Here is a 47431-nt window from a genome sequence, read left to right on the forward strand (position 1 = left end):
TGGAAGACCGGCCTCAAGGTCGATTTCCAGCCGGTCGATCGGGTCTATTTCTTCCCGCCCTGGGCCTGGATCATGACGGCGCGGCGCAAGCTCTTCGGCGATTACGGGCTGATGGGCCACTACAATGCGCATCCCGACCCGAAACAGGAGGCCTTCTTCTATGGCCTGCTGCGCGAATGTCTCGATGCCGGCACCGTGACCGAGGCGCAGCTGCGCGAAGAGATGCGCCACAATCACATCCGCCACGATTCGCTGGACCTGATCCGGCGCGTGCCGCCGCTGGAATCGCGGCCGCTCGCGGCCTGATTCAATTCCCTCCCACGACGGTCGGGCTCTCCGGGGTCCGACCGTCGCGAGGGCGCTTCCTTTGCGGAGAGACCCGATGCTGAAGCTGTTCTACGCGCCCGGCAGCTGCGCGATGGCCTCGCATATCGCTCTCGAGGAAGCGGGCGCCGCTTATGACGCGGTGAAGGTCGATCTGGTCGGGGGCGACCAGCGCAAACCGGAATATCTCGCCATCAATCCCAAGGGGCGCGTGCCGGCGCTGGTCACCGATCGCGGCATCCTGACGGAGAATCCGGCCATCCTCGCCTTCGTGGCGCAGACCCATCCGGCGGCAGGCCTGGCGCCGCTGGACGATGCCTATGAATTCGGCCGGGTCCAGTCCTTCAACAGCTATCTCTGCTCGACCGTCCATGTCGCCCATGCCCATCGGCTGCGGGCCTATCGCTGGGCCGACGATCCCGCCGCCATCGCCGAGATGCGGCGCAAGGTGCCGCAGAATGTCGGCGAGTGCTTCGATCTGATCGAGAACGAGATGTTCAAGGGACCCTGGGTGATGGGCGAGCGCTTCACGATCAGCGACCCCTATCTCTTCACGCTGGCGGGCTGGCTCAAGGGGGACAGCGTCGAGCTGGCGCGCTTCCCGAAGATCCACGATCACCATCAGCGCATGAAGCAGCGCCCGGCGGTCGCCAAGGTCCTGCCGCTGCATCAGAGCTGACGCTGGCTCGCAAACAGCGCGCGGACCCGGGCCACGGCCACGGCCATGTCGTCCGGCGCCGGCCTGCCCGAGAGGGGGGCCGGATCGCCGAGCCAGACCGCGTGACCCTCCTCGACCAGACGCCGCAAAATCACCCGGACATCGCGCCGGACCCGTTCCGGCAGCAGATGGGCCAAGGCCCAATGTTTCAGACGCTGGGGTGCCAGGCGCTCGCCGATGCCGCGCGACCCGGCAAGGCCGGGATGAGCCGGCGGCCGCATCGCGCTCCAGCCCCAGCCCATGTCGAAGAGATGGACCGGCTTGCCGGTGCTGCAGGCCTCGGCCGCCATCGACATGCTCTCGCCCGTCACGATGAACGCGTCGGCCAGCGCCAGCAGCCCGAGATAGGGATTGGCATCGGGATCGGGCGTCCAGTCATGGAAGAAGGCGGGCTTGGCGATGGCGTCGCGCAAGGCGGCGGCCGCCTCTGGACGGGTGCGTGGGCTGGTCGTGACGAGCAGCGAGGCTCCGCGCCGGCGGGCAAGCTCGTTGGCCTGGAGCGCCAGCTCACGCGCCATGGCGGCGTCGAAGACATAAGGCGGGCTGTTGCCGCCGACGAGGATCGCGATCCAGGGACGAGGCAGGGCGGAAAGCGCGGGCGCCCATTTTTTGCCGGCCGCGGCCAACCCTGCCGCCGTGACGCGATGCAGCGGCGCGCCGATGGTGAGCACGTTGGCGCGCGCCGGCACCTGATATTGCGGCGTGGTGACGATCAGGTCGAAATGGCGGGGATCGGCCCAGGGCCGGCCGAGATGCACCAGGCGGGTATTTGCCGGGATGGAGGCGCGTCGGGCCCGATCGCGAATCCAGCGCGCCACCGGCTCGTTGCGGCGACCGGCGGAGATGACGAGGTCGGGCCAGGGTGGCGTCAACGCGCTCGAACCTTCATCGATCACGCCGGCCAGCGTGCTGCCGAGAAGCCGGTTGGTGATGAACTCGGTCTTGCGGAAACGAAGCGTCTTGATCTCGAAGCGCCAGTCCAGCGCCTCGGCCAGACCGAGAACCTGCGCATTGTCGCCAGCGCGATAGCTCGTCAGCAGCCAGACGCCGGCCGCGCTTTCGAGCGCCTGGGGCTCGGATGGCGCCACGGGCATGTCGGGCCTCGCGGTCAGTAGCGGTCCGCGCCCACCGAGCGCCGGCTGATCTGGCGGATCTGCGGCCAATGCAGCAGCCGGGCCGGGATGCTCATGCCGCGCGTGGCAAAGGCCTTGAACGGCAGCTCGGCGATGAAATTGATATAGCGGCGGGGCCGGACCGAGGGCCCGCGCGGCGTCACACCATGGACCGACTGCGCCGAGTTGACGAAACAGGCGAGCGTGTTGGGGCCATAAGGCACCGCTTCGATCGGCGTCACATCCTCCGGCAGGATCATCCGGTAATTCAGGAAGCGCGGACTGCGCTGCCAGCGATAGAATTCGAGATCGCCGCCTTCCGACCGGTCTTCCGGGTCGCGGAAGTAGTAGAGCGCCGCGAACAGGGTCTGGCGCTTGTCGACATGGGGTGTCTTGACCGACGAGGTCCGGGTGCCCGGTGTGTTGATGACGAACTGGCATTCGAGCCGGAGGTCGGCTTCGGGTTCGGCACCCCGGACACCTACCCGGAAATCCTCGAGCCGGCGCCCGGCGCGGTCCTCGAGTTGCGGGAAGGTCTTGCGCAAGCTGTCGCCGAACACGCGGACGATGTCGTTCCAGAAAATCGCCGAGGTGTGGATCTTGAAGAATTCACGCCATTCCGGCGCGATCGCCGGGTTGTCGAGCACCTTGAAGGCGGGGAGGCGTGCCGCCGCATTCTCGATCGCGGCCGCCCGGCCGCCCAGGATCGTCTCGGCGGAGGGGAAAGAGGCGTCCAGCTGCCGATAGAGGTCGGGAGGCAGTGCCGCCCTGCTTACATAATGGGCAAAGGGCTCGCGCACCACGCTGGATGCGGGGGTCGATGCCAGAAGGCTGCCATTCATCGTCATGCCGCTTGTCCATGCTCTCGGCAAAGGGCCATGGGTCTCTGTCGCCCGCGTTGATAGTGCAATTCCCCCCGGATTGCATGGCAAAAGCAAGTCATCGCAGTGTCACGGGGGAACGGCCGGGCCGACGGGCGCTGGACGGGGGCAATCGGCCAGTAGCCCCGTCGCGGTCATCTTCCTTAATGACCTTGGCGCCGGCGGGGCCGGTCCGCAACCTCCAGTGTGCTGGTGCAATTTGAATCTAACGCGATGATTTGACCGGTGTTCTCGCCGAATGTTATTGATTCCGCCGCGGCGGACAGGATGTTGCCGGCATTGTATCGTCGAATCGACAGCACCCGATTCGCGGGTCCTGGCTCCGCCCGAAGCGAAGACCGTCGGAAACGGCGGGAGCACGAAAAGACCAGCCTTGAGATCGATCCGATCGGAATCGAGCGCCGATTCTCGCCGTCTCACCCCGGACCAGCAGGCAGGCAAGATTGATGTTTCAGGCAAATGTGAGCGCGGGCGTGCTGAGGCGTGCCGCTCTCATTTTTTTGCCTTTGGCGCTGGCATCGGTCGCGATCATGGTGCTGCTCTATCGCGCCCAGTCCGACGCCACTTTCTCGGTCACCCAGGCCGCCGAGCAGAAGAGCGTCGAGATCTCGCAGCAACGATTTGTCGCCACTTTGGCCACGGTCATTTCCGATGTCCGCTTCCTGGCGCATGACCCGACCTTGAGGCGCTGGCTTGCCGATGGGAGCGCGACCAGCTGGGCCGATGTCGGCGACGAATATCTCGCCTTCGTCACGACCAAGGGACTTTACGACAAGGTCCGTTTCATCGATCTCACCGGGCGGGAACGGATCCGCGCGAACTGGAACAAGGGCGATCCGGTTCGCGTGCCTGTCGACGAGCTGCAGGACAAGGGCATCCGCTACTTCGTCCAGGAGACGTTGAAGCTCCAGGCCGGCGATATCTATGTCTCCCCCTTCGACCTCAATGAAGAGCATGACAAGATCGAGGAACCGGTCAATCCGGCGATCCGCGTCTCCACGCTGGTCTACGACCCGAGCGGCCTCCCGCGCGGCATGATCGTGATGAACTATCTGGGGCAGCGCATCCTCGACCGGATCGCGCTCATGGGCACGCCCGACCGCGACCAGATCTGGCTGCTTAACGAGGCAGGCTACTGGCTGCTTGGGCCCAGCCGCGATGTCGAATGGTCCTTCATGTATCCGGACCGCGAGCAGCACCGGCTGGAAACCCTCTATCCCGAGGCCTGGACAAGACTGCAGAACGGCCCGGCCAGCGGCCAGTTCGCAGCCGAAGCCGGCCTCTTCACTTATGTAAAGCTGCCGCACGAACTGAGCGCGGCGGCAGCCACGGGCGCGGTCGAGCCCGGCAGCCGTCCCTTGCGTCTGCCAGGATGGGTGATAATGGCCTTCACGCCCCAGTCGGTGCTCGATGCCGATCTGGCGCCGTTGAAGCAGCGGCTGATCCTGGCCGGCGCGGTTCTGCTCCTGCTCTTCGCCACCGCCAGCTGGTTCCTCGCGCTCTACTGGGAGGAGCGCCGTGCCGCGGAAGAACAGATGAAGGCGCTCAACCACCGCCTCGCGCGGGACAATGCGGAGCTCGATGCCGTGAACCGGGAGCTCGAATCCTTCAGCTATTCCGTCTCGCATGATCTGCGGGCGCCCCTGCGCGCCATCGACGGCTTCAGCCAGGCCCTCAATGAGGATTATGCGGACCGCCTCGATGCGGAAGGCCAGAGCTATCTCAAGCGCGTCCGCCAGGCCGCCCAGCGCATGGGCATGCTGATCGACGATCTGCTGCGCCTCGCCCATGTGACGCGCAGCGAGGTGGTGCGCGAAGAGGTCGATCTGACGGACATGGCGGGCAAGGTGCTGCAGGAGCTGGAGCGCGCGGCGCCCGGGCGCAGTGTCGTCGCGACCATCGCGCCGGGGCTCAAGGCACAGGCCGACGGGCGCCTGATGCGGGTCGTGCTCGACAATCTCCTGGGCAATGCCTGGAAATTCACCGGCCGCCGCGACCCCGCCCAGATCGAGCTCGGGGTCGAGACCGTCGATGGCGAACGGGCCTATTATGTGCGCGACAATGGGGCTGGCTTCGACATGGCCTATGCGGGCAAGCTTTTCGGCGCCTTCCAGCGGCTGCATGATGCGACTGCCTTCCCCGGCACCGGGGTCGGGCTGGCAACGGTTCAGCGCGTGATCCGCAAGCATGGCGGGCGGATCTGGGCGCAATCCAGCCCCGATCAGGGGGCCACTTTCTATTTCACGCTTTGAATGAGGTTTGAACGATGCGGAATGCGGCAATCCTGCTGGTCGAGGACAATGACGACGACGTCGCCCTGACGCTTCGGGCCTTCAAGAAGAACAACATCAAGAACACGGTGGTCGTGGCGCGCGACGGGGTCGAGGCCCTCGATTATCTCTTCGCCACCGGCGCTCATAGCGGGCGGGACCGGAGCGATTTGCCGCAGGTCGTGCTGCTCGATCTCAAGCTGCCCCGGCTCGAAGGCCTCGAGGTCCTGCGCCGGATCCGGGCCGAGGAAGCAACCAAGACATTGCCGATCGTGGTTCTGACCTCCTCCAAGGAGGAGCAGGATCTGATCGCGAGTTATCGGCTGGGCTGCAACAGCTATGTGCGCAAGCCCGTCGATTTCGACGAGTTCGTGGAAGCCGCGCGTCAGCTCGGCCTCTATTGGCTGCTCTTGAACGAAGCGCCGCCGCGCTGACGAGGATCATCCCATGGCCGTGCCGCTTCAGCTCCTGATCGTCGAGGACTCGAATGACGATGTCGAGCTCCTCCTCCTGGAGGTCAAACGCGCCGGATTCGACGCCCGCTACGAGCATATCGACACGGCCGAGGGCCTGAACGCGGCACTCGACCGGCAGCCCTGGGATATCATCCTCGCCGATTTTTCCCTCCCGCGCTTCAGCGGCACGGATGCCTTGAGGATCGTGCGCGAACGCGGGCTCGGTACGCCCTTCATCTTTGTTTCGGGCAGCATCGGCGAGGACACCGCGGTCTCGGCGATGAAGGCCGGCGCTCAAGACTATCTGATCAAGGGCAATCTGCGCCGGCTGGGATCCGCGATCGAGCGCGAGCTGCGCGACAGCGACCTGCGCCGCGAACGGGCCCATGAGCTGGCCGAGCGCAAGCGCGCGGAGGAACGGCTGCGCATTCTGTCGCGCGCGGTCGAGCAGAGCGCCAATCTCGTCGTCATCACCGACGTGGATGGCATCATCCAATTTGTGAATCCGAAGCTGCTCGAGGTGACCGGCTTCAAGCTTTCCGACCTGATCGGCAAGACCCCGACCATGTGGAAGCCGGTCGGGCTCGCGGAGAACGATTGCGCCGCCGCCTGGAGCAGCGGTGCCGACAGCCGCGACATGCAGGGCGAGTTCGAGATGGCGCGCAAGGACGGAGCCAGCGCCTCGGTCTATGCGACCATCTCGCCGATCCGCGACGAAACCGGCAAGGTCACCCATCTGGTGGGGATCGCGGAAGACATCACCCGGCGCAAGGAGGTCGAGGAGCAGTTGCGCCGTTCGCAGCGGCTCGAGGCGATCGGCCAGCTCACGGGCGGTCTTGCCCATGATTTCAACAATCTGCTGGCGGTGGTCATCGGTAATCTCGATATCCTCTGCGAGCAGCTCGAGCCCAACAGCCGTATCCGCAAGATGGCGCAGCAGGCGCTCGAGGCGGGTTTGCGCGGCGCCGATCTGACGCGCCAGCTCCTGGCCTTCGCGCGCCGGCAGCCGCTGGAGACGCGCTTCGTCAATCTCAACGAGCTGGTGACAAGCATCACGCGGCTGCTGCAGCGCACCCTGGGCGAACAGGTCGAGGTCGAGATGAAGCTGGCGGAGGATCTCTGGCCGGCCCGGACCGACGCGTCGCTGGTGGAGGCCGCGATGGCCAATCTGGCGATCAATGCACGCGACGCCATGCCCAAGGGCGGCCGCCTGACCATCGAGACCGGCAACAAGCGGTTGGACGAACGCTATGCCGCCGAGAATTCCGATGTGACGCCTGGTGACTATGCGATGATCGCGGTCACGGATACCGGCAGCGGCATTGCGCCCGAGATCATGAGCCGGGTGTTCGAGCCCTTCTTCACGACCAAGCCCCAAGGCCGCGGCACCGGGTTGGGCCTCAGCATGGTCTATGGCTTCGTGAAGCAGTCGAAAGGCCATGTAAAGATCTACAGCGAGCTCGGCCATGGCACGACCATCCGTATCTATCTGCCCCGGATCATGACGGAACCGACGCCGGCGGCGGAAATCGCGGCTGGCGAGAGCGCCGGCGATCTGAAGGGCGTGCGGGTGCTTCTGGTCGAGGATCATCCGGGCGTGCGCGAGGTGGCGGTGAAGCAGCTCGAGGAGTTCGGCTGCCAGGTGATCCAGGCCCAGGACGGTCATGCGGCCGTGGCGCTGCTGAAGCAGGCGGTGCCCGTGGATCTGCTTTTCACCGATATCGTCATGCCGGGCGGCATGACCGGCGTGGAGCTGGCGCGCCATGCGACCGAGCTGCGGCCCGATCTCAAGATTCTTTTCACCTCGGGCTTCGCGGAGAACGCGCTGCAGGGCGATGAGGACCGGCTGGGCGGCCGGAACTTCCTCAGCAAGCCCTATCGCAAGCAGGATTTGGCGCGCCGGATCAGGGAAGTCCTTTCCAACCCCGAATCGCGCTGAGCCTTCCCGGCGCCGGGCGACGACCCGGAGCCTATCGCTCTCTCGGAGAATGATCGCATGAAGTTCAAGAACCGGACCGTCCTGGTCACCGGCGGCAATTCGGGCATCGGCAGGGCCATCGCGGTGCGGGCCGCGGCTGAAGGAGCTCGGCTCGCCATCTGCGGGCGCGACCGCGAGAAGGGGGCGGCGACCCTGGCCGAGCTGCGCGGAAGCGGCGCGGAGGCCGAGTTCTTCCAGACCAATGTCGCCGATGAAGCCCAGGCCAAGGCCCTGGTCGCCTCGGTCCTGGCGCGCTTCGGCGAGCTCCATGTGCTGATCAACAATGCCGGCGCCGGCGCGCGCCGGTCGGGTATCGAGAGCGCGGATACGCCGGGCGAACGGTGGCGCAAGATCGTCGGGCCCAATCTCGAGGGTGCTTACTTCATGGCGGCCTATGCGCTTCCGGCGCTGAAGTCGGCCGGCGGCGGCGCCATCGTCAACATCTCCTCGACCGCGACCTTTCACGGCAATTGGGGCACCTACGGCGTCGCCAAGGCCGGCCTCGAGGCCTTGACCCGCTCGCTCGCCGTCGAAGGCGCTCCCCATCGCATCCGCGCCAATTCGGTGTCGCCGGGCTGGATCAAGACCGATGTCACCAAGAATGCCGCGGCGAGCGGCGATTGGGAGAAGGGCGCCTCGCTGCTCGGCCGCATGGGCGCGCCGGACGAGATCGCGCGGGCCGTCATGTTCCTGGCGTCCGACGAGGCGTCGTTCGTGACCGGGGCGACGCTCATCGTCGATGGCGGGCTCACCATCACCGACTATCCTTCGTTGCCCTGGCTCGAAGTCGCCGGCACCTGGAAGCTTTTCGCAGGCACCCTGTCGTAACCGTCGCCCCCATGTCACAGCGAGGCTGAATTCGCTTCCATGTTCGGTGCCCGTCCGCATCCGACCCTGACGACCGCGCGGTTGCGGCTCCGGCCCTGGCGCGAGGCCGATCTCGCGGCCTTTGCGGCCATCAACGCCGATCCGGTCGTGATGGAGCATTTCCCGTCCGTTCTCGAGCGGGCTTCGAGCGACGCGCTGGCGGAGCGCTTTGCTGAGCATTTCGATCGCCACGGCTATGGTCTGTGGGCCGTGGAAGTGCCGGACATCGCCCCCTTCATCGGCTTCGTCGGGTTGGCGATCCCGCGCTTCACCGCGCCTTTCACGCCTTGCGTCGAGGTGGGATGGCGACTGGCACGCCGTTACTGGGGCCAGGGCTATGCGACCGAAGGGGCCCGCGCCGCGGTCGCCTTCGGATTTGCCGAAGCGGGCCTCGAGGAAATCGTTTCCTTCACCGTTCCGGCCAATCGGCGCTCGCTGGCGGTCATGGAACGCCTGGGCATGACGTCCGAGGCCCGCGAGGATTTCGATCATCCGGTCCTGCCGGCCGGCCATCCGCTGCGGCGCCATCGACTCTATCGGCTGCGGCGCCCCGTTTGAATACCGTCTTGTCCGATCTTGCTGCAAAAACAAGCATAACCCGGATGTAACTGATGGAATAGGCGGCCTGGCCGAAGGCCGCCCTTGCAACTCTCCGCCAATGGGCCAATCTCACCGCATCACGTTCGATGCTGGGAAGGACGGGACGGGGCGGGAATGAGCGATACCGATCATGGGCAAGAGGCGCCACCGGCGCGGCGCGCGGCGACGCCCGGCCGGACCGCTGCTGGCAAGAGCCGGCGATGGGTCTGGCTGGGAATCGTCGTTCTGGTGCTCGCGGTCGCCGGTTTCCTCGCCTGGCACCAGGGTCTGATCGGGCCGGCTTCGACCACGACGGCGGCGGCTGCCACGGCGGCCCCGGCCCCCACCGTGGTCGTCAGCAAGCCGTTGGTGAAGCGGATCACCGAGTGGGACGAATATACCGGCCAGTTCACCGCCGTGGATTCGGTCGAGCTGCGGGCGCGTGTCAGCGGTTATCTGCAGGCGATTCATTTCGAGGACGGGCAGATCGTCCATGAGGGCGATCTGCTGTTCGAGATCGATCCGCGGCCGTTCCAGATCGCGCTGGCCTCGGCCCAGGCGCAACTGGAGCAGGCCCGTGCGGCCTCGGACCTGGCCATCGCCCAGGTGAAGCGGTCGGAGGCGCTGCGCAAGAACGATTTCGCCTCGGCCAGCTCCTATGACGAGCGGGTCCAGCAGGCGCGCAACGCGGCGGCCTCGATCACCGTGGCCCAGGCGGCCGTCGATGCGGCCAAGCTCGATCTCGACTACACGCGGATCACGGCGCCCGTCACCGGCCGCATCAGTGCCCATACGATCAGCATCGGCAATCTCGTGACCGGGGGATCGGGCGGCGGCACGACGCTCCTCACCACGATCGTGTCGCTCGATCCGATCCGTCTTCTGTTCGATGTCAGCGAATCCAATCTGCTCGAATATCAGCGCGCCATCGCCGAAGGGCGCCTGAAGTCGGTGCGCGAGGGGTCGGTCGAGGTCCAGGCGCAGCTGATCGATGAAGAAAAATGGAGCATGAAGGGCACCATCGATTTCATCGACAACCAGGTCGATCGGACCGCCGGCACGATCCGGGTCCGTGCGCTCCTGCCGAACCCGACAATGCTGGTCACGCCCGGTCAGTTCGGCCGGGTCCGGATCCCGGGCTCGGAACCCTATGACGCCATCCTGATTCCCGAGGCCGCCATCGTCTCGGATCAGGCGCGCAAGCTCGTCATGACGGTGGCGGACGACGGGACCGTGGTGCCCAAGGTGGTGCGTCTCGGCCCCAATCGCGGCCCCGAACTGCGGATCATCCGCTCGGGCCTCGATGCCAACGACCGGATCATCATCAGCGGGCTGTTGCGGGCGCGACCCGGCAGCAAGGTGACGGTGGAAGAAGGCAAGATCGATCTGCCGGATCCGGAAGAGTAGATCGATCATGCGACTCTCCCATTTCTTCATCGACCGCCCGATCTTCGCGATCGTCATCGCGGTCTTCATCACCATCATCGGCGCCATCGCCTATTTTGCGCTGCCGGTATCCCAATATCCCGATATCGTGCCCCCGACCATCGAGATCCGCGCCAGCTACCCCGGCGCTTCGGCCGAGACCGTCAGCAACACCGTGGCGACGCCGCTGGAGCAGGAGATCAACGGCGTCGACAACATGCTCTATATGACGTCGCAAGCGACCAGCGACGGCAATCTGGTGCTGACGGTCACCTTCGCGCTCGGCACCAATCTCGATACCGCGCAGGTGCTGGTGCAGAATCGCGAAGCCGTGGCCGAGCCGCGTCTACCGGAGGAGGTCCGGCGGATCGGCGTCACGGTGCGCAAGAACTCACCCGACATGCTGATGGTGATCCATCTGAGCTCGCCGGACGGCAGCCGCGACCAGCTCTATCTCTCGAACTACGCCACGCTCCAGGTTCGCGACGTGCTCTCGCGCATTCCGGGCGTGGGCGATGTCCGCATCTTCGGGTCGCGCGACTATGCGATGCGCGTCTGGCTCGATCCGGATAAGATCGCCGCACGCGACCTGACCGCCGGCGACGTGATCGCCGCCTTGCAGGCGCAGAACGTCCAGGTCGCCTCGGGCGTATTGAACCAGCCGCCCATGCCGAACCAGACCGCGTTCCAGCTCAATGTCGAGACCCTGGGGCGGCTGGTCGATGCGCGCCAGTTCGCCGATGTCGTGGTCCGGACCGATCCCGACGGCCGCGTGACCCGGCTGCGCGATGTCGCACGGGTCGAGATCGGCGCCCAGGACTACAGCGCCAACGGCTATCTCGACGATCGCCAGGCGGTTCCGTTGCTGGTGTTCCAGCGGCCCGGCTCGAACGCGCTCGCGACCGCCAAGCAGGTGCTCGACACGATGAAGGAGCTGTCGAAAGCCTTCCCGGAAGGCCTGCGCTACGACGTCGTCTATAATCCGACGGAATTCATCGCCCAGTCGGTGGACGAGGTCGTCAAGACGATCTATGAGGCCACAGCGCTCGTCATCCTGGTCGTCATCCTGTTCCTGCAGACCTGGCGCGCCTCGATCATTCCCATCGTCGCGATTCCGGTTTCGCTGGTGGGCACCTTCGCGGTCCTCGAGGCGATCGGTTACTCGCTCAACACGCTCAGCCTGTTCGGGCTGGTGCTCGCCATCGGCATCGTGGTCGATGACGCCATCGTGGTGGTCGAGAATGTGGAGCGCAATCTGCGGCGAGGCCTGTCGCCCCGCGATGCGACGCGGCAGACGATGGACGAGGTCGGTACCGCGCTGGTCGCGATCGCGCTGACGCTCACGGCCGTGTTCGTCCCGGCGACCTTCATCCCCGGCATCTCCGGCCAGTTCTTCCGGCAGTTCGCGGTGACCATCGCCACGGCGACGGTGATCTCCTGCTTCATCTCGCTGACCTTGAGCCCGGCGCTCTGCGCCCTTCTCTTCAAGCCGCATGGCAACGCGTCGGAAGCCGATGGTCTTATCGCGCGCCTTCTGCTTCGCCCGATCCGGGCCTTCTTCCGGCTCTTCAACAGCGGCTTCGACCATCTGTCGCTGGGTTATGGCGGGGCGGCGCGACGGCTGATCCGGCTCTCCGTCCTGGTGCTGGTGGTCTATGCCGGCCTCGTGGCGCTCACCGGGTTCCAGTTCGCCCGCACCCCCACCGGGTTCATCCCGCAGCTCGACCAGGCCTATCTGATCGTCGTGGTGCAGTTGCCGCCGGGCTCCTCGCTGGCGCGGACCGACAAGGTGATCCACGACGCCACCGAGATCGTGCTGAAGACCCCGGGCATCGCCCATGCCGTCCCCTTTGCCGGATTCGACGGCGCTACCTTCACCAATGCTCCCAATGCGGGCGCCATCTTCACCCCGCTCGAGCCCTTCGATGTCCGCGTTGCCAAGGGCCTTTCTGCCGACAAGATCCGCGCCTCGCTGCAGCAGCGTCTCGGCGTCCTCAAGGACGCGTTCATCATCGTCATCCCGCCCCCTTCCGTGCGCGGCATCGGCACCGGCGGCGGTTTCAAGATGATGGTCCAGGACCGGCGCGGGCGCGGCCTTCAGGCGCTGGAAGCCGTCACCCAGGACATCATCGGGGCGGCCAACCAGGACGCCCATCTCGCCGGCGTCTTCACCCTTTTCAACACCAAGACGCCGCGCATCTACGCCGATATCGATCGCGTTCGCGCGGAGATGCTGGGCGTCACGCCCGGCCAGGTGTTCGAGGTGCTGGAAGTCTATCTGGGCTCGGCTTTCGTCAACGACTTCAATTTCCTCGGCCGTACCTACCGGGTGACGGCGCAGGCCGACAGCAAGTTCCGCCAGACCGTCAACGACATCACCAATCTCAAGATGCGCAACGCGGCGGGAGCGATGGTCCCGCTGGGGTCCGTGGCCTCCTTCGAGGACCGCACCGGCCCCTATCGTGTCACGCGCTACAATCTCTATCCCTCGACCGAGATTCAGGGCCAGACAGGCCCGGGAGCCTCGAGCGGCCAGGCCCTGGCGGCGATGGAGCGGATCGCGGCCGAACGGCTGCCCGACGGCTTCGGCTATGAATGGACCGAGCTTGCCTATCAGGAGAAGCAGGTCGGCAACACCACCATCCTGATTTTCGCCGCCGCGGTGCTGTTCGTCTTCCTGGTGCTGGCGGCGCAGTATGAGAGCTGGTCCCTGCCGCTCTCGATCGTGCTGATCGTGCCGATGTGTCTGCTGGCGGCGATCACGGGCCTCACCTTGCGAGGATTCGACATCAATATCCTGGCGCAGATCGGCTTCGTCGTGCTGGTGGGGCTTGCCGCCAAGAATGCGATTCTGATCGTCGAGTTCGCGCGCCAGGCCGAGGCGACCGGGACCGCCCGGGTCGAGTCCGCCGTGACCGCGGCCCGGACCCGCCTGCGTCCGATCCTGATGACCTCCTTTGCCTTCATCCTCGGCGTACTGCCGCTGGCGATCGCCACCGGTGCCGGCGCCGAGATGCGGCAATCCCTCGGCACCGCGGTGCTGTTCGGCATGCTGGGCGTGACCCTGTTTGGCCTGGTCTTCACGCCGGTCTTCTATGTGGTGGTACGAAATGTCGCAGACCGGGTCAAAGGCCGTCCGGCCCACGCGCCCAGCGTCGATCCGGCATGAAGGCTTTCGGCTGACCTGACCGATCGGTCCGATTGCTGGGGCGCAGAGCTTTCTAAATTTCCATACGCTCCGTAGTGGAATCGTCACGTTCCGTTGCCGCGTCCTCTTGAATAGGGCGGGTGGGGCGCCGACCTAAAGAAAGGTCGGGCCTTTGCGGATAGCCGGGGCCAGTGGCGCGACGATCGCTCCAGCAGGAATTCCCTCGCTGGGCCCGCCGATACCACGCTGGTCCCCACGGCGCCTTCAGCGTCAGCCGCATAGAGATCTGCCCATCCATCGACGGAACGGCCCCCGCCAAGGGGCGGCCGGCAACGCCCTTTCCGGGCGCCTGTTTCGTCGAGTCTGTCTATCGAGGAGGTTTTCATGACTCGCTTGTCTCTTGGTCTGTCACCCCTGGGGCTGAACGGCCTCTCCAAGACTCTCACCACCGTCGCGCAAGGGCTGCGTTCCACGTTCGGCACCTTGCCCGCCCAGGCGCTCGCCTGGCATGAGCGCCGCAAGGGGCTCGAGGCCCTGAGCGCGCTGACCGACCATCAGTTGCGCGATATCGGCGTCTGTCGCGACGAGATCGTGATGGTGGCCTATGGCCTGAAGGATCCGCGCGACACGCCCGATATGGTCACGGTTTCCAGCCTGGCGACAAAGACGGTTCCGGCCGCCAAGAAGGCCGACAACGACGATCACGACCCCTGCGTGGGCTGCGCCGCCTAACGCCTGCTTCACTTCCGACTGCCGGGTTTCGGCGGGCGCCACGCCCGCCGGGCCTTGCCTCCCGCCCCCATGCCGCTAGAGTCGGCTCCAAACCGCCCTCGAAGAGGCGGTCGGGACCAGCGCAAGGGAGGGCGCGGCCGCCAAGGCCGCAAGCCATGTGGCAATCCGATCTCAACCTGATCGGCACCAAATACCGACTGCCGCCCTTGAATGCCGCGGCGGTCGATCGACGGCGGCTGCATGCGCTCCTGGCGCGCGCCGAGGGCAGCCGCCTCACCACCATCGCGGCGCCCGCCGGCTTCGGCAAGACCACCCTCCTGCTGCAATGGGCCCGTCGCCTCGAGACGGAGGCCGTTCCCGTCGCCTGGCTCTCGCTCGACGAGGATGACGACGAGGTCGGCCGCTTTCTCTGCTATCTGATCGCCGCGATCCAGGCAGCCCAACCGCGCCTCGGCAAGGGTGCCGTGTCGCTGCTGCGCTCGAGCCCGAACCTGCCGGTGGCGCCGGCGCTCGCAAGCCTGGTCAACGATCTGTCGCGCATCGAGGGCCGCTTCACCGTCATGCTCGACGATGTTCATTGGCTGACCCAGCCGACCCTGCTGCAGGCGCTCGAGAGCCTCCTGACCTACGCCCCGGCCTCGGTGCATTTCGTGCTCGCCGGCCGCGGCGCCCTGCCGCTGGCCGCCGCCCGGCTCAAGGTGCGCGGTCAGGTGACCGAGCTGCATGAGGCCGACCTGCGCTTCGATCTCGACGAGACACAGGAATTCCTCAATACGCAGCGGGCCCTGGCGCTCTCCTCGGCCGATCTCGTGGTGCTGCAGCACCGCACCGAAGGCTGGGCCGCGGGCCTGCAGCTGGCCTCCCTGTCGCTGGAACGGCGGGTCGAGCGCAGCGCCTTCATCGACAGCTTCTCCGGCACCGACCGCGACATCGCGGATTTCCTCGCCAGCGACGTCTTCACGCGCCAGCCCCGCGCACTGCAGGACTTCATGCTGCGCACGGCGTTCCTCAAGCGCATGAACGCGGATCTCGCGGGCGCCCTCGCCGATCTCACCGCGTCCGAAGCGGCGGACATGCTGAAACGCATCGAGCGTGCCGGGCTGTTCCTGGTCCCGCTCGACAGCGAGGAACGCTGGTTCCGCTATCATCATCTCTTCAGCGATTTCCTGCGCCACCAGATGATGCGCCGCCAGCCGGAAGCGATTCCGGACCTGCACATCAAGGCCGCCGCCTGGCTCGAGGCCGCGGGCGAGACCGCCGACGCCATCCATCACCTGCTGGCGGCCGATGCGGGCGAGGCAGCAGCCGACAAGGTCGAGGCCTGCGCCATGGATCTGATCCGTCAGAGCCACATGCTGCGCCTCAATGACTGGCTGCGGCGTCTGCCTGAAGCGCTGGTGCAGCGCCGTCCGCGCCTGTTGCTGAGCCTGGTCTGGCTGCAATTCCAGTTCAACCGGCCGATCGAAGCCGCCCGGGCGCTGCGCCTGGCGCGCCGGGCCATCGCCCAGTCCACCCCCGACGAAGCACAGCGTCTGCAATGGCAGAGCGAATTGCGGGTGCTGATGTGCGGCGTGGTCAGCGCCAGCGACCGTTCGGCTCGCGCGCGCGCGTTGGCGCGGCGCTGGATCCCCGACCTGCCCGAGGACCAACCCTTCCTGAGCGGCGCGCTCAAGAACATCCTGGCCTACTGCGAATATTCGTTGGGCAATCTGGCCGCCGCGCGCGAAGCCTGTCATGCAGGGCGCCGCAGCCATGTCCGATCGCAATCGCTCTTGGGTCTCGTTTACGCCGATCTCATCCTGGGATTGACCGAGAAGGCGGCGGGCGACCTCAAAGAGGCGGGCGGCCTTTTCACACGCGCCCGCAGCATCGCCGACGAATCGCTCGGCGCTGGTTCCTACGCCGCGGCCCTGGTCGGCGTGTTCCAGGGCGAGCTGCATTACGAATGGAACAATCTCGAGGTGGCCGCGCGCTCGCTCGACGAATATCGCGACATCGTCGAGGAAAGCGCGCTGATGGCGCATGAAACCGTGGCCGCCGTGCTGGGCGCCCGGCTCGAGGCGGCGCAGGGCCGCATCGATGCCGCGCTGGCCAGTCTCGATCGCGGCGAGCGCCGTCACGGCACGCGGGTGCGTCATACGCGGCTGGGGGCGGGCCTGCTCCATGAGCGGGTGCGGCTGCTGCTGAGCCGCGACGACCGCATGGGCGCCCGGCTCGCGATCCAGAATTTCGGCATCGATGCCGATACGGGCCGGTTCTCGCGGCCGGTGGCACCCGTGCCCTCGTCGGATCTCGAGCGGCTGGCACTGGCACGGCTCTGGATCGCCGAGGGCCGCTCGGGCGCCGCGGTCGCGGCACTGGAGACGCTGACGGCGCGGCTGGCGCAGCAGGGACGCGGCCGGCGGCTGCTTCAGGTCCGGCTGCTGTCGGCGATCGCGGGCCTCAAGGCCGGCAGCAACGAGGCGGCCGAGCGCGCGCTGCTGTCCTCCATCGTCGAGGCCCGCCGGCAGAATCTCCTGCGCAGCTTCCTCGACGAGGGCGCGCCCGTGGCCGAGCTGGTCGAGCGGCTGCGGCGGCGTTGTGTCAGCCGCGCGGCGGCCGATCTGATCGGTGGCGAGCTTGAACCGGTACGACGCTATCTCGACCGGTTGGCATCCGCCTTCGGTTCGCAGCGGCTGGGCCCGGCCCGGACCCGGCCCGATCATCCCGCCCTCCATCTCAGCCAGCGCGAGCTCGAGGTGGTGAAGCTGCTCTGCAACGGCTTCAGCAACCATCAGCTTTCACGCCATCTCACCATCTCGCCCGACACGGTGAAATGGCATCTCAAGAATATTTTCGGGAAGCTCGGGGTCGACAACCGGTCCCAGGCCATCGTGGCCGCCGAGCGGCTCGGGCTGATCTCGATCCGCGAGCAATAATTTCCTGGTGCCGGTCCCCACCCGTTCGGGTGGGGCCGAAATATCGACCGCCCCTACCTGTCCGGGGCGTTGCCGCGCGCGCTTGTGCGCCGCACAGTCGAAATCCGCGCGCGCCCCCGCGACGATCGACGGCCGAACAAGGAGGCTGGGCAGACCATGAGCACCGGATGGGTCTTTCACGAGCTTTATCTCTGGCACGACACCGGCACCTATGCCGGCGTGTTCCAGGCGGGATTGACCATCGAGCCCGGCGAGCATGCCGAGAATCCGGCGACCAAGCGCCGCTTCCGCAATCTGCTCGAGGTCTCAGGCCTGCTGGGCCAGCTGACGGCGATCAAGCCCGAGCCCTTGAGCGAAGCGGACATCGCCCTTTTCCACACAGGCGAGCATATCGAGCGCATCAAAACCTTGAGTGCCGAGCGCGGCGGCGATGCCGGCGAGCTCACGCCTTTCGGCCAGGGCAGCTTCGAGATCGCGCTGCTGGCGGCCGGCGGCACCTACGCCGCCATCGACGCGGTGCTGAAGGGCAAGGTGCGCAACGCCTATGCGCTGGTGCGCCCGCCGGGCCATCATGCCGAGCGCGACAAGGGCCGCGGCTTCTGCATCTTCGGCAATGTCGCCGTCGCCATCATGAAGGCGCGCAAGACCCACAAGCTCGGCCGCGTCGCCACGGTCGACTGGGACGTCCATCACGGCAACGGCACGCAGCAGGCCTTCTACGCGGACTCCACGACCCTCACCATCTCGATCCACCAGGACCGTCTCTTCCCGGTCGATAGCGGCATGGTCGAGGAGAATGGCGAAGGGGCGGGCGAGGGCTATAATCTCAACATCCCGATGCCGCCGGGCTCGGGCGTGGGCGCCTATATCGCCGCCTTCGAGCGGGTGGTGGTGCCGGCGCTCAAGCGCTTCAAGCCCGAGCTCATCGTCGTCCCCTCCGGCTTCGATGCCGGCGGCACCGATCCTCTCGGCCGCATGATGATCCATAGCGGCGGCTATCGCGAATTGACGCGGATGCTGATGGAGGTCGCGGACGATATCTGCGGCGGCCGGCTGGTGCTGTCGCATGAGGGCGGCTATTCGGCGACCAACGTGCCCTATTGCGGGCTCGCGGTCATGGAGCAGCTCGCCGGCTCGCGCACCGCGGTCGAGGATCCCTGGCTCAAGATCATGGAACGCTGGGGCTGGCAGGATCTGCAGCCCCACCAGGAGGGCGCCATCGACAAGGCCGCGCTGGCGTTGTCGCGAATCAAGTAACCCGCCCATATCGACCACCAGATCGCATCACGTCGCAGAAACCGCCGGGGACAACCGGCACCGTTAGGGAGGAATTCAACCCATGACCAAGAAGACCGAGACCGAACAGGCCGTCGACTCCGGCCCGGCCATCCCGTCACGCCGCAGTTTCTTCGGCAAAACCGCCGCCATCGCCGCGGGCTCGACCGCCCTCCTGGCGTCGATCAATAACGGCGCCAAGGCCGCGGGCGATCCGATCCCGGTCGGCCAGGCCGCGCCGCTGACGGATTTCGCCGCCGCCGACGGCGTCGAGTTCAAGAACGGGCTGACGCTCGCCTGCGAGGAGATCAACGCGGCCGGCGGCATCCTCGGCCGCCCGCTCGAGCCCTATTTCGAAGACACCAAGCAGATGGGCGATGCCACCAACGTCCAGGCCGTGCAGCGCCTGATCGACCGGCATTCGGTCCACGCCATCCTCAACGGCTACAACATCGGCTCGGGCGCCGCGATCCAGGATCCGGTCGCCGATGCCGGGATCATCTATATCCATTACGACACCACCATCGGCCACGCCAATCTGGTGAAGTCCGATCCCAAGCGCTATTTCGGCTCGTTCGAGGGCGATCCGGCCGAATATTGGTATGGGCCGGGCTTCCTCAAATTCGTGCAAGGGCTCGAGGAGACCAAGCAGTACAAGCGCACCAACAACAAGATGGCGGTGATCCTGTCGGCCGGCGTCTATGCCGCCAACATCGCCAACGCCGTCAAGGAGACGGCGAAGGACTATGGCTGGGAGATCAGTCTGTTCGAGACGGTGAACGTGCCGATCTCCGAATGGGGCCCGGTGCTCGCCAAGATCCGCCAGGACCCGCCCTCGGTCATCTGCATCACCCATTTCCTGCCGGCCGACCTGGCCCAGTTCGCGGTGCAGTTCGCGCCCAACCCGACGCCGTCGCTGGTCTATATGCAGTACGGCCCGTCGGTGCCGGCCTTCCGCGAGATCGGCAAGGAAGCGACCAACGGCGTCCTCTTCGCCACCGTCATCGGCTGTCTCCAGGACGATATCGGCAACGCCTTCGAGAAGCGCTACAAGGCGAAATTCGGGCCCAATGCCGGCCATAACTCCGGGGCCCAGTCCTATGACGGCGCCATGGTCTGGGCGACGGCCGCGGCGCTTGCCGGCGGTTCGGGGGAACCCGGCAACGACGCGCAGAATCGCAAGGTCGCGGACCGGATGCGCGCGCTCATCTGGCGTGGCGTCTGCGGCGTGACCCGTTTCGATCCCGATGGGCAGTCGGCCTACAGCTATCCGACGCAGGTGCAGGATCCGTCGCTCGGCATGCCGCATCAGTTCCTGCAGGTCCAGGACTATACGAAGGGACCGGTCCTCATTGCGCCGCCGCCCTACGGAACCGGCAAGTTCATGACGCCGCCCTGGATCAAATCCTAACGACCGAGCGCACAAGCACGGTACGGTTCCCTTCCCGCCCGGGGAGGGAACCGGCCGCCTTCTGGGTCGGACGAATCCCCGGACCTGTTGCAGGAGCGTCGGCAGCTTCATCACATGGCAGCCTCTGAACAGACTCCCCTCCTGTCGGTCCACAATGTCAGCAAGCAGTTCGGTGCGCTGACCGCCGTCAAGGATCTCTCCTTCGAGGTCAACGAGGGCGAGGTGCTGGGCATCGGCGGGCCCAACGGCGCCGGCAAGACGACCTTGTTCGAGGTGATCTCGGGCCTCAATCCGGCGACCCGCGGCAACATCCTGCTCCAGGGCAACGACATCACCCATGCGCCGCCGGAAGCGATCTGCCATGCCGGCGTCGCCCGCACCTTTCAGCTCAATGCTGGGTTCGATTCTTTGAGCGTGCGCGACAATGTCCGCGTCGCGGCCTATTTCGGCCGGAACAACCGGCGCGTGCCCGGCCTCGCGATCGGCAAGGAGGTCGAGGCCAAGGTCGATGCCGCGATCGCCGCGGTCGGGCTCGCGGGCCGCGAGCATCTCATCACCGGACAGCTGCCGGTCCTGGATCGCAAGCTCCTGATGCTGGCAGGCGCGATCGCGACCTCGCCCAAGCTGCTCCTGATGGACGAGCCGGTCGGCGGGCTCAACCCCAAGGAGATCGACCAGATGATGGCGCTGGTCCGCAGCCTGCGCGCGAGCGGCATCACCATCATCCTGATCGAGCATGTCATGCGCTTCCTGGTGCAGCTCTCGACCCGCGTGATGATCCTGCATCACGGCGAGCGCATCTATGAGGGCTCGCCCCAGGGCCTGGTACGCGACCGCACCGTCATCGACGTCTATCTCGGCGAGGGTGCCTCCAAGCGGCTGGGCTCCCTGCTCGCAACGCCGGCAGGGGCCTGAGCCATGGCCGGCGCGCTCCTCAAGATCGACAATGTCTCGGCGGGCTATCACGGCCAGGATGTGCTGCGCGGCCTCTCGCTCTCGGTCGATGAGGGCAGTCTGGTCGCGATCGTCGGCCCCAACGGTCATGGCAAATCGACCCTGCTGCGCGCCGTCTCGGGCCTGCTGCGGCTGACCGGCGGCAGCATCCAGCTGGGCGAGCGCCGCATCGACCGGCTGCGCCCCGACCAGATCGTGGCCGCCGGCGTTGTCCATGTGCCGCAGGGCGACATGCTCTTTCCCGAGATGACGGTGCTCGAGAATCTGCAGATGGGCGCTTATCTGCCCACCGCTTCCGCCCTCATGGCGCAGCGGCTGGACGAGGTCTACACGCTTCTGCCCAAGCTCAAGGAGCGCCATCATCAGGTCGCCAGCACGCTCTCGGGCGGCGAACGGCGCATGGTGGGCATCGGCCGGGGCCTCATGGCGGACGCAAGGCTGCTGCTGCTGGACGAGCCGTCGCTGGGACTGGCGCCGATCATCATCGACCAGATCTACGAGGTGATATCGGCCTTGCGCGCCTCAGGCCGCACCATCCTCCTGGTCGAGGAAAGTGCCGCCCGTGTCGCCGACAAGGCCGACCGCATCCATCTGCTCGATCATGGCGAGTTCGTCTGGTCGGGGGCGGGCCCCGAGCTGATGGCGCGGCCCGAAATCCTCGCGACCTATCTGGGGGGCTGAACCGCGCATGGACGTCGTCATCCAGATCATCGCCTCGGGCCTCACGCTGGGCGCCATGTATGCGGTCTCCACCGTCGGGCTGTCGCTGGTTTATGGCTCGCTCAACATGCTGAACATGGCGCATGGCGCCTTGCTGGCGCTGGGCGGCTATATCTGCTTTTACACGATGACGGCGCTGGGAATGCCCGCCATCGTGGGCGTGCTGGCGGCGGTCGTCGTCTGCGGGCTGGTCGGGCTGCTGATCTATATCTGCACTGCAGCCCCCATGCTGGGCTCGGCCCAGTTCGAGACCGGCGTCTTCATCGCCACGATCGGCTTCGGCGCCATCGTGGAGAATGTCATCCTCAGGATGTTCGGGCCGCAGCCGCAACCGCAATCGCTGCAGATCCCCGGCGACATCGTCATCGGCCATGTCCATATCCCGAATCAGAACATCATGATCCTGGGCGTGGCCCTCGTTCTGATGGTTGCGATGGCGCTGCTGCTCAAGCGCTCGCGCCTCGGCCGCGCCATCCGCGCCACCGCCCAGAACCGCGAGGCGGCGCAGCTGATGGGCGTGCGGGTCGGCTGGATCTATGCGGTGGTGCTGGCGCTCTCGGGCGGCCTCGCCGCCGTCTCCGGCATCATGGTGAGCTCGCTCTATTCGCTCCTGCCCAACATGGGCGGCGATCCCATGCTCAAGGCCTTCATCATCTGCATCGTGGCCGGGCTCGGCAATGTCACGGGCGCCGTCATCGCCGCGATCGCGCTCGGCCTGCTCGAGGCGACGCTGCAGTATAATCTGGGCGTCCAGTACAGCTTCGCTCTGCTGCTGTTCCTCGTCATCATCGTGCTGATCTGGCGGCCTTACGGCTTGTTCGGCCGCAAGCAGGTGGTGCGTCTATGAGCCCCTTGCGCCGCGACCTCCTCGTCACCGTCATCCTGGTCGTCCTGGCGGCGACCGTCCCCTATCTGACCTCGACGCGCTACATCATCACCCAGACGACGTTGTTCTTCATCTGGGCGATCGTGGTGACGCAATGGAACCTGGTGCTGGGCGTGGCCGGCATCTTCTCGCTGGCGCAGATGGCGCTGTTCGCGGCCGGTGCCTATACGACGGCGATGCTGGGCTACTATTGGGGCGTGCCCATCGCGCTTGCGATGCTGGCGGCTGCTATCATTGTCGTCATTCTCAGCGTGATCATCGGGCTCGCCTGCCTCAGGCTTCGCGGCCCCTATGTCGCGCTGCTGACGCTCGCCATCGCGCAGATGCTCTATCTGCTGATCGTCAACGACACCGACTGCTTCACGAACCCGCCCTCGGGCTGCATGCCGTTGTTCGGCGGGGTTCGCGGCATCTCGCGCTTCGGCGATCTCGGATTCCGCGCGCTGCTCGGCTCCAAATGGTATATCGCCCACTACTATCTGGGGCTGGTTCTGCTGGCGCTCGCGATCATCGTCTCGATCGTCATAATCCGCGGACCGCTCGGTCTCGCCTTCCAGGCGCTGCGCGACAATCCGGGCTATGCGATGTCGCGCGGCATCAGTCGGTTCAAATATCAGCTCTGGGTGTTCGCGGTGTCGGCCTTCTTCACCGGGCTCGCCGGCGGCTTCTATGCCGCACAGTTTTCCGTGGTCGGCCCCACCGTCTTCTCGATCTCCCAGCTTCTGCTGCTGCTGTCGATGATGGTGGTGGGCGGGCTCGGCCGCATCTGGGGGCCGGTCCTCGGCGCCCTGTTGCTGATGCTGGCCGATGAGGGCGTGCGCGAGCTCGGCGACTGGCGCGATATCGGGTTGGGCCTCATCCTGATCCTCTTCGTCGTGCTGTTCCGGCGCGGCCTGACCGGTGCCTTCGAGGATCTCTGGCGCCGCCTGCGGCCCGCCAAGCCGGCCGCGGCGCCGGGCGGGGGCTGACCGCGGGCGGCTCCACTCGATTCCGATCCGGGACCATCGCCGGCAAGCGCGCGTTAACTTTTTCCGGTTGAAATGACTTGTCTTTCAGCCGCCATCACCGGTTGCGGCATGTTTCCGGCCGGCGGTCTTGTCGCTTCGGGTTAAGGACCCCATTTCCCGTCCGAGGGAAAAGGGGGATTGGCCTGGCGGGAGGGTAGCGCCGGGGCAAGCCGAAAATGCGGGAACGCCACCGATCGCAAGGATCGGAAGCCACAGCGGAAATCGGACAGCTTGGCACGGATCGCAGGCGCGAGGCCTCGTCCGCGACCGCGTGGCGTCGGCTCCTGGCCTGGTGGCGGCGATATCGCGGGGCAGCCGCGGGGCTCTATCTCCGCAATGTCACGGCGGCGGTGCTGCCGCTGACGATCGCGGCCCTGGCGATCCTGGCCTTCCACTATGCCTACTCGCTGGCGACGGTGAAGAGCCTCTATCGCGCCAATATGCAGCGCGAGATCGCCCTCGACGAGCAGCGCCTCGAACGGTTCTTCGCCGAGCGGCAACTGATCCTCAGCGGCATTGCCCGCTCGATGAGCGTCACGCAGGACGATCTCCTCGGCAATATGCGCGAGCTGACCGAGAGCGAGGGCCAGCTTCTCGGATTCTTCGACGGGCTCTATCTCAACGATCTCGACGGCAACGTCGTCGGCACGCATGGCGAGCGCTTCAATATCCGGGATCGGCCTTTCTTTGAAGCGATCAAGCGCGGCGATAACGCCTTCAGCGATATCGTCATCAGCCGGGCCACGGGCACCCGCATCGTCGTCTCCCTGGTGCCCATCCGCGATTCGGTCGGCAGCGTCGTCGGCGCCCTGGGAGGCGCCATTCCGGTCGCCAATCTGCTGAACGAGATGACCATCGGCGAACGGCCGGAGGCGCATGCGATCCTCCTGGATCGCGCCGGTACCCTGCTCTCCAGTTCCGGCCTCGATGCCACCGAGCAGACGGCCATCGTCACGGCCCTCTCGGAATCGGCGTCAAAGGTCCCCGTGCCCGTCGAGGTCTCGATTCCGATCGACGGCCGCGACACGCGCTATCTGATGGCGGTGGGCGAGCTGCCGCAGCTCGGCTGGCGCCTCGCGCAGCTTTGGTCGCTCGATGCGATCGAGAAAGGTGCTCGGAGCAACGCCCTCTACGGCCTGCTGTTCTCGATCGTGCTGATCGGGCTCGCGGCCGGGATCTCGCTCTGGTCGACGCGGCGGGTGCTGGCGCCCCTGCAGAAGGTGGCCGAGAACCTTCGCGCCTTCAGCCAGGGCGATCGCGATGCGCGCGCGGCCGTGACCGGCGACGACGACATCGCTCAGATCGGCAAGGCCTTCAACGACATGGCGGTGAACCTCGCCGAGCATGAGCGCGAGCTGAAGGAGCAGGCGGCGTTGCTCGAGAAGCAGGCCCGCGGCCTCGAGATCGCCAATGTGCAATATGCCGAGGAGCGCGAGGCGGCGCTGGCCGCCAACCACGCCAAATCCGAGTTCCTTTCCAACATGAGCCATGAGCTGCGCACGCCGCTCAATGCCGTGCTGGGATTCTCGGAGCTGCTGTCGGCGATGCCGGCGTCGGCCTCGCGCGAAACGCTCGCCAGCTACGCCGGCGAAATTCACGGTGCCGGCCGGATGCTGTTGGGCCATATCGATGCCATCCTGGCCTATGTGCAGGTGGATACGCGCAGCTATACGCCCGAGGTGAAGTCGACCGATATCGGCGAGATCATCCGGGGCGCGGTCCAGATGGTCGAGCAGCGTGCCGCCAGCAAGGGCCTGCGGATTCAAACCGCGATCGCCGAGCCGCTGCCGCCGGTCATCGTGGACGGGGCCGCGATCCGGCGGGTTCTCGTGCAGCTACTCTCGAACGCGATCAAATTCACGAATCCGGGCGGCACTATCAAGCTTCGCGCGCCGACGCCGGTGGGCCGCGAACTCGCCATCCGGATCGAGGACAGCGGCGTCGGCATCGCGCCCGAACATCTCGATCATGTCTTCGATCCCTTCTGGCAGGCCGAGGCGGTGCTGACACGCAGCACCACGGGGCTCGGTCTCGGGCTCGCCTATGCCAAGCGCCTGATCGAGATCAATGGCGGACGCATCGCGATCGAGAGCAGACCCGGTCTCGGCACCACCGTGACCTGCTATCTCCCGCTGGCCGCCTGACCCTGAAGCGCCGCAGGTGGTCCGTTTTCAGCAGCTGGGCCAGGCCAGCCAGCCGATCAGATCCTTGTCGGTGGTGAAGACGGTCTCGGAATTGGTGGCGGTGCAGGCGCTGACGGGGCCGACATGGGACGCGGGATAGAAATAAGGCCCCTTCATCAGGGCGCCATCGTCGGGCTCGTTGGCGCTGGGAGCGCCGCCGGATTCTGCCACGGTGCATTTGAAGACCGCGCCGTCGGAACCCACGGTGTGGACCTCGATCATGCCGCCATCCTGGAGCGCCACGTCGCCGACATAGGAGGGCTGGGACGGATGGGCATTCATGCAGGCCACCAGCCCCGGATAGACCGACGGCAGATGCGCGCTCCAATCGCCGGAATCCTCCATGCGGCTGGAACTCTCGATCGAGGGAAGCGTCTCACCGCCGTTGCTGGTCTGGGCGCAGCCCCAGCCGGCCAAGGAGGCGGCGAGGGCAAAAGCGGTGACGATGATCCGGGCTCGCGACATCAGCTCCTCCTGTCGGCGCCTGGCCATCGCAGGGTCAAGCGGCCATTTCCCAACACACCGGCGGGGAGCTTAGACGGGAAATGCTGCGAGGCCAACAGCATGCGGCCTCGCGCGGGAGGGGTATGCCGGCTAGACCTGCAGCCGATAGCCCACGCCGGGCTCGGTCAGGATCAGGGCCGGGCGCTCGGGGTCGGTTTCGATCTTCTGGCGGAGCTGGCGCACATAGACGCGCAGATACTGCACGTCGCCGCCATTCTCGTCCTTCCAGACCTCGCGCAGCAGATGGCGGTGGGTCAGCACCTTGCCGGCATGGACCACGAACTGCTGCAGCAGGTCGTATTCCTTGGGCGAGAGCTTCACCTCCTCGCCGCGCACCGTCACGATCCGGCGCACCAGATCGACGGTGAGGTCGCCGCTATGGAACAACGGACGGCCGCCCTGCTGCTGCAGCCGGTGGCGGAGCGCAGTGCGCAGCCGCGCCACCAGCTCCTCCATGCCGAACGGCTTGGTCACGTAATCGTCGGCGCCGAGATCGAGCGCCTCGACCTTGCCCTTCTCGTCGTCACGGCTGGAGAGCACGACGATCGGCACGGGCGATTCCGCGCGGATCATGCGGATGAGCTCCAGCCCGTCGATGTCCGGCAATCCCAGATCCACGAGCAGGATATCCGGCTTCTCATGCCGCAGCAGGCTCATGCCCTCGCGCCCGTCCGCCGCCTCGATCACGCGGTAATCCTGGGCTGTCAGGGTCGTGCGCAGCAGCCGGCGGATCGGCGGCTCGTCATCGATCACCAGCACGGTGGCGCGGTCGCTGGTCATGACAGGGCCGCGGCTCCCGCCGTCTCGAAGGCTGCGGACATCGGCAGGGCGATGCGGAAGATGGCGCCCGAACGGTCGGTGCGGTTCTCCGCGACGATGGTCCCGCCCATGGCCTCGACGAAACCGCGGCAGATGGCGAGCCCGAGCCCCGTGCCGGCGCGCTGCCGGTCCGCGGCCTTGACCCGGAAGAACTTGTCGAAGATGCGCTCCAGCGCGTCCTCGGGGATGCCGGAACCTTCATCCATGATCTCGATCGTCACCTGGCCATTCTCTCTCCGGGCCCGAATCCCGATCCGCGACTGGGGCGGGCCGTATTTTGCCGCATTGTCGAGCAGATTGACGAGCACCTGCTCCATCAGGACGAAATCGAGCTTCAGCAGCGGCAGGTCGGGCTCGATCGTGACATCCACCTTGCGATTACCGATCATCGGGCCGGCGCGGCGCAGCGCCGTCCCGATCAGGTCGCCGAGATCGATCGGCTCGCGCTTGAGCTCGAGGGCGCCGGTGTCGAGCCGGGTCATGTCGAGCAGATTGGCGACGAAGCGGTTGAGCCGCTCGCCTTCCTCCTGCGCCGCTGCCAGCATCTCCTCGCGCGTGGCGTCGTCATAGAGCGCGCCATAGGTGCGCAGGCTCGAGATCGTGCCCATGATGGTCGCAAGCGGCGTCCGCAGATCATGCGAGATCGAGGTCAGGAGCGCGGCGCGCAGCCGTTCGGTCTCCGAGAAGACGCGGGCCTCGTCGGCGCTCTCGGCGAGCTTGACGCGCTCCATCGCGACCGCGATCTGATCGATCAGGGCATCGAGGAGGCGGCGTTGCTCGGAGGTCAGCAACAGGCCGTCTTTCGCGCGTGTGATCCCGACCACGCCCAGTTTGCCGCTCGCGGTCGTCATCGGCAGGAACAGACGTTTGGCGCCGGGCAGCGTGTCGGAGCCGCGGCCGGCCGCACGATTGTGATCCCAGGTCCATTGCGCGGCGGCGAGGTCGGAATCATCCAGGCGGTCCTCCGGCGGGAAACCGGCTCTGACCACGAGCCCCTCGGGCTTGGGTGTCAGGAGCACGACCTCGACCTTCAACATCGAGGCGATCTGATGTGCCGACGCCCAGAGCAGATCGTCCATGCTGGCGATGCCGGCGAGCTTGCGGCTGAAGCCATAGAGCTCGCTGATGGCGGCGGCGCGATGGCGCGCGGCTTCCGCCTGGATCCGGGCGCGGCCGGCCAGACCGCCGGTCATGAGCGCCGTCAGGGTGAAGAAAACCAGCGCCACCACATTCTCGGGATCGGTGACGGTGAGGGTGTAAAGCGGCGGGGTGAAGAAGAAATTATAGGCGAGCGAGCTGAGCAGCGCCGTCGCCAGCGCCGGCATCAACCCGTCGCGGATGGCGCTGATCAGCACGGCCGCGAGATAGATCAGCGACAGGCTCTGGATATTGACCAGTTCCTGAACCATCTCGCCCAGCGCGGTGGCCGCCGCCACCAGCAGCAGGGCCCGTGCATAAGACCAGACCTTGACCGGCTCATGAGGCCGGGGCGGCGCTTCCGCCGTGCTGGCAGGGTCCTGCGTTTCACCCGGTACGACATGGACCACGATGCTGCCGGCCTTCGCGGCCAGGTCATGCACGATCGAGCCATAGACGATCTCGAACCAGCGTGGGCGCGGCGATTTCGCCACCACGATCTGGGTGATGTTGTTGTCGCGCGCATAGGCGAGGAGCGCGTCGGCGACCCGGGCGCCGGGCAGATAATGTGTGTCGGCGCCGAGTCGCTCGGCCAGCCGCAAGGTCTTCGCGATCCGGTCGCGATCGGCCTCGCTCAGCCGCTGATGGCGCGGTCCCTCGATATAGACGGCCTGCCAGGGCGCGCGCAGCCGGTCCGCGAGCCGCTTGCCATAGCGCACCGCGCCCTCGGCGTTGGGCCGTTCATTGACGCAGACCAGCACGCGGTCGCCCGCGGCCCAGGGGCCCTGGATCGCATGGGCCCGCATATAATCGAGCATCTGGTCGTCGACGCGCTCGGCCGTGCGGCGCAGCGCCAGCTCGCGCAGCGCCGTGAGATTGCCGGGCTGGAAAAAATGTCGGACAGCGCGCTCGGCCGCCTCGCGGACATAGACCTTGCCCTCCTTGAGCCGTTTGATCAGCTCCTCGGGCGTGATGTCGATGATCTCGATCTCGTCGGCGCGGTCGATGACGCTGTCGGGCACCGTCTCGCGCACGCGGATGCGGGTGATGCGCGCGACCACATCGTTCAGGCTCTCGATATGCTGGATGTTGATCGTGGCATAGACATCGATCCCGGCCGCGAGCAGGTCTTCGACATCCTGGAAGCGCTTGAGATGGCGGCTGCCGGGGGCGTTGGTATGGGCCAGCTCGTCGACCAGCGCCAGCTTCGGTCGGCGCTTCAGCAGTCCGTCGACATCCATCTCCTGCAGGGTCTTTCCCTTGTAGGAGACAGAGCGGCGCGGCGGCACCTCGAGCCCTTCGATCATCGCCTCGGTCTCGCGCCGCCCATGGGTCTCGACCACGCCGATCACGACATCGACGCCCTCGGCGCGCTTGCGCCGGGCCGCCTGCAGCATCTCGTAGGTCTTGCCGACGCCGGGTGCCGCACCCAGGAAGATCTTCAGCCGGCCGCGCGATTCGGCCTGGGCCGCGGCCAGGAGCGCGTCGGGCGAGGGACGTCGGTCGGCATCGGGAGGGTCGGAGGCGGCCATGGGATCAGTCTAGCCGAGGCCAACGGGCTTAAGCAGCAGTTCCGGAAACACTGGAAAAGAGCGGCCGAAGGTCGGCGGACAGGGTGAGATGGCACCGTGCCCATGACCTTCGGCCGTCACTCGGCGCCGAAGCATCGGGGAAGGGATGACCTCGCGCGCCGTCGTCATTTCCCCGCCGCGTCGAGCGCCATGTTGAGCTTGAGCAGGTTCACATGGGGCTCGCCGATCAGGCCGAGGAAACGGCCCTCGATATGGTCCTGGACCAGCTGGCGGACCTGGTCTTCGCTCAGGCCCCGCGCCTTGGCGACGCGCGGGACCTGGAACAGGGCGGCTGCCGGGGTGATGTCCGGGTCGAAGCCGCTGGCCGAGGTGGTGACCAGGTCGATCGGCACCGGCACCGAGGGGTTCTCGGCCTGGAGGGCGGCGGTATCGGCGGTGACGCGGTCCACCAGCGCTTTCGAGGTTGGCCCGAGCTGGGAACCCGCTGAGTTGGCGGCGTTGTAGGGCGCGGCGACGCTGTTGCCGTTTGCGTCGGTACCGGTTGTGACAGACGGGCGGCCATGGAAATATTTCTCGGTCGCGAAGTTCTGGCCGATCAACTCGGAGCCGATGACGACCCCATCCTTGACGATGAGGCTGCCATTGGCCTGGTAGGGGAAGAGCGCCTGCGCCAGTCCCGTGATCCCCAGCGGGTAGATGACGCCGGTGATCAGGGTCAGGAGCAGCAGGAGCAGGAGGGCGGGGCGGAGTTCTTTCAACATGGGAGGGATCCTTGTTCAGGCGAGGCCGACAGCGGAAATCAGCACATCGATCAGCTTGATGCCGACGAAGGGCACGATCACGCCGCCGACGCCATAGATCATCAGGTTGCGGAACAGCAGCCGGCTTGCGGTCTGCGGGCGGTATTTGACGCCGCGCAGGGCCAGCGGAATGAGCGCGATGATGATGAGCGCATTGAAGATGATGGCCGAAAGGATGGCGCTCTGCGGCGTCTGCAGGTGCATGATGTTGAGGACGTTGAGGCTCGGATAAAAGGCCGCGAACATCGCCGGGATGATGGCGAAGTACTTGGCCACGTCGTTGGCGATCGAGAAGGTCGTCAAGGCGCCGCGCGTGATCAGCAGTTGCTTGCCGATCATGACCACCTCGATCAGCTTGGTCGGATCGGAATCGAGATCGACCATGTTGCCGGCCTCGCGTGCGGCCTGCGTGCCGGTCTGCATCGCCACGCCGACATCGGCCTGTGCGAGCGCCGGCGCGTCGTTGGTGCCGTCGCCGCACATGGCGACCAGCTTGCCGTTGGCCTGCTCCTTGCGGATGAGGGCGAGCTTGTCCTCGGGCGTCGCCTGGGCCAGGAAATCGTCCACGCCGCTCTCGGCGGCGATGGCCGCCGCCGTCACCGGATTGTCACCGGTGATCATGACGGTGCGGATGCCCATGCGGCGCAGCGCCGCGAAGCGCTCGCGGATACCGCCCTTGACGATATCCTTGAGATGGATGACACCCAGGAGCCGGGCCCCGCTGGCGACGACCAGCGGCGTACCGCCCGCGAGTGAAACATCCTCGACCAGGTTGTTGAGTTCCTGCGGGACGCGGATCTGCGGGTTGAGGGTACGGACATGGGCGATCATCGACTCGGCCGCGCCCTTGCGAATGGAGGCGCCCTCGAGGTCGACGCCGCTCATGCGGGTCTGGGCCGAGAATGGTACGAAGACGGCGTGGAGCGGCGCCATCTCGCGGCCCCGCAGGCCGTACTTTTCCTTGGCCAGCACCACGATCGAGCGGCCCTCGGGCGTCTCGTCGCTGAAGCTCGCGAGCTGCGCGGCATCGGCGAGCTCGCGCTCGGAGACGCCCGGCAGCGGCATGAACTCGCTGGCCTGGCGGTTGCCCAGCGTGATCGTGCCGGTCTTGTCCAGGAGCAGCGTGTCCACGTCGCCCGCGGCCTCGACCGCGCGGCCCGACATGGCCAGCACGTTGAACTTCACCAGGCGATCCATGCCGGCGATGCCGATGGCCGAAAGCAGCGCGCCGATGGTGGTCGGGATCAGGGTCACGAACAGGGCCACCAGCACGACGACGGGCACGCTGCCGCCGGCGAAGGTCGCGAAGCTGGGGATCGTCACCGTCGCGAAGATGAAGATGATGGTCATGCCCGCGAGCAGGATATTGAGCGCGATCTCGTTGGGCGTCTTCTGGCGCACGGCGCCCTCGACCAGCGCGATCATGCGATCGAGGAAGGTCGAGCCCTGGGCCGCGGTGATGCGCACCTTCATCCAGTCCGACAGCACCCGGGTGCCGCCGGTGACGGCCGAGCGGTCGCCGCCGCTCTCGCGGATCACCGGCGCGGATTCACCGGTGATGGCCGATTCATCGACGGAGGCGATACCCTCGATCACGTCGCCATCGCTGGGGATGGTGTCGCCGGCCTCGACCAGCACGACATCGCCCGCCTTGAGCTTGAGCGCGGGCGTGCTCTCGAACTGGCGGCCTTTCGGATCGGTCAGGCGCTTGGCCATCGTCTGGGTGCGGGTGCGGCGCAGATTCTCGGCCTGGGCCTTGCCCCGGCCTTCGGCCACCGCTTCCGCGAAGTTGGCGAAGAGCACGGTGAACCAGAGCCAGAAGGCGATCTGGGCGGTGAAGGCGATGCTCGGATTCCCGGCTGCGATGTCGCGGACCAGGATGACCGTGGCGAGAGCCGCGACGACCTCCACCACGAACATCACCGGATTGCGGATCAGGCTGCGGGGATCGAGCTTGCGGCAGGAATCCCACACCGCGGCCTTCAGGATCTCCACCGAGATTCCGGCAACCGCCCGCCGACGCGAGGCAGAGGCCGGGGTGAAGCTGTCGGGTTTGTTATTGTCGTTCATGTTATTGACCTCAATAGAGCGAGCCGGCCTGCATCTGCAGGTGCTCGACGACGGGGCCCAGCGCATCAGCGGGGAGGAACGTCAGGCCACCGGTGATCAGGATGACGCCGATGAGAAGGGCCACGAACAGGCCGTTATCGGTCGGGAAGGTGCCGATCGAGGCGGGCACCAGCTTCTTGCCGGCAAGCGAGCCGGCAATGGCGAGCACGGGCACGATCATGGCGAACCGGCCGACCAGCATCGCGACGGTGCCGGTCAGGTTGTAGAACATGGTGTTGCCGGTGAGTCCGCCGAAGGCGCTGCCATTGTTGGCCGTCATCGAGCTGAAGGCGTAGAGGATCTCGCTGAAACCGTGCGGCCCCGCATTGAGCGGCCCCGCCAGGCCGGCGGGCACGACGCTCGCCAGCGCGGTGAAGCCCAGGATCGAGAGCGGCAGGACCAGGATGGCGAGCATCGCCATCTTGACCTCGCGGGATTCGATCTTCTTGCCGACATATTCGGGTGTGCGCCCGACCATGAGGCCGGCGATGAAGACGGCGAGGATGGCGAACAGCAGCATGCCGTAAAGGCCTGAGCCGACGCCGCCGAAGATGATCTCGCCCAGCTGCATGTTGACAATGGGGACAAGCCCACCCAGCGGCATCATGCTGTCATGCCAGCTGTTGATCGCACCGCAAGACGCATCGGTCGTGACCGTCGCGAACAGCGCCGAGTTGGCAATGCCGAAGCGGACTTCCTTGCCCTCCATATTGCCGCCCGCCTGGAGCGAGCTCGCGACCTGGTCGACGCCAAGATGGGCGAAGGCGGGGTTGCCGCCGGCTTCCGCCCAGTAGGCCACGAAGACACCGGCCAGCATCAGCAGGCCCATGGCGCCGAACAGTGCCCAACCCTGCTTCATGTTGCCGACCATGCGCCCGAAGGTCATGGTCAGGCCGGCGCCGAGGCTGAGGATAAGCACCATCTGCACGAGATTCGTGATGGCGTTGGGATTCTCGTAAGGATGGGCGGAGTTGGCGTTGAAGAATCCGCCGCCGTTCGTTCCCAGCATCTTGATGACGAGCTGCGACGCGACGGGCCCCTGGGCGATCGACTGATGCGCGCCTTCGAGCGTGGTGGCGTCGGTATAGGCGCTCAGATTCTGCGGCATGCCCTGCCACACCATGAAGAGCGCCACGACGATCGAGATCGGCAGCAGCAGATAGAGGGTGCAGCGGGTGAGATCGACCCAGAAATTGCCGATGGTCTGCGCCGAGCGGCGGGCGAAGCCGCGGATCAGCGCGATCGCGATGACGATGCCGGTCGCGGCCGAGGCGAAGTTATGGACGGTCAGCCCGGCCATCTGGACGAAATAGCCCAGCGTGGTCTCGCCGCCATAGTTCTGCCAGTTGGTGTTGGTGGTGAAGCTCATCGCCGTGTTCAAGGCGAGGTCGGGCGCCATGGCGCCCATGCCCTGCGGATTGAACGGCAGATAGCCTTGCAAGCGGAGCAGGGCGTAGAGCGAGAGGAAGCAGACCAGGTTGAAGAGCAGCATGGCGAACGCGTAAGTGAGCCAATGCTGTTCCTTCTTGGGGTCGACACCGGCGATGCGATAACAGATCGCCTCGACCGGCCCCAGGATGGGGGTGAGGAAATTACGCTCGCCCGAGAACAGGCGCGCCATGTAAAGGCCCACCGGCACTGCCAGGGCCATGATGATCGCGCAGTAGATTGCGATCTGAAGAATTCCGTTTGCGGTCATGATGGAGCCTCAGAATTTCTCGGGGCGCAGGAGCGCGTAAACGAGGTAGATGAGGAGGGCGAGCGAGACGGCGCCGCCGAGGAGATAGTCGAACATTGGGGTTGCTCCGGGTGTCGGTTACAGCCTGGTGCAGATCGCGGCATAGCCGAGCATCAGGGCGAATCCCGCCGATCCCAGCAGCACCATCAAGACGTCCAGCATGATTGTTCTCCGGCCTGGAGCCGGCGATCGGAGGCCGGCGAAACTGATATGAATGGCTCCCGGGCAAGCAGGCCCGGGCGCAGCCACAGAAATGTCCTCATGCCGATAGGAAATCGATGGGAGCGGGGCGGGACGGCTATAGGAGCCGCATGTGGCCGGCCGGCCGCCGGCATAAAGAACCCATAAAGAAACGACCGCCATTCTGGTCGGCCCTCCGCCGAGGGTCCCCAAGGAAGGGTCCGGCGGGCCTCCGAAGGAAGGATCGACCTGTTTTCTGCCGATGTTATCCTGGGAAGGTCATGACCCCCGGTTCCTCAACCGCGCCGCGTCGCCTCATGGTCGTCGATGACGAGCCCCGCTTTGCGGCTTTCGTGCGCGAGGCGGCGGAAGGCATCGGCATGCAGGTCGAGATGGCGGGCAATGGCGAGGAAGCGAAGGCCGTCTATCGGCGCTTCGATCCCGACGTGATCGTGCTCGACGTGGTGATGCCCGTCATGGATGGGGTCGAGTTCGTGCGGTGGCTGGGCGAGGAGGGTTGCCGGGCGCGCCTGCTGCTGGTTACCGGCTACAACCCGCATTACGGGCGCCTGGCGGAACGGCTCAGCCAGGCCAAGGGCATCGGCAGCGTCATGGTCCTCAACAAGCCGGTGCGGCTGCATCAGCTCCTGGCCGCGATCGGCGAGGGTGCATCCGGCCCCGACGACGGCCTGAATAATTCGAAACGAACGCCCTGACCGCCCTCAGGCCAACCGCGCTAGATTCCCGCGACCACCTGCTGATCCTGCCAGCCGCCGCCCATCGCCTTGGCGAGATCGGCCACGGCCTGCAGCCGGGTGAGACGCGCCTGCACCAGGCTGTTCTGGGCCTGGAGCTGCGCGCGCTGGGCGTCGAGCACCGTCAGCAGGTCGGTCGCACCTTCGCGATAAAGCAGGTTCGCGAGCGTGAGCGCCGCCTGCGCCTGATCCGCCGATTCCTGCAGCGCCGCTTCCTGCGCGGCGCTCGTGCTTTGCGCCGACAGGGCGACCTCCACGTCGCGGAAGGCGGTCAGTGCCGTCTGCTGATAGGTCTCGGCCAGCTCCTTGTAGCGGGCGACGGATTGGTCGTAGTTCGCTTCGCGCGCACCGCCATCGAACAAGGGCGCCAGCAGCGAGGCGGCGAGGCTGTAGATCGCGCTCTCCGGCTGGAAGAAGGCCGTCAGCGCGCCGCTGGCGAGGCCACCGCTGCCGGTGAGCTGGATGGTCGGCAGGAAATCGGCGCGCGTCACGCCGATCTCGGCATTGGCCGCCCGCAGATCGGCATCGGCCTTGCGCAGATCGGGGCGGCGCTCGAGCAAGGTCGAAGGCAGGCCCGCCGCGATGCCGGGCAAGGTCACCGAATCGAGGCTGGCGTTCTGGATCTCGAGCGAGGCCGGCGGCAGCCCCAGCAGCAAGGCGAGGGCCGCCTGGTTCTGGTCATACTGGTTCTGCAGCGCGGGAATGGTGGCAGCCGTGCTCGCCACCTGCTGGCGCTGCTGCGCCAGATCCAGGGCCGAGGCCGCACCTTCCTTGAACCGGATCTCGATGAGGGCGAGCGTGTCTTGCGAATCCTTCAGGTTCGACTGTGCCACCTTCAGCTGATCGCCCAGCGCCAGCAGCGTCAGATAGGTCGTGACCACATCGTCCTGCAGCACCAGGTCGGTCGCCGCCGCGTCATAGACGCTGCCCTGGAAACTGGCATCCGCGCTCTGGAGCGCCGCGCGGTTCTTGCCCCAGAGATCGAGCTCATAGCCCACCGACAGGCCCGCGCTGTAGGAAACCGAGACGTCGGAGGTCCGGCCGCTGCCGCTTCGGCTGCTGCCGGCGTCGGCTTCGACGGTCGGGAACAGCGGCGCCGCGGCGCCCTTGGCCTGCGCCCGCGCCTGGTCGATCCGGCGCATCGCCGCCAGCAGATCGTGATTGTCGTCGCGCGCGGTCGCCACCATGCGGTCCAGCTCGTCATTGCCGTAAGCCGTCCACCAATGATCGGACAGCTGGTCCGGCATGGCGCTCGACATGACGGAGGCGGCCGCGTCGCCGGAGATGGCGGCCGGCGTCACCGTCACCGTCTGGTTGCGCCAGTCCGCGGGTGCCGGCACGGCCGGCTGGGCATAGTCGGGCACCAGGCTGCAGGCGCCCAAGGCCAGCGCCAGGCTGAGAAAGCCCGCCTGCAGCAGGCGGCGTTTGCGCGGGGAGTCGAGATTCTGGAGCATGCTCATCACTCGGCGGACAGGGCCACGACCGGATCCAGCCGCGCGGCTTTGCGTGCGGGCAGATAGCCGAACAGGATGCCGGTCAGGAAGGCGCAGCCGAAGGCAGCCAGGGCCGGCGGTAGCGACAGAAGCGTGGGGATGCCGAAACTGCCGGCGATCTGGCTGGCGAGCAGGCCCAGCAGCACGCCAATGGCGCCGCCAATGCCGCAGACCACCACCGCCTCGGCGTTGAACTGGAGCAGGATGTCGCGCATGCGGGCACCCGTGGCCATGCGCACGCCGATCTCGCGCGTGCGCTCGGTGACGCTGACCAGCATGATGTTCATGACGCCGATGCCGCCCACCAGCAGCGAGATCGCCGCGACCGAGCCCAGCAGCAGGGTCAGGGTGCCTTGCGTCTGCGAGACCGTGTCCAGCAGCGAGGCCATGTTGCGGGTCTGGAAGTCCTCGGTCTTGTGGCGCTGGACCAGCAGCGATGTGACCGCCGCCTGGGTCTCGTCGATCTTCGCGACGTCGTCGACCCGGACCGTGATGCTGCGCACATACTGCTTGCCGAAGACGCGCATCAAGCCGGTCGAGAGCGGCACGAAGGCGACATCGTCCTGGTCGGCGCCGTTGGGCGAGGCGCCCTTGGCCGACATCACGCCGATGATCTGGAACGGGATGTTGCTGACCAGCAGATACTGGCCGACCGGATTGGCCCCGGCGCCGAAGAGATTGTCGGCGACGGTGCGGCCGAGAACGATGACGGGGGCATAGCTCTTGACGTCTTCGTTGGTGAAGAAGGTGCCGGCCTCGACCGGCCAGTCGCGCGCACTGCTGAAGCTGGGCCAGGTGCCGTCGACGGTGGTCGCGTAGTCGCGATTGCCATGGCGCAGGGTGGCGCTGGCGCTGCGCTCCGGCACGGCCTGGCTGACATTCGGCAGACCGGCGATCGCGGCGGCGTCGTCGGGAACCAGCGTGGCGATGTCGCCGGTGTTGCGCATATTGGGGGCACCCGGCCGGACCAGGATCAGATCGGTGCCCATGGCGGAGATGCGGTCGATCACCTGCTGCTGGCTCCCGTCGCCCACGGCCAGCATGGTGATGACGGAGGCGACGCCGATGACGATGCCGAGCAGGGTCAGCACGGTGCGGAACAGGTTGGCGCGCAGCGAGCGCAGCGCCATCTTGACCGCCTCGAGGAAATGCAGGGCCGCGGCGGCCCGGCGCGGTTTCACCAGCGCTTCGTCGGTCACCGTGGCGATGTCGCCGCTGTCGGGCTTCGAATCGTCTGTGATCTGGCCGTCATGGATGCGGATGGTGCGGCGCGCCTGGGCCGCGATGGTGGCGTCGTGGGTGATGAGCAGGATCGTGCGGCCCTCGGCGTTGAGCTCGCGCAGCAGCGCCAGCACTTCCTGGCCGCTGTGGCTGTCGAGCGCGCCGGTCGGCTCGTCGGCGAGGATCACCTCGGCGCCATTGACGAGGGCGCGCGCGATCGAGACGCGCTGCTGCTGGCCGCCCGAAAGCTGGCTTGGCCGGTGATGCCCGCGTTCGCCCAGCCCCAGCCGCTCCAGCAAGAGCTTGGCGCGCTCGGCGCGCTCATGATGGCGCAGGCCCGCATAGATCGCCGGCATCTCGACATTCTCGGAGGCCGTGACCGTGGCCAGCAGGTTGTAGCGCTGGAACACGAAACCGAAGACGTTGCGGCGCAGCTCCGCCAGCTCGTCGCTGTCGAGTTCCGCCACGTCGCGGCCCGCGATCCTGAGGGTGCCGCTGGTCGGGCGGTCGAGACAGCCGATCAGGTTCATCAGCGTGCTCTTGCCCGAGCCCGACTGGCCCATGATGGCGACATATTCGCCGCGCCGGATCGTCAGCGACACCCGGTCGAGCGCCACCAGCGCCCCGTCGCCGCTGGGATAGAGCTTGGAGACATCCTCCAGCTCGATCAGCGGCTCGGTCAGGACGTCCGGGTCGAAGGCCGCGCCGCCTGACGTGAAGGTCTGGTTGATCGCGTTCAAAACCCGAGCCTCGCCGGCGGCTGGTTGCGGGTCGTGCTCTGGCCCGTGCCCGACGCCGTCGGCAGGACCACATGGTCGCCTTCGGCGAGGCCGGCGATCACGGCCGCATTGGCGCGATCGCTGAGGCCGACCCTGATCTCGCGGGTGACGATGCCGTCGGCGGTGCGAACCTTGACCTTGTAGGGCGTGCCGGCCTGCGTATCGCCGGCGACGGCGGTCATCGGCTCGAGGGCCGCCACCGGTACCAGTAGCGCATCCTTGGCTTCGCCCAGCACGAAGAAGACCTGGGCGCTCATCTGTGTCATCAGCGCATGGTCGGGATTCGCGACGTCGATCAGCACGTCATAGAGGATGACGTCGTTGATCACCTCGGGCGTCGGCAGGATCTGGCGGACGATGCCCGTCCACTGGCGGTCGGGCATGCCGAGCGTGCTGAAATGCACCGCCATGTCGGTCTTGACCTTGACGATGTCGGCCTCGGCGACCTGCGCCCAGACGGTCATGGTGTTGAGGTCGGCGATCCGCAGGATCACCGGCGCCGACTGGTTGGCGTTCAGGGTCTGCCCCTGCTGTGCCGAGATCGAGACCACGGTGCCGTCGATGGGCGCGTAGATCTTGGTGTATTGCAGATTGGCGAGGTCGCCATCGAGGGTCGACTGCGCCTGCTCCAGCTGGGCCTGCAGCGCCGCGATCTGGGCGCGGGCGACCGCCTCGTTGGCTTCGCCGGTCTGCAGTACGTCCTGGCTGACGGCGTTCTGCTTATAAAGGCGCTGGTTGCGGGCGTTCTGCCACTGCGCCAGGACGAGCTGGGCCTTCTGCTCGGCGATCTGCGCCTGCAGGATCCGAAGCTGCGCCTGCTCCGAAGCGACCTTGGCGCCGAAAACGGTCGGATCGATCTCGGCCAGGAGGTCGCCCTTCTTCACTTCCGAGCCGTAAGTGACATGGAGCGACTGCAGCTGGCCTGACACCTGGGCGCCGACATCGACATAGTTCTTCGGCTGCAGCGCACCGACCGCGGTCAGCGAGGCTTCGAGATCGCCCTTGGTCACGGCGACGGTGGGGACATGGGTCGGCGAGGTCGAGGCGCGCGCGAAATGCCAGGCTGCGGCACCGCCGCCGGCGATCATCGCGACCAGCAGCAAGGCCAGCCAGAGCCGGCTGCGCCGCTTGGGCTTGCCGGCCGGGGAGGCCAGTCGGCGCGCGGTCTGGGTCCGGGCAGGACCCTCCGCGCGCGGGGGCTTGCTCACCAGCAGGGTGTCGTTCATGGGGGTCTTTCGGGCCATCCGGTTCGAAAGGGTCCCTCGATCGAGGCCCGCATCGGCGGGATGCGGGGTGAGGGCCTGTCGTCTTGGTCATCCTGTTCCAAAAGCCACACGGGACAGGTCCGCGAATCCTGCGGCCGGAAGCCCAAGAGATTGAAAAGTCTAAATTATAGGCAATGAATCGGGGTGACGCCCCGGTCAGCGATCGAGCAGCCCCAGGGTCCGCGCCAGATGGGCCGCCTCGGTCCGGTTCTTGCCGCCCAGCACGCGCAGGATGCGGTGGACATGGAGCTTGACGGTGGCTTCGGACAGCTCCAGCCGGCGCGCGATTTCCTTGTTCGAGGCCCCGTTCGCGAGCAAGGCCAGGATGTCGTTCTGGCGCAGGGTGAGTGTCGGGCGCTGCATGGCGGCGCTGTTGCTGCGATCGCCGCCGGTGCGGCCCTCGCCGCCTTCGGGGGTCGGGGTGCAGATCGCGACCACGGCCGCCCGGCCGGCGATCCGGGTGATCGACGAGAACCATTCGGTCGGAATGGCCTTCCCGCTGGCCCCGGTGAAGGTCACCGGCATGCGCGACTGGACCGGCTCGCCCCGCTGCCATCCCAGGACCAGATCGCGGACCTCCTGGCGGCGCGAATCGGCGATACGATCCCAGAAGCGGATCCGTCCGATCTCGTCATCATCGACGGCCAGGATCGTCTTGGCCGTCGCATTGGCATAGACGAACCGTTCCCCCTGGATGATGAGCATCGGGACCGGCAGGTCCTCGAGCAGGAAGGACCGCCAGCCGCCGCTGGCGAGCAGGCCGCTCGGCGCATCCCGCCGGCTGCCGACGAGGAACAGGCCCGGCGAGATGTAACGGTTGCCGGCCAGCACGAAGGCGATCGTCTCGAGCACGCTGTTGGCCGGGGTGTTGCGCTCGATCAGCGCGTCGACGCCGTGGCGCAGCCAGGTCTGGACGGCCAGATCGTCGAAGCTGCCATAGATGGCGACCAGCAGACGCGGCAGCCGGACGCGCAGCGCGCTGATCCAACCGTCGGCGGCTTCGGCGGCGGCGGAATCGAGCACGAGCAGCATGGCCGGCGCTTCGCCCGCGTCGATGCGGGCAGCAATCGCCGCCACCGTGTCTGCCGATTCGACCTCGCCTTCGGTCCGCAACTGCGCGAGCAAACCACGGATGGCTTCCTGCTCGACAGAGGCCGGGCCGACGCAGACGATCGCGCTTTCTATCGGCCGGCCCTGCTTTTGCATGTCACGGATCACCCCCTTGATTGATGGGACACTCGATCAGCCGCGATCGAGGTCCTTCACGATGGGCACTTGCTTAGGCCAGTCCTCTGTTTCGTTTGTTCCGGCATAGGGTCTATTGCGTAGTCAATTCGATCTATGCGGAATTTGACGGCGGCGTCAGGAGCGACGACGACATCGCCCGACATAAGAATATTTTCTTATTTCCGGTCGCCACTCCACGATGGCGGACATATGTCCGTCACGGGGCGCTCTCGGTCTGAAATGCAGGCGGGGCCGATGAAAATGGTAAGCGCACTGGCAAAGGGTCCAATCAAATCGAGCGCAGCGTCGTCCTGCGGGTCGTGGCGTCAATGTGAGGTCCCGTCCATGGCGCGATGTCGATCGTGAGTCGGACGTGGGCCGGGAAAAATTCCGTCAGATTCTATACTCACGTAAGCCGATGATCGCAACTGGCGATGCGCATGGCGCCGATACAATTCGCGAATGACTCCCGTGACTCACGGGCGATCCGCTCTGCGCGATGCGGAAATGGCGTGCTTTAACCATGATCGGCAGCACCGCCCGGTCTCGCAGCCACGCGCTTCCGTCGCCATGAGACGAAGAGGGTCGCCGATTGTGATCACGAAGCCCGCTCTCACGCCCGGTCGGCCGATTCCAGGGCCTGTCCCATCGTCTTCGGCTTGAGTTAAGCTTCGCGAGCCTGGGATGGTGCGGCTTTGCGCCCCGGCGCGCGATGGGGAAGGGCAACAGCTCGTGCGGGAATTTTTCCGAGTCTACGGACTGATCCTGCTGCTGGTTGCGGTCGGGTTCTATATTGCGGTGCAATACATGGCGCCGCTCCCGCCGCGGTCGATGAAGCTGGCGACGGGTGTGACAGGCGGCGCCTATGCCGATATAGGTGAGCGCTATCGAAAGATCCTGGCCGATGAGGGAATCACGGTCGACCTCGTTCCGACCGAAGGGACCGTGGCCAATCTTGCGTTGTTGATGGATCCGAAGAGCGAGGTCGACGCCGCGCTGATCCAGGGCGGCGTCGGCAGCGCCGATCTGCAGCCCGACCTGCGCGATCTTGGCAGCCTGTTCTTTGAACCGGTATGGGTGTTCACGCGCGAGGGCAGCCGGGCGCGGCGTTTGACCGACCTCGCCGATCGTCGCATTGCCATCGGCCAACCGGGCAGCGGAACGCAGATCGTCGCGCGACAACTCCTGGCGGCGAGCGGTGTCGGTCCCAGCGACGCGGAGCTGGTCGAGGTCGGGGGCGATCAGGCTGCGGCCCAACTCGAGACCGGCGATCTGGACGCCGCCTTCTTCGTGAGCGCGCGCATCAGCCCGTTATTGGCCAAGCTCGCCGCCGACCATGATCTGGTCTTGATGGATTTCGTGCGGGCGCCTGCGTTCCGCTATGCGCTGCCGTTCCTGTCGGAGGTGACCTTGCCTGCCGGCACGATCGACCTGCCGCACGATCTGCCACGAAACGACATCACCATGGTGGCGCCGGCGGCCCAGCTCGTGATCCACAAAGACCTCCATCCGGCGCTCGTGCATCTGCTGCTGGAAGCGATCGCCAAGGTTCACCGGCCGCGGCAGGATTTCGCGCCCGAGGGCCGCTTCCCCTCGGCGACCTTTGTGGACTATCCGCTCGATTCCGACGCCGCCCGCTTTCTCGAGAAGGGACCTTCTTTCTTCTACCGCTATCTGCCGTTCTGGGCCGCGGTCTGGGCCGACCGCCTGCTGATCCTGCTGGTGCCGATCCTGACCTTGATGATCCCGCTGTTCCGGTTGGGGCCACCGCTCTATCGCTGGCAGATCCAGCGCAAGCTCTTCAAGCGCTATCGGCAGCTGCGCCGCATCGAAATGGCGGCCCTGGCGGAAGGGGCGGACCATGCGCTCCTGTCGGGCGAGCTCGACAAGCTGCAACAGGAGCTGAGCGGCCTGAAGATCCCGCTGGCCTATGCCGAGGATCTCTATCATTTGCGCCTGCATATCCATTGGGTGCGCTCCCAGCTGCAGGGCAGGAAGCCAGCCCTATAACCGCTGGCCGGCCGAGAGGCCAAACAGGACTTCCCCCGCCTTTTGGGCGTTTTCGGGGCCGCCGCCGCAAGCCCGTTGCCCGCGCCCCGATTGCACTCCACATTCAAGGGAGCGGTTGTGCTTGCCGGACCGCCCGCCGCGGGGCCCGACGGTGGCAGGACGAGGGGCAGGCGCCGCCGGCCGTCAAAAGGGGAAATCGACATGTTTCAGGAATTCCGGACCTTCATCAGCCGCGGCAATGTCATCGACATGGCCGTCGGCATCATCATCGGCGCGGCCTTCACCGCGATCGTCGGCTCGCTGGTCAATGACCTGCTGATGCCGCCCATCGGCGTGCTCCTGGGGGGGATCGACTTCTCGGATTTCTTCATCAGTCTCAAGGGCGGCGATTTTGCGACGCTCAAGGCTGCACAGGCGGCTGGAGTCCCGACCATCAATTACGGGCTCTTCATCAATGCGATCATCAAGTTCCTGATCGTCGCCTTCGCCGTGTTCCTGCTGGTTAAGCAGGTCAACAAGCTGCAGACCCTCGGCAAGAAGCCGGCGGCCCCTGCCGCGCCCCCTCCGCCGCCCCGCGAGGAAGTGTTGCTGACCGAAATCCGCGACCTGCTGAAGGCGCGTCAGTAGGCTTTGGGGTGGCAGGTTGCGGGCGTCACAGTCTCGTCACGCGATCCGGGGGTTGGGCGAGGTTCTTCTGACACCAGAGCCGCCCGGCGGTCTCGGCGGCCTCCGATGTCGGCGTGCTGTCGCCGAGGCCGATCCGCTTGCCGCTCCGCCAGACCGACCACAGATAGCGGAGGCTGCCATCGGGATGAGTCCACTGGTCGATCATCAGCTCGATCATGACGTCGAATTCCCCTGGCACGGGTGAGGGAAGAGGCCGCCCGGGACCCGCGAAACGGTTCGACCCGAGCATGGAGTATCGGAGGCCGGCGGGACAAGTCGCCGGGGCGTACGGGCTTCCGGCGCTGCGATTGAGTAGCCGGTTACGGCGGACTAAAGTCAAACCCCTTTCCGGGCGGCGGAGCGTGGCATGGTGATGAGCGAAACCCGGCGACGATTGGCGGCAATCCTGGCCGCCGACGTGGTCGGCTTCAGCCGCCTCATCGAGATCGACGAGGACGGGACGGTGGCGGCCCTGACACGCCATCGCCGCGACACCATCGATCCGCTGATCGTTTCCCATGGCGGGCGGGTCTTCAAGACCATGGGCGACGGACTCCTGGCGGAATTCCCCAGCGTGGTCGAGGCGGTGCGCTGTGCCGCCGCGATGCAGGAACAGATCGCGACCTTCAACCGCGGAGTGGCGGCCGACCGCCGTCTCGAGTTCCGCGTCGGCATCAATATGGGCGACGTGCTGGCCGTGGCCGACGATCTGCTGGGCGACGGCGTCAATATCGCGTCGCGCATCGAGGCGGTGGCGACGCCGGGCGGCGTGGTGCTGAGCGACGACGCGATGCGCCAGGTGAACGGGAAGGTGCCCTTCACCTTCATCGATCTGGGCGAGCATCGCCTCAAGAACATCGCCCGCCCGTTGCATCTCCATGCGCTGGACCGGGCGCGCGAGGGTGTCAACCCGACGCGCAGCGTCCGGCGCGATCTCACCTTGCCGGACCGGCCTTCGATCGCCGTGCTGCCCTTCGACAATCTGAGCAGCGATCCGGCGCAGGCGATGCTGTGCGATGCCATGGCCGAGGACATCATCATCGATCTGTCGCGCTTCCATTCCCTGTTCGTGATCGCGCGCGATTCCTCCTTCCTCTATCGCCACCGGCCGGCCGATGTGCGCCGGATCGGCAGCGAGCTCGGCGTGCGCTATCTGCTCGAAGGCAGCCTGCGCCGCGCCGGTGGCAAGATCAGGGTCACGGTGCAGTTGATCGAGACCGCCACCAGCCACCATGTCTGGGCCGAGCGCTACGACAAGGAGGCGGCCGAGCTGTTCGCGCTGCAGGACGAAGTCACGCGCGCGATCGTGGGGCGGCTGGTCAACCGGCTGCAGCGCGCCGACCTGGAAATGGCCCGCCGCAAGCCGCCCGACAGCCTGCAAGCCTATGAATACTGGCTGGCCGCGACGAACGCGCATGAGCTGGGCACCGCCGAGGGTCATGCCGAGGCCAAGGCGCTCTATGAGAAGGCGCTGGCAACCGATCCGCGCTATGCGCGCGCCCATGCCGGCCTCGCCGAGCTCTGCTATATGGAGCTGCTGGTGGGGGCCTGGGGCCAGCCGCGCGAGCCGTTCCTCGAGGAAGCCCTGGAGCATGCCCGCAAATCGGTCGAGCTCGACGAGAGCGATGCGCAGCCCCATGTCATCCTGGGCTGGGTCCATATGATGCGACGCGAGTTCGACCGGGCGGTCAAACATTGGACCATCGCCGACGAGCTCAATCCGAACGATGCCGAAGTCACCATGTCGCGGGCGACGGCCCACGCCTTCCTCGGCGAACCCGAGGCCGGCCTCGAGATGGCCGAGGCGGCGCTACGGCTCAACCCCTATTGCCCGGACTGGTATCTCTCGGACAAGGCGGTGATCCATTTCATCGCGCAGCAATATGAGCCGGCACTCGCGATCTATGGCTCGATCGGCGAGCTCTATCCGCATTCCGCCTTGTGGCATGCCGCGGCCGCGGCCAAAGCCGGCCGCAAGGAGGAAGCGCAGGCGCAAGCCACCGCCTTCCTGAGCCAGGCGCAACAGAGCTGGGCCGGCGATCCGAAGGCGACGCCGGCCGATCATGTCAATTGGCTGGTGGACAGCCTGCCCTTCAAGCGCGACGCCGATGTCGCGCATTTCCGCGAAGGGCTGCGCAGCGCCGGCCTGCCGATCTGAGACTTAGGCGGCTGCTCCAGCGTATGCGTCGAGAACCAAGCCGTGAAAATGATGGAGCCCATGCTCCGACTTGCCCGACCCACTGGGATCGTAGACGATCCGGCCCTGCTGAAAGGCGGGTGTGTTCATGCCCTGCTGTACGCTCTCGACGAGGCCGATGTCCTCGACCTGAAGAACCTTGTCGAGGTACTCGATCGCCGCTTTTTCGGTTTCGTCCGGTTCTGGTGTTTCGAGGAAGAAGTCGTAGGTCTCGAACGTACGGTCCGGGCCTGCGGGCACGATGTTGAGAACAATCATCGAGCTACGACCTGGATAGCGCATTAGGCAGGTCGTCGGCCACAGCCACCATACGGCATGGGTGCGGACCTTGGCGTTCGAGGTGTCATAAGCCCGGTTCGCTTGCTTGCCAGCGTCCGCCATATGACTTGAGTAGATGCCGTGCGTGGTGACTTTGTATGTGTCCATGTCAACCAGCGTACAAAAGTCTTTGTGCGATATTGGGCAGTGATAGCATTCAAGGAAGTTGTCGACGACATTTTTCCAGTTCGACTTGATGTCGTAGGTCAGCCGGTGGCCGAACGTCAGCGTGTCGATGTCGGAAGCCCAGTGTCGAATCTCGTTCTCGAGATTGCCGGAGAGCTTGCCGAGTGAAGGTGATTTGGCGTCGAGGTTCACATAGATGAATCCGCAGAACTCTTCCACCTGAACCGGCTCGAGCGAGATTGCCTTGGGATCGAAATGCTGAAGGTGCTCGGTGTGCGGCGCCCGGAGCAACTCCCCGCTCAACCGGTAGGTCCAAGCATGGTACGGGCACATTATCCTCGTCGTGTTGCCCTCGCCGCTGAGCAGCTTGTGCGCTCGATGCTTGCAGACGTTATAAAACGCGCGCAGAACACCGTCGCGATCTCTGACGACTGCGATCGGCTTTTCGGCGATTTCAGTCGTGACGAAGGAGCCCGGCTGCCGGAGCTTCTCGGCGTGGCATACCCATTGCCAAGTCTTTGAGATGATTTCTCGCAGGTCGACCTGATACCAGCGCGGATCGGTATAAGCGTCGGCGTTAAGCGAAAGCGACTGACTTGGATCCGAGTGATATCCGTGACTGATGGCCGCGAATTGTTGCTTGGTTGGATAATCACCCATTGCAACCTCCCCCTGTGGATTCCGCGTAGAGCCTGCCTGCACCGCTTAAGAG

Annotated in this window: 37 protein-coding genes; 22 read left to right on the top strand and 15 right to left on the bottom strand. The window is 66.3% G+C overall.

Annotation, left to right across the window (positions count from 1 at the left end; all coding sequences use genetic code 11):
* Positions 1-306 (top strand): hypothetical protein (locus ACREE8_RS08345; protein WP_431572524.1); only part of this gene is annotated, 306 nt, incomplete at its 5' end.
* Between the two features lie 76 nt (positions 307-382).
* Positions 383-1003, top strand: a complete 621-nt coding sequence (locus ACREE8_RS08350; protein ID WP_431572525.1) for a glutathione S-transferase family protein — start codon at positions 383-385, stop codon at positions 1001-1003.
* Here ACREE8_RS08350 and ACREE8_RS08355 read toward each other — a convergent pair.
* Together ACREE8_RS08355 and ACREE8_RS08360 are read right to left on the bottom strand one after the other, a co-directional pair.
* Complete coding sequence (locus ACREE8_RS08355; protein ID WP_431572526.1) at positions 994-2136, bottom strand: mitochondrial fission ELM1 family protein; 1143 nt, start codon at positions 2134-2136, stop codon at positions 994-996. The two genes, ACREE8_RS08350 and ACREE8_RS08355, sit on opposite strands and share 10 nt — an antisense overlap.
* Before the next feature lie 14 nt (positions 2137-2150).
* A complete protein-coding gene (locus ACREE8_RS08360; RefSeq protein ID WP_431572527.1) occupies positions 2151-3002 on the bottom strand; it encodes a hypothetical protein in 852 nt (283 codons plus the stop codon).
* 479 nt (positions 3003-3481) lie between these two features.
* Between ACREE8_RS08360 and ACREE8_RS08365 the strand changes: the two genes are divergently transcribed.
* From ACREE8_RS08365 to ACREE8_RS08440, 16 genes are all read left to right on the top strand, one after another.
* Positions 3482-5287 carry a sensor histidine kinase gene (locus ACREE8_RS08365; RefSeq protein ID WP_431572528.1) on the top strand — a complete coding sequence of 602 codons (1806 nt, stop codon included), beginning with the start codon at positions 3482-3484 and terminating at the stop codon, positions 5285-5287.
* A 14-nt stretch (positions 5288-5301) separates the two neighbouring features.
* On the top strand, positions 5302-5739 hold the full coding sequence (locus tag ACREE8_RS08370; RefSeq protein ID WP_431572529.1) for a response regulator: 438 nt from the start codon (positions 5302-5304) through the stop codon (positions 5737-5739).
* Between the two features lie 13 nt (positions 5740-5752).
* Positions 5753-7699 (top strand): response regulator, encoded by a 1947-nt coding sequence (locus ACREE8_RS08375; protein ID WP_431572530.1) that lies wholly within the window; start codon positions 5753-5755, stop codon positions 7697-7699.
* Positions 7700-7756: 57 nt separating this feature from the next.
* Positions 7757-8566 carry an SDR family NAD(P)-dependent oxidoreductase gene (locus ACREE8_RS08380; RefSeq protein ID WP_431572531.1) on the top strand — a complete coding sequence of 270 codons (810 nt, stop codon included), beginning with the start codon at positions 7757-7759 and terminating at the stop codon, positions 8564-8566.
* Between the two features lie 39 nt (positions 8567-8605).
* A complete protein-coding gene (locus ACREE8_RS08385; RefSeq protein WP_431572532.1) occupies positions 8606-9163 on the top strand; it encodes a GNAT family N-acetyltransferase in 558 nt (185 codons plus the stop codon).
* A gap of 156 nt (positions 9164-9319) precedes the next feature.
* Entirely contained in the window at positions 9320-10591 is a 1272-nt protein-coding gene (locus tag ACREE8_RS08390) for an efflux RND transporter periplasmic adaptor subunit (RefSeq protein WP_431572533.1), read from the top strand.
* Between the two features lie 7 nt (positions 10592-10598).
* Positions 10599-13778: an efflux RND transporter permease subunit gene (locus ACREE8_RS08395; RefSeq protein WP_431572534.1), complete on the top strand. Its 3180-nt coding sequence runs from the start codon at positions 10599-10601 to the stop codon at positions 13776-13778.
* A 363-nt stretch (positions 13779-14141) separates the two neighbouring features.
* Positions 14142-14489: a DUF1127 domain-containing protein gene (locus tag ACREE8_RS08400; protein ID WP_431572535.1), complete on the top strand. Its 348-nt coding sequence runs from the start codon at positions 14142-14144 to the stop codon at positions 14487-14489.
* A gap of 155 nt (positions 14490-14644) precedes the next feature.
* Positions 14645-17407 carry a LuxR C-terminal-related transcriptional regulator gene (locus tag ACREE8_RS08405; protein WP_431572536.1) on the top strand — a complete coding sequence of 921 codons (2763 nt, stop codon included), beginning with the start codon at positions 14645-14647 and terminating at the stop codon, positions 17405-17407.
* Positions 17408-17563: 156 nt separating this feature from the next.
* On the top strand, positions 17564-18664 hold the full coding sequence (locus tag ACREE8_RS08410; protein WP_431572537.1) for a class II histone deacetylase: 1101 nt from the start codon (positions 17564-17566) through the stop codon (positions 18662-18664).
* Positions 18665-18746: 82 nt separating this feature from the next.
* The gene (locus ACREE8_RS08415) at positions 18747-20093 is read left to right on the top strand and encodes an ABC transporter substrate-binding protein (protein WP_431572538.1); all 1347 of its coding nucleotides are present in this window, start codon (positions 18747-18749) and stop codon (positions 20091-20093) included.
* A gap of 114 nt (positions 20094-20207) precedes the next feature.
* Positions 20208-21008: an ABC transporter ATP-binding protein gene (locus ACREE8_RS08420; RefSeq protein WP_431572539.1), complete on the top strand. Its 801-nt coding sequence runs from the start codon at positions 20208-20210 to the stop codon at positions 21006-21008.
* 3 nt (positions 21009-21011) lie between these two features.
* A complete protein-coding gene (locus ACREE8_RS08425; RefSeq protein ID WP_431572540.1) occupies positions 21012-21728 on the top strand; it encodes an ABC transporter ATP-binding protein in 717 nt (238 codons plus the stop codon).
* 7 nt (positions 21729-21735) lie between these two features.
* Entirely contained in the window at positions 21736-22614 is an 879-nt protein-coding gene (locus tag ACREE8_RS08430) for a branched-chain amino acid ABC transporter permease (protein WP_431572541.1), read from the top strand.
* The gene (locus tag ACREE8_RS08435; protein WP_431572542.1) at positions 22611-23621 is read left to right on the top strand and encodes a branched-chain amino acid ABC transporter permease; all 1011 of its coding nucleotides are present in this window, start codon (positions 22611-22613) and stop codon (positions 23619-23621) included. Before ACREE8_RS08430 ends, ACREE8_RS08435 begins: the two co-directional genes overlap by 4 nt.
* A 215-nt stretch (positions 23622-23836) precedes the next feature.
* On the top strand, positions 23837-25804 hold the full coding sequence (locus ACREE8_RS08440) for a sensor histidine kinase (protein ID WP_431572543.1): 1968 nt from the start codon (positions 23837-23839) through the stop codon (positions 25802-25804).
* 27 nt (positions 25805-25831) lie between these two features.
* Here ACREE8_RS08440 and ACREE8_RS08445 read toward each other — a convergent pair whose 3' ends face one another.
* From ACREE8_RS08445 to kdpF, 7 genes are all read right to left on the bottom strand, one after another.
* A complete protein-coding gene (locus ACREE8_RS08445; protein WP_431572544.1) occupies positions 25832-26308 on the bottom strand; it encodes a hypothetical protein in 477 nt (158 codons plus the stop codon).
* A gap of 129 nt (positions 26309-26437) precedes the next feature.
* Entirely contained in the window at positions 26438-27127 is a 690-nt protein-coding gene (locus ACREE8_RS08450) for a response regulator (RefSeq protein ID WP_431572545.1), read from the bottom strand.
* Positions 27124-29835: a DUF4118 domain-containing protein gene (locus ACREE8_RS08455; RefSeq protein ID WP_431572546.1), complete on the bottom strand. Its 2712-nt coding sequence runs from the start codon at positions 29833-29835 to the stop codon at positions 27124-27126. The genes ACREE8_RS08450 and ACREE8_RS08455 overlap by 4 nt, the downstream gene beginning before the upstream one ends.
* A gap of 164 nt (positions 29836-29999) precedes the next feature.
* Positions 30000-30596, bottom strand: coding sequence for a potassium-transporting ATPase subunit KdpC (kdpC, locus tag ACREE8_RS08460; RefSeq protein ID WP_431572547.1), 597 nt, complete (start codon positions 30594-30596; stop codon positions 30000-30002).
* Between the two features lie 15 nt (positions 30597-30611).
* Complete coding sequence (gene kdpB, locus ACREE8_RS08465) at positions 30612-32705, bottom strand: potassium-transporting ATPase subunit KdpB (protein ID WP_431572548.1); 2094 nt, start codon at positions 32703-32705, stop codon at positions 30612-30614.
* A gap of 10 nt (positions 32706-32715) precedes the next feature.
* Positions 32716-34443, bottom strand: a complete 1728-nt coding sequence (gene kdpA / locus ACREE8_RS08470; protein ID WP_431572549.1) for a potassium-transporting ATPase subunit KdpA — start codon at positions 34441-34443, stop codon at positions 32716-32718.
* Between the two features lie 9 nt (positions 34444-34452).
* On the bottom strand, positions 34453-34539 hold the full coding sequence (kdpF, locus tag ACREE8_RS08475; RefSeq protein WP_431572559.1) for a K(+)-transporting ATPase subunit F: 87 nt from the start codon (positions 34537-34539) through the stop codon (positions 34453-34455).
* Positions 34540-34943: 404 nt separating this feature from the next.
* On the opposite strand from kdpF, the gene ACREE8_RS08480 reads away from it, so the two are divergent.
* Positions 34944-35378: a response regulator gene (locus ACREE8_RS08480; RefSeq protein ID WP_431572550.1), complete on the top strand. Its 435-nt coding sequence runs from the start codon at positions 34944-34946 to the stop codon at positions 35376-35378.
* Positions 35379-35398: 20 nt separating this feature from the next.
* Here ACREE8_RS08480 and ACREE8_RS08485 read toward each other — a convergent pair whose 3' ends face one another.
* The 4 genes from ACREE8_RS08485 to ACREE8_RS08500 form a co-directional block, all read right to left on the bottom strand.
* Positions 35399-36871 (bottom strand): efflux transporter outer membrane subunit, encoded by a 1473-nt coding sequence (locus ACREE8_RS08485; protein ID WP_431572551.1) that lies wholly within the window; start codon positions 36869-36871, stop codon positions 35399-35401.
* A gap of 5 nt (positions 36872-36876) precedes the next feature.
* The gene (locus tag ACREE8_RS08490) at positions 36877-38814 is read right to left on the bottom strand and encodes a MacB family efflux pump subunit (protein WP_431572560.1); all 1938 of its coding nucleotides are present in this window, start codon (positions 38812-38814) and stop codon (positions 36877-36879) included.
* Between the two features lie 53 nt (positions 38815-38867).
* Positions 38868-40136: an efflux RND transporter periplasmic adaptor subunit gene (locus ACREE8_RS08495; RefSeq protein ID WP_431572552.1), complete on the bottom strand. Its 1269-nt coding sequence runs from the start codon at positions 40134-40136 to the stop codon at positions 38868-38870.
* A 195-nt stretch (positions 40137-40331) separates the two neighbouring features.
* Complete coding sequence (locus ACREE8_RS08500; RefSeq protein ID WP_431572553.1) at positions 40332-41381, bottom strand: helix-turn-helix domain-containing protein; 1050 nt, start codon at positions 41379-41381, stop codon at positions 40332-40334.
* A 753-nt stretch (positions 41382-42134) separates the two neighbouring features.
* Between ACREE8_RS08500 and ACREE8_RS08505 the strand changes: the two genes are divergently transcribed.
* Together ACREE8_RS08505 and mscL are read left to right on the top strand one after the other, a co-directional pair.
* Complete coding sequence (locus ACREE8_RS08505) at positions 42135-43412, top strand: TAXI family TRAP transporter solute-binding subunit (RefSeq protein ID WP_431572554.1); 1278 nt, start codon at positions 42135-42137, stop codon at positions 43410-43412.
* A gap of 201 nt (positions 43413-43613) precedes the next feature.
* Complete coding sequence (gene mscL, locus ACREE8_RS08510) at positions 43614-44039, top strand: large conductance mechanosensitive channel protein MscL (RefSeq protein ID WP_431572555.1); 426 nt, start codon at positions 43614-43616, stop codon at positions 44037-44039.
* A 25-nt stretch (positions 44040-44064) separates the two neighbouring features.
* Here the strand turns inward: mscL and ACREE8_RS08515 are convergent, their stop codons facing one another.
* Positions 44065-44256: a hypothetical protein gene (locus ACREE8_RS08515; protein ID WP_431572556.1), complete on the bottom strand. Its 192-nt coding sequence runs from the start codon at positions 44254-44256 to the stop codon at positions 44065-44067.
* A 189-nt stretch (positions 44257-44445) separates the two neighbouring features.
* On the opposite strand from ACREE8_RS08515, the gene ACREE8_RS08520 reads away from it, so the two are divergent.
* A complete protein-coding gene (locus tag ACREE8_RS08520) occupies positions 44446-46236 on the top strand; it encodes an adenylate/guanylate cyclase domain-containing protein (RefSeq protein WP_431572557.1) in 1791 nt (596 codons plus the stop codon).
* Positions 46237-46239: 3 nt separating this feature from the next.
* Here ACREE8_RS08520 and ACREE8_RS08525 read toward each other — a convergent pair whose 3' ends face one another.
* Positions 46240-47379, bottom strand: a complete 1140-nt coding sequence (locus ACREE8_RS08525; RefSeq protein WP_431572558.1) for an aromatic ring-hydroxylating oxygenase subunit alpha — start codon at positions 47377-47379, stop codon at positions 46240-46242.
* Positions 47380-47431 lie beyond the last annotated feature (52 nt).

This window comes from Hypericibacter sp., assembly GCF_050729195.1.
Taxonomy (GTDB): Bacteria; Pseudomonadota; Alphaproteobacteria; order Dongiales; family Dongiaceae; genus Hypericibacter.

Coding starts and splice junctions, on each gene's coding strand:
- ACREE8_RS08350 (WP_431572525.1), top strand. CDS start 383: ATGCTGAAGCTGTTCTACGCGCCCGGCAGCTGCGCGATGGCCTCGCAT.
- ACREE8_RS08355 (WP_431572526.1), bottom strand. CDS start 2,136: ATGCCCGTGGCGCCATCCGAGCCCCAGGCGCTCGAAAGCGCGGCCGGC.
- ACREE8_RS08360 (WP_431572527.1), bottom strand. CDS start 3,002: ATGACGATGAATGGCAGCCTTCTGGCATCGACCCCCGCATCCAGCGTG.
- ACREE8_RS08365 (WP_431572528.1), top strand. CDS start 3,482: ATGTTTCAGGCAAATGTGAGCGCGGGCGTGCTGAGGCGTGCCGCTCTC.
- ACREE8_RS08370 (WP_431572529.1), top strand. CDS start 5,302: ATGCGGAATGCGGCAATCCTGCTGGTCGAGGACAATGACGACGACGTC.
- ACREE8_RS08375 (WP_431572530.1), top strand. CDS start 5,753: ATGGCCGTGCCGCTTCAGCTCCTGATCGTCGAGGACTCGAATGACGAT.
- ACREE8_RS08380 (WP_431572531.1), top strand. CDS start 7,757: ATGAAGTTCAAGAACCGGACCGTCCTGGTCACCGGCGGCAATTCGGGC.
- ACREE8_RS08385 (WP_431572532.1), top strand. CDS start 8,606: ATGTTCGGTGCCCGTCCGCATCCGACCCTGACGACCGCGCGGTTGCGG.
- ACREE8_RS08390 (WP_431572533.1), top strand. CDS start 9,320: ATGAGCGATACCGATCATGGGCAAGAGGCGCCACCGGCGCGGCGCGCG.
- ACREE8_RS08395 (WP_431572534.1), top strand. CDS start 10,599: ATGCGACTCTCCCATTTCTTCATCGACCGCCCGATCTTCGCGATCGTC.
- ACREE8_RS08400 (WP_431572535.1), top strand. CDS start 14,142: ATGACTCGCTTGTCTCTTGGTCTGTCACCCCTGGGGCTGAACGGCCTC.
- ACREE8_RS08405 (WP_431572536.1), top strand. CDS start 14,645: ATGTGGCAATCCGATCTCAACCTGATCGGCACCAAATACCGACTGCCG.
- ACREE8_RS08410 (WP_431572537.1), top strand. CDS start 17,564: ATGAGCACCGGATGGGTCTTTCACGAGCTTTATCTCTGGCACGACACC.
- ACREE8_RS08415 (WP_431572538.1), top strand. CDS start 18,747: ATGACCAAGAAGACCGAGACCGAACAGGCCGTCGACTCCGGCCCGGCC.
- ACREE8_RS08420 (WP_431572539.1), top strand. CDS start 20,208: ATGGCAGCCTCTGAACAGACTCCCCTCCTGTCGGTCCACAATGTCAGC.
- ACREE8_RS08425 (WP_431572540.1), top strand. CDS start 21,012: ATGGCCGGCGCGCTCCTCAAGATCGACAATGTCTCGGCGGGCTATCAC.
- ACREE8_RS08430 (WP_431572541.1), top strand. CDS start 21,736: ATGGACGTCGTCATCCAGATCATCGCCTCGGGCCTCACGCTGGGCGCC.
- ACREE8_RS08435 (WP_431572542.1), top strand. CDS start 22,611: ATGAGCCCCTTGCGCCGCGACCTCCTCGTCACCGTCATCCTGGTCGTC.
- ACREE8_RS08440 (WP_431572543.1), top strand. CDS start 23,837: ATGCGGGAACGCCACCGATCGCAAGGATCGGAAGCCACAGCGGAAATC.
- ACREE8_RS08445 (WP_431572544.1), bottom strand. CDS start 26,308: ATGTCGCGAGCCCGGATCATCGTCACCGCTTTTGCCCTCGCCGCCTCC.
- ACREE8_RS08450 (WP_431572545.1), bottom strand. CDS start 27,127: ATGACCAGCGACCGCGCCACCGTGCTGGTGATCGATGACGAGCCGCCG.
- ACREE8_RS08455 (WP_431572546.1), bottom strand. CDS start 29,835: ATGGCCGCCTCCGACCCTCCCGATGCCGACCGACGTCCCTCGCCCGAC.
- kdpC (WP_431572547.1), bottom strand. CDS start 30,596: ATGTTGAAAGAACTCCGCCCCGCCCTCCTGCTCCTGCTGCTCCTGACC.
- kdpB (WP_431572548.1), bottom strand. CDS start 32,705: ATGAACGACAATAACAAACCCGACAGCTTCACCCCGGCCTCTGCCTCG.
- kdpA (WP_431572549.1), bottom strand. CDS start 34,443: ATGACCGCAAACGGAATTCTTCAGATCGCAATCTACTGCGCGATCATC.
- kdpF (WP_431572559.1), bottom strand. CDS start 34,539: ATGTTCGACTATCTCCTCGGCGGCGCCGTCTCGCTCGCCCTCCTCATC.
- ACREE8_RS08480 (WP_431572550.1), top strand. CDS start 34,944: ATGACCCCCGGTTCCTCAACCGCGCCGCGTCGCCTCATGGTCGTCGAT.
- ACREE8_RS08485 (WP_431572551.1), bottom strand. CDS start 36,871: ATGCTCCAGAATCTCGACTCCCCGCGCAAACGCCGCCTGCTGCAGGCG.
- ACREE8_RS08495 (WP_431572552.1), bottom strand. CDS start 40,136: ATGAACGACACCCTGCTGGTGAGCAAGCCCCCGCGCGCGGAGGGTCCT.
- ACREE8_RS08500 (WP_431572553.1), bottom strand. CDS start 41,381: ATGCAAAAGCAGGGCCGGCCGATAGAAAGCGCGATCGTCTGCGTCGGC.
- mscL (WP_431572555.1), top strand. CDS start 43,614: ATGTTTCAGGAATTCCGGACCTTCATCAGCCGCGGCAATGTCATCGAC.
- ACREE8_RS08515 (WP_431572556.1), bottom strand. CDS start 44,256: ATGATCGAGCTGATGATCGACCAGTGGACTCATCCCGATGGCAGCCTC.
- ACREE8_RS08520 (WP_431572557.1), top strand. CDS start 44,446: ATGGTGATGAGCGAAACCCGGCGACGATTGGCGGCAATCCTGGCCGCC.
- ACREE8_RS08525 (WP_431572558.1), bottom strand. CDS start 47,379: ATGGGTGATTATCCAACCAAGCAACAATTCGCGGCCATCAGTCACGGA.